The organism is Tateyamaria pelophila (genome assembly GCF_019966495.1).
Taxonomy (GTDB): domain Bacteria; phylum Pseudomonadota; class Alphaproteobacteria; order Rhodobacterales; family Rhodobacteraceae; genus Tateyamaria; species Tateyamaria pelophila.
Map to the genome: position 1 here is coordinate 1 of NZ_JAIMIA010000002.1, position 57,105 is coordinate 57,105.

At 58.9% G+C, this 57,105-nt stretch carries 54 protein-coding genes; 36 read left to right on the plus strand and 18 right to left on the minus strand.

The genetic code is table 11. The features are described 5' to 3' along the window. On the plus strand, positions 1–255 hold a 255-nt coding region (locus LC354_RS00965), incomplete at its 5' end, for a transposase (protein WP_223420952.1). A 773-nt stretch (positions 256–1,028) separates the two neighbouring features. Beyond that, positions 1,029–1,355: a DUF1622 domain-containing protein gene (locus LC354_RS00970; protein ID WP_223420954.1), complete on the plus strand. Its 327-nt coding sequence runs from the start codon at positions 1,029–1,031 to the stop codon at positions 1,353–1,355. Between the two features lie 93 nt (positions 1,356–1,448). Here the strand turns inward: LC354_RS00970 and LC354_RS00975 are convergent, their stop codons facing one another. Together LC354_RS00975 and LC354_RS00980 are read right to left on the minus strand one after the other, a co-directional pair. Continuing rightward, a complete protein-coding gene (locus LC354_RS00975) occupies positions 1,449–2,357 on the minus strand; it encodes a lipase family protein (RefSeq protein WP_223420956.1) in 909 nt (302 codons plus the stop codon). A 252-nt stretch (positions 2,358–2,609) separates the two neighbouring features. Beyond that, complete coding sequence (locus LC354_RS00980; protein WP_223420957.1) at positions 2,610–3,482, minus strand: MurR/RpiR family transcriptional regulator; 873 nt, start codon at positions 3,480–3,482, stop codon at positions 2,610–2,612. A 117-nt stretch (positions 3,483–3,599) separates the two neighbouring features. On the opposite strand from LC354_RS00980, the gene LC354_RS00985 reads away from it, so the two are divergent. From LC354_RS00985 to LC354_RS01020, 8 genes are all read left to right on the plus strand, one after another. Beyond that, positions 3,600–4,379 carry an N-formylglutamate amidohydrolase gene (locus LC354_RS00985; protein WP_223420960.1) on the plus strand — a complete coding sequence of 260 codons (780 nt, stop codon included), beginning with the start codon at positions 3,600–3,602 and terminating at the stop codon, positions 4,377–4,379. Further along, positions 4,367–4,936, plus strand: a complete 570-nt coding sequence (locus tag LC354_RS00990) for a TRAP transporter small permease subunit (protein WP_223420961.1) — start codon at positions 4,367–4,369, stop codon at positions 4,934–4,936. The genes LC354_RS00985 and LC354_RS00990 overlap by 13 nt, the downstream gene beginning before the upstream one ends. After that, positions 4,936–6,261: a TRAP transporter large permease gene (locus tag LC354_RS00995; protein WP_223420962.1), complete on the plus strand. Its 1,326-nt coding sequence runs from the start codon at positions 4,936–4,938 to the stop codon at positions 6,259–6,261. Before LC354_RS00990 ends, LC354_RS00995 begins: the two co-directional genes overlap by 1 nt. Beyond that, positions 6,251–6,871 carry a GNAT family N-acetyltransferase gene (locus LC354_RS01000; RefSeq protein ID WP_223420964.1) on the plus strand — a complete coding sequence of 207 codons (621 nt, stop codon included), beginning with the start codon at positions 6,251–6,253 and terminating at the stop codon, positions 6,869–6,871. Before LC354_RS00995 ends, LC354_RS01000 begins: the two co-directional genes overlap by 11 nt. Before the next feature lie 51 nt (positions 6,872–6,922). Continuing rightward, positions 6,923–7,954 (plus strand): TRAP transporter substrate-binding protein, encoded by a 1,032-nt coding sequence (locus LC354_RS01005; RefSeq protein WP_223420966.1) that lies wholly within the window; start codon positions 6,923–6,925, stop codon positions 7,952–7,954. Between the two features lie 66 nt (positions 7,955–8,020). Continuing rightward, a complete protein-coding gene (locus LC354_RS01010) occupies positions 8,021–9,385 on the plus strand; it encodes a glutamine synthetase family protein (RefSeq protein ID WP_223420968.1) in 1,365 nt (454 codons plus the stop codon). A 5-nt stretch (positions 9,386–9,390) separates the two neighbouring features. Continuing rightward, on the plus strand, positions 9,391–10,764 hold the full coding sequence (locus tag LC354_RS01015) for an aldehyde dehydrogenase family protein (RefSeq protein ID WP_223420969.1): 1,374 nt from the start codon (positions 9,391–9,393) through the stop codon (positions 10,762–10,764). Between the two features lie 4 nt (positions 10,765–10,768). Beyond that, the gene (locus LC354_RS01020) at positions 10,769–11,914 is read left to right on the plus strand and encodes an iron-containing alcohol dehydrogenase (RefSeq protein WP_223420971.1); all 1,146 of its coding nucleotides are present in this window, start codon (positions 10,769–10,771) and stop codon (positions 11,912–11,914) included. Between the two features lie 14 nt (positions 11,915–11,928). Here the strand turns inward: LC354_RS01020 and LC354_RS01025 are convergent, their stop codons facing one another. Further along, positions 11,929–12,480, minus strand: coding sequence for a 2OG-Fe(II) oxygenase (locus LC354_RS01025; RefSeq protein WP_223421077.1), 552 nt, complete (start codon positions 12,478–12,480; stop codon positions 11,929–11,931). 291 nt (positions 12,481–12,771) lie between these two features. Here LC354_RS01025 and LC354_RS27630 point away from each other — a divergent pair, with 291 nt between their 5' ends. The 3 genes from LC354_RS27630 to LC354_RS01035 all read left to right on the plus strand — a co-directional run bounded on the left by LC354_RS27630 (position 12,772) and on the right by LC354_RS01035 (position 14,556). Continuing rightward, complete coding sequence (locus LC354_RS27630) at positions 12,772–12,906, plus strand: hypothetical protein (protein WP_263289263.1); 135 nt, start codon at positions 12,772–12,774, stop codon at positions 12,904–12,906. Positions 12,907–13,135: 229 nt separating this feature from the next. Beyond that, positions 13,136–13,855: a vWA domain-containing protein gene (locus LC354_RS01030; RefSeq protein WP_223420973.1), complete on the plus strand. Its 720-nt coding sequence runs from the start codon at positions 13,136–13,138 to the stop codon at positions 13,853–13,855. Further along, the gene (locus tag LC354_RS01035) at positions 13,855–14,556 is read left to right on the plus strand and encodes a J domain-containing protein (protein ID WP_223420974.1); all 702 of its coding nucleotides are present in this window, start codon (positions 13,855–13,857) and stop codon (positions 14,554–14,556) included. The genes LC354_RS01030 and LC354_RS01035 overlap by 1 nt, the downstream gene beginning before the upstream one ends. Positions 14,557–14,676: 120 nt before the next feature. Here LC354_RS01035 and paaK read toward each other — a convergent pair whose 3' ends face one another. Continuing rightward, positions 14,677–15,978, minus strand: a complete 1,302-nt coding sequence (paaK, locus tag LC354_RS01040; RefSeq protein WP_223420975.1) for a phenylacetate--CoA ligase PaaK — start codon at positions 15,976–15,978, stop codon at positions 14,677–14,679. After that, positions 15,975–16,409 (minus strand): hydroxyphenylacetyl-CoA thioesterase PaaI, encoded by a 435-nt coding sequence (paaI, locus tag LC354_RS01045; RefSeq protein WP_223420976.1) that lies wholly within the window; start codon positions 16,407–16,409, stop codon positions 15,975–15,977. Before paaI ends, paaK begins: the two co-directional genes overlap by 4 nt. 111 nt (positions 16,410–16,520) lie before the next feature. On the opposite strand from paaI, the gene LC354_RS01050 reads away from it, so the two are divergent. The 3 genes from LC354_RS01050 to LC354_RS01060 all read left to right on the plus strand — a co-directional run bounded on the left by LC354_RS01050 (position 16,521) and on the right by LC354_RS01060 (position 20,142). Further along, entirely contained in the window at positions 16,521–16,868 is a 348-nt protein-coding gene (locus tag LC354_RS01050; RefSeq protein WP_223420977.1) for a DUF2794 domain-containing protein, read from the plus strand. 626 nt (positions 16,869–17,494) lie between these two features. Then, entirely contained in the window at positions 17,495–17,959 is a 465-nt protein-coding gene (locus LC354_RS01055; RefSeq protein ID WP_223420978.1) for a (2Fe-2S)-binding protein, read from the plus strand. 2 nt (positions 17,960–17,961) lie between these two features. Then, entirely contained in the window at positions 17,962–20,142 is a 2,181-nt protein-coding gene (locus tag LC354_RS01060; protein ID WP_223420979.1) for a xanthine dehydrogenase family protein molybdopterin-binding subunit, read from the plus strand. A gap of 211 nt (positions 20,143–20,353) precedes the next feature. Here LC354_RS01060 and LC354_RS01065 read toward each other — a convergent pair whose 3' ends face one another. Next, positions 20,354–20,596: a thioredoxin family protein gene (locus tag LC354_RS01065; RefSeq protein WP_223420980.1), complete on the minus strand. Its 243-nt coding sequence runs from the start codon at positions 20,594–20,596 to the stop codon at positions 20,354–20,356. A 14-nt stretch (positions 20,597–20,610) separates the two neighbouring features. Next, positions 20,611–21,621, minus strand: a complete 1,011-nt coding sequence (locus tag LC354_RS01070) for a permease (RefSeq protein WP_223420981.1) — start codon at positions 21,619–21,621, stop codon at positions 20,611–20,613. A gap of 662 nt (positions 21,622–22,283) precedes the next feature. On the opposite strand from LC354_RS01070, the gene dld reads away from it, so the two are divergent. The 10 genes from dld (at position 22,284) to LC354_RS01125 (ending at position 36,206) form a co-directional block, all read left to right on the plus strand. Further along, positions 22,284–23,966, plus strand: coding sequence for a D-lactate dehydrogenase (gene dld / locus LC354_RS01080; RefSeq protein ID WP_223420982.1), 1,683 nt, complete (start codon positions 22,284–22,286; stop codon positions 23,964–23,966). Between the two features lie 26 nt (positions 23,967–23,992). Continuing rightward, complete coding sequence (locus tag LC354_RS01085; RefSeq protein ID WP_223420983.1) at positions 23,993–25,168, plus strand: acetyl-CoA C-acetyltransferase; 1,176 nt, start codon at positions 23,993–23,995, stop codon at positions 25,166–25,168. 67 nt (positions 25,169–25,235) lie between these two features. After that, positions 25,236–25,958, plus strand: coding sequence for an acetoacetyl-CoA reductase (gene phbB, locus LC354_RS01090; RefSeq protein ID WP_223420984.1), 723 nt, complete (start codon positions 25,236–25,238; stop codon positions 25,956–25,958). Between the two features lie 9 nt (positions 25,959–25,967). Then, the gene (aceE, locus tag LC354_RS01095; RefSeq protein WP_223420985.1) at positions 25,968–28,625 is read left to right on the plus strand and encodes a pyruvate dehydrogenase (acetyl-transferring), homodimeric type; all 2,658 of its coding nucleotides are present in this window, start codon (positions 25,968–25,970) and stop codon (positions 28,623–28,625) included. Between the two features lie 25 nt (positions 28,626–28,650). Next, positions 28,651–29,928 carry a dihydrolipoyllysine-residue acetyltransferase gene (aceF, locus tag LC354_RS01100; protein WP_223420986.1) on the plus strand — a complete coding sequence of 426 codons (1,278 nt, stop codon included), beginning with the start codon at positions 28,651–28,653 and terminating at the stop codon, positions 29,926–29,928. Between the two features lie 12 nt (positions 29,929–29,940). Then, positions 29,941–31,680, plus strand: coding sequence for a dihydrolipoyl dehydrogenase (lpdA, locus tag LC354_RS01105; protein WP_223420987.1), 1,740 nt, complete (start codon positions 29,941–29,943; stop codon positions 31,678–31,680). 137 nt (positions 31,681–31,817) lie between these two features. Further along, positions 31,818–32,588 carry a (Fe-S)-binding protein gene (locus LC354_RS01110; RefSeq protein ID WP_223420988.1) on the plus strand — a complete coding sequence of 257 codons (771 nt, stop codon included), beginning with the start codon at positions 31,818–31,820 and terminating at the stop codon, positions 32,586–32,588. Continuing rightward, positions 32,585–34,009, plus strand: coding sequence for a lactate utilization protein B (locus LC354_RS01115; protein ID WP_223420989.1), 1,425 nt, complete (start codon positions 32,585–32,587; stop codon positions 34,007–34,009). The genes LC354_RS01110 and LC354_RS01115 overlap by 4 nt, the downstream gene beginning before the upstream one ends. Further along, positions 34,006–34,656, plus strand: coding sequence for a LutC/YkgG family protein (locus LC354_RS01120; protein WP_223420990.1), 651 nt, complete (start codon positions 34,006–34,008; stop codon positions 34,654–34,656). The genes LC354_RS01115 and LC354_RS01120 overlap by 4 nt, the downstream gene beginning before the upstream one ends. 137 nt (positions 34,657–34,793) lie before the next feature. Continuing rightward, the gene (locus LC354_RS01125; protein WP_223420991.1) at positions 34,794–36,206 is read left to right on the plus strand and encodes a mechanosensitive ion channel family protein; all 1,413 of its coding nucleotides are present in this window, start codon (positions 34,794–34,796) and stop codon (positions 36,204–36,206) included. An 89-nt stretch (positions 36,207–36,295) separates the two neighbouring features. On the opposite strand, the gene LC354_RS01130 is transcribed toward LC354_RS01125, so the two are convergent. The 7 genes from LC354_RS01130 to leuC all read right to left on the minus strand — a co-directional run bounded on the left by LC354_RS01130 (position 36,296) and on the right by leuC (position 43,252). Next, a complete protein-coding gene (locus LC354_RS01130; protein ID WP_223420992.1) occupies positions 36,296–37,270 on the minus strand; it encodes a DMT family transporter in 975 nt (324 codons plus the stop codon). A 19-nt stretch (positions 37,271–37,289) separates the two neighbouring features. Further along, positions 37,290–38,396 carry a 3-isopropylmalate dehydrogenase gene (gene leuB, locus LC354_RS01135; RefSeq protein ID WP_223420993.1) on the minus strand — a complete coding sequence of 369 codons (1,107 nt, stop codon included), beginning with the start codon at positions 38,394–38,396 and terminating at the stop codon, positions 37,290–37,292. Positions 38,397–38,450: 54 nt separating this feature from the next. Then, a complete protein-coding gene (locus tag LC354_RS01140; protein ID WP_399202750.1) occupies positions 38,451–39,467 on the minus strand; it encodes an endonuclease/exonuclease/phosphatase family protein in 1,017 nt (338 codons plus the stop codon). Further along, the gene (locus LC354_RS01145) at positions 39,464–40,300 is read right to left on the minus strand and encodes a hypothetical protein (RefSeq protein ID WP_223420994.1); all 837 of its coding nucleotides are present in this window, start codon (positions 40,298–40,300) and stop codon (positions 39,464–39,466) included. The genes LC354_RS01140 and LC354_RS01145 overlap by 4 nt, the downstream gene beginning before the upstream one ends. Positions 40,301–40,602: 302 nt before the next feature. Beyond that, positions 40,603–41,208, minus strand: a complete 606-nt coding sequence (gene leuD, locus LC354_RS01150; protein ID WP_223420995.1) for a 3-isopropylmalate dehydratase small subunit — start codon at positions 41,206–41,208, stop codon at positions 40,603–40,605. Between the two features lie 61 nt (positions 41,209–41,269). Next, positions 41,270–41,809, minus strand: a complete 540-nt coding sequence (locus tag LC354_RS01155; protein ID WP_223420996.1) for an HdeD family acid-resistance protein — start codon at positions 41,807–41,809, stop codon at positions 41,270–41,272. 36 nt (positions 41,810–41,845) lie between these two features. Continuing rightward, positions 41,846–43,252, minus strand: coding sequence for a 3-isopropylmalate dehydratase large subunit (leuC, locus tag LC354_RS01160; RefSeq protein ID WP_223420997.1), 1,407 nt, complete (start codon positions 43,250–43,252; stop codon positions 41,846–41,848). Between the two features lie 206 nt (positions 43,253–43,458). Here leuC and LC354_RS01165 point away from each other — a divergent pair, with 206 nt between their 5' ends. The 3 genes from LC354_RS01165 to rlmH all read left to right on the plus strand — a co-directional run bounded on the left by LC354_RS01165 (position 43,459) and on the right by rlmH (position 45,880). Continuing rightward, positions 43,459–44,826 carry a mechanosensitive ion channel family protein gene (locus LC354_RS01165; protein WP_399202718.1) on the plus strand — a complete coding sequence of 456 codons (1,368 nt, stop codon included), beginning with the start codon at positions 43,459–43,461 and terminating at the stop codon, positions 44,824–44,826. A 213-nt stretch (positions 44,827–45,039) separates the two neighbouring features. Next, the gene (rsfS, locus tag LC354_RS01170; protein ID WP_317849261.1) at positions 45,040–45,399 is read left to right on the plus strand and encodes a ribosome silencing factor; all 360 of its coding nucleotides are present in this window, start codon (positions 45,040–45,042) and stop codon (positions 45,397–45,399) included. Positions 45,400–45,409: 10 nt separating this feature from the next. Further along, positions 45,410–45,880 (plus strand): 23S rRNA (pseudouridine(1915)-N(3))-methyltransferase RlmH, encoded by a 471-nt coding sequence (gene rlmH, locus LC354_RS01175; RefSeq protein ID WP_223420999.1) that lies wholly within the window; start codon positions 45,410–45,412, stop codon positions 45,878–45,880. Between the two features lie 110 nt (positions 45,881–45,990). On the opposite strand, the gene LC354_RS01180 is transcribed toward rlmH, so the two are convergent. Together LC354_RS01180 and LC354_RS01185 are read right to left on the minus strand one after the other, a co-directional pair. Beyond that, complete coding sequence (locus tag LC354_RS01180) at positions 45,991–46,347, minus strand: hypothetical protein (RefSeq protein ID WP_223421000.1); 357 nt, start codon at positions 46,345–46,347, stop codon at positions 45,991–45,993. 36 nt (positions 46,348–46,383) lie between these two features. Then, the gene (locus LC354_RS01185; RefSeq protein WP_223421001.1) at positions 46,384–47,082 is read right to left on the minus strand and encodes a DUF599 domain-containing protein; all 699 of its coding nucleotides are present in this window, start codon (positions 47,080–47,082) and stop codon (positions 46,384–46,386) included. 82 nt (positions 47,083–47,164) lie between these two features. On the opposite strand from LC354_RS01185, the gene LC354_RS01190 reads away from it, so the two are divergent. The 7 genes from LC354_RS01190 to LC354_RS01220 all read left to right on the plus strand — a co-directional run bounded on the left by LC354_RS01190 (position 47,165) and on the right by LC354_RS01220 (position 54,127). Then, positions 47,165–48,613: an FAD-linked oxidase C-terminal domain-containing protein gene (locus tag LC354_RS01190; RefSeq protein WP_223421002.1), complete on the plus strand. Its 1,449-nt coding sequence runs from the start codon at positions 47,165–47,167 to the stop codon at positions 48,611–48,613. A gap of 64 nt (positions 48,614–48,677) precedes the next feature. Then, the gene (locus tag LC354_RS01195) at positions 48,678–49,817 is read left to right on the plus strand and encodes an FAD-binding protein (protein WP_223421080.1); all 1,140 of its coding nucleotides are present in this window, start codon (positions 48,678–48,680) and stop codon (positions 49,815–49,817) included. Further along, positions 49,814–50,164 (plus strand): hypothetical protein, encoded by a 351-nt coding sequence (locus LC354_RS01200; protein ID WP_223421003.1) that lies wholly within the window; start codon positions 49,814–49,816, stop codon positions 50,162–50,164. The genes LC354_RS01195 and LC354_RS01200 overlap by 4 nt, the downstream gene beginning before the upstream one ends. Positions 50,165–50,174: 10 nt before the next feature. After that, positions 50,175–51,488 (plus strand): glycolate oxidase subunit GlcF, encoded by a 1,314-nt coding sequence (glcF, locus tag LC354_RS01205; RefSeq protein WP_223421004.1) that lies wholly within the window; start codon positions 50,175–50,177, stop codon positions 51,486–51,488. Between the two features lie 82 nt (positions 51,489–51,570). Next, on the plus strand, positions 51,571–52,368 hold the full coding sequence (locus LC354_RS01210; RefSeq protein WP_223421005.1) for a trypsin-like serine peptidase: 798 nt from the start codon (positions 51,571–51,573) through the stop codon (positions 52,366–52,368). Positions 52,369–52,505: 137 nt separating this feature from the next. Continuing rightward, positions 52,506–52,970 (plus strand): Hsp20 family protein, encoded by a 465-nt coding sequence (locus tag LC354_RS01215; RefSeq protein ID WP_223421006.1) that lies wholly within the window; start codon positions 52,506–52,508, stop codon positions 52,968–52,970. Between the two features lie 119 nt (positions 52,971–53,089). Further along, a complete protein-coding gene (locus LC354_RS01220; RefSeq protein WP_223421007.1) occupies positions 53,090–54,127 on the plus strand; it encodes an endonuclease/exonuclease/phosphatase family protein in 1,038 nt (345 codons plus the stop codon). A gap of 255 nt (positions 54,128–54,382) precedes the next feature. On the opposite strand, the gene LC354_RS01225 is transcribed toward LC354_RS01220, so the two are convergent. Both LC354_RS01225 and LC354_RS01230 read right to left on the minus strand, forming a co-directional pair. Next, a complete protein-coding gene (locus tag LC354_RS01225) occupies positions 54,383–55,351 on the minus strand; it encodes a threonine dehydratase (RefSeq protein ID WP_223421008.1) in 969 nt (322 codons plus the stop codon). Positions 55,352–55,576: 225 nt separating this feature from the next. Then, positions 55,577–57,046 carry an NAD-dependent succinate-semialdehyde dehydrogenase gene (locus tag LC354_RS01230; protein ID WP_223421009.1) on the minus strand — a complete coding sequence of 490 codons (1,470 nt, stop codon included), beginning with the start codon at positions 57,044–57,046 and terminating at the stop codon, positions 55,577–55,579. Positions 57,047–57,105: the final 59 nt, after the last annotated feature.

A 57,105-nucleotide genomic window follows, 5' to 3' on the forward strand; every position in this document is an offset into this window, starting at 1 on the left:
AATGAGGTGCGGTTGCAACTGCACGCGCTGGCCTACAACCTAGCCACCTTCCTGCGCTGCATCGAGCTACCCGAGGAAATGGCCGGCTGGTCGCTGACCAGCCTGCAACTCAAGCTGATCAAAATCGGGGCACGCATGGTGCGTCACGCCCGCGCCATCACCTTCCATCTGGCTGAGGTCGCCGTCACAGGCCCAATGGTGCGCGCCATCCTTGCCACCATCCACCGACTGCGAGCGCCACCACTATGCGCGTGACAGCGTTCCCAACTCAAACTCAACGAACGCGGCAGGACATCTCTGTCCATCGGCTGAAAATCGTCGCCTCCGGGCCAGCACAGCATCGCTTCGAAGCATAAGGCACCCGCCTTCAGGCGTTTCCGCAACTCCGGAGACCCTCAGAGGTAAAAGATACTTGATCCGCAGGCCTGATCAGGCGATCTTCGCGTCAGATGGCAGGCCACTTGGGGAATGTCGGTTTAATCATGGGCGAAGAGGATAGGTCGGTTGTGTCTTTGGCTTCAATTCAGCAAAAACCAATACCAATCTAGCCAAATCACTAAAGGTTCCGAGCGGAAATGGTTGCAAAGCGCCGTTCCAGTGTCAATGCTCTTGCCTTGTTATCCAAGAGATAACGGGCGGTCTGATCTCGCGCCTGTGCCATGAGGTGATGACGTTTGTTCAAGCGCCTTTCCGTTCAAGGCGCGCTGGATGAGGTGCAATGTCGCGCCGTTTGCATCGACAGTTTTGCCTTCCATGTCCACGTTCAGGAAATGCGCGTATTCTTGCGTGGGCGCACAAGCTTGTGTGGCCGCCAGATTGGCGAGTTTTCTGCGGGGTGAAGATTTGCATCGAGGTTTCGGGTAAGCTAGCGTTCACGTCACCGCTCCCGGCATTTTTGACCTTTGCGATGGAGTTTTGGGAAGCATAGAGATCAAACGGGGGCTGTTCGGAATGCGCATTCCTGAACACCTGCGTCACAGAGAGCAGAGGGCGACAGACCAATGACAGAGGTTTTCGAAATTGCGGTGTTGGCGATCGAAACCTGCGCCGTTGCCTTGCTTGTGATTGGCCTGCTGGTCGCGACGTTCAAATGTATTCAAGTGTATTTTGCGTCGGGGCCTGAGGAGGCATATCGCACCTATCGTCAAAATCTCGGCCGATGTTTGATATTGGGGCTTGAGATTCTGATTGCGGCGGACATCGTCCAGACGGTGACCGTTGAAATGACGGTTGATTCCGTGTTGTTGCTTGGCCTGCTCGTCATTGTGAGAACATTCCTGAGTTTCACGCTCGAGCTCGAGTTGACGGGCCGGTGGCCATGGCAAGGCGAGGGTGACGGCAAAACTGCCAAATGACGTCATCTGTCGTTGAGGCCTGCTTTGCAGGAGTGCCGCCTTCTTTGTGATCACACGATGGAGTGGTCTTCGGGACAGTCACGGAAGTTCCAATTAAATGCCGTCAAAGAGATAAGGCACCTGCGTCGCACCATTCTCGATCTTGTTTTCGATGTTGGCGAGGTAATTTTCCATGTAATGCTCTTTTATCGAAAAATCTGAAAATTCACGCCAGAAGTCCGCAATCGACACACGATCGGCGTCATGGGCATCAAGATAAATGTAGTCGGCGCCGGGACGCAGGATCACCTCTGCGGCGACATGACGGTACTTTGGAATATAGCCGGGCGGTGGCAGCATTGGTACGACATCACGATCATCTATGACCCGCGTCGTGACTTCGAACAGTTCGGGGGACATTTCCGAATTGGTCACCTTGGGCTGACCAAAATTCACGATCCTTTTCACTGTATATCCTTCGGCGTCGGCATAGCCGCCCAGGATCAAGGCAATGGCCGCCCCTAGTGAATGACCGGTTATTCTGATATCGTAGTCACTGATCAAATACGGTTTCATATCGCTCCAGACCGCAATCGAATCCTTCTGAAAGCCACCGTGAAGTTGCAATCCGAGGATGGCGTCATTGACCAGCTTGATCTCGATATCTTCCCAGATATTCGGTTTTTCGGCCGTCCCGCGGACCGAGACGGTCTGTGTTCTTGTGCCATGATCCGTTTCTATGAAATAGCGCACGTCCACGGAGGGGATCGTCCGGACACGCGTCGCCAGGGGATAGTCCTGTTTGATCTGTGCCTCTGTGTCATAGGCTGATTTGGACCGGACGCCGTAGTACCGAAGTTCCTCGAAGTTCACCTTGTGTGGGACGACAACCGACAACGCCTGCCGCGTGCTTTGCGACAAACCACCGGCACAACCGGCCAGCGCCATCAGCGACGCCAGGAGCAAAGCTTTGAGCAAGTGAACTGGAGAGGCAAACCTTGTGGCAGCGCCGACGTCAGACATGGATATTACCTTCAATTTGATGTTCGAAGCCGATGCAAAACCAACGACCCTGTCCCAGCCTGCCAGAAAGGGAAACGCAAGTGATCATTCCTTTCTTGCGGCGAAGGAAAAGGGTCAAAATAACACTGCCTTTGGTCCGCCGAAATATCAAGCAGATGCTGCGTTGCCGGTCGTGATATCCGGGGGGCGCCGGCCCTGTCGGCGTCCGGTTTCCCTCGGGCGCTGGCATCCGGCCTTGCGCCCATGCGTTGTCTAAGTGAACTTCCGAAACAGTTTCGTCTGGTCGAACATGTCCTCCAGTGCTTCCATGCGATCCTTTGTATCGCCCCAAGTCAGGTTTTGAGCGGCCGAAATCATCGCCTCGACCAACAAAAGAGGGGTTGCGGCGGAATCCCAGGCAGAGGGGGCGACGATGCGGCTGCTCAGGCTGATTTCAGCGAGTTGATGTACGGGAGAACGCCACTGGTCGGTAAACAGGATTAACCTGGCTCCTTTGGCATGGGCCATTTCGGCCAGTTTCAACGTGTTGTTTTCATATCGGCGCATGTCGAAAATAACAAAGACATCACCCTCTTTGACATCCAGAAGATAATGCGGCCACGCGTTCGAGGTGGACTGAATATGCGTGATCTTTGGACGGATGACCTGCATGTGCAGGAACAGGTATTCCGCCAGCGTGTGGGTCACGCGCCCCCCGACGATATAGAGATGGTGTGTGGTGTCGGCACTCATGGCGCAGGCGGTGTCGAAATCCTTTGGGTCAATCTGGGCCAGCGTATGCCGGATGTTATCGATCACCGCGTCGGTGAATTTGTTCAGGATATGCTCTGAAGGGGCACCGTCAGCCCAGGTGTTGTGCTTGGCGATCGGGTCCTTGGCCTTGGCCTTCAGTTCCTCGCGCAATTCTGTCTGAAATTCGGGATAGCCGCTGAACCCCAGTTTCTGGACCATACGGGCGACGGTCGGCACCGACACTTCGGCGTCCTTGGCCAAAGCGCTGAGCGGCCCGAGCCCGGAAGCCGGATAGTTTTCCAAAATCGAATGCGCCAACTGACGCTCCGCCCGGGTCAGGTCGTCCAGCTTGTTTTGGATGCGATCGGAGATCGTCAAATTGACGTCGGTCATGGCGCGCGCCTCACTTTTGATGGAAAAAATAACAGCCCGACAATAAGTGTTGTGATATTTCACAAATATGTTGACAGAAATCGGTTTTGGCAAGACGTTTGCGTGAACGGAGGCCGAATGCCGCAAAGCCAGACCACAGAAATGAAGAACTATGTTCTGTCAGTGAATGCTGAGGGCGCATCATCCGTTGTGCTGGTATGCGAACATGCGTCAAATCATATTCCGGCGGAACTAGAAGACCTGGGTTTGTCCGAGGACGCCCGTGCAAGTCATGCGGCATGGGATCCGGGCGCAATGGCCGTTGCGACCCGAATGGCCCGAATTCTGGATGCGCCCCTGATTGCCAACGGCGTTTCGCGCCTCGTGTATGATTGCAATCGTCCCCCAACGGCGTCGGACGCAATGTTGGCCCGCAGTGAGGTCATCGACATACCGGGCAACCAGAGCCTCACGCAGGCCGACCGTGATGTACGGACCGAGGCCTATTACCGCCCCTTTGAAGCAGCCCTCCGATCCGTGGTGCAAAGGGCCGCAGATGCGGTTCTTGTGACGGTCCACAGCTTTACGCCAGTCTATCATGGCGTTTATCGACCGGTTGAAATCGGGATCCTGCACGACAGTGATACCCGTTTGGCCGATACAATGTTGCAAAGCGCAACCTCGCACACCAATGCCAACGTGCAGCGCAATGCGCCTTACGGACCACAAGACGGGGTAACCCACACGTTAAAGGAACATGGCCTCAAAGGCGGTCACCTTAACGTCATGCTCGAAATCCGCAGCGACCTGATCGAGACGCCAGCGCAGCAAGGCGCGATGGCCGCAATGATCGCGCATTGGATCGCGGACGCATGCGCGCATCTCAGCGTGCCCGGAGACGTGCAATGTCGGGCGTGATGCGGGCCTATATCGGGGTGGTCGATGCGGTGAATTACCGTGTCGGACGCATGATCATGTATTTCATCTTTGTGCTGATGGGGATCCTGTTGTGGTCGTCCATCAGCAAGACGTTTTTTCTGCCGACCCTCTGGACGTTGGAAATGGCGCAATTCGTGATGGTCGCCTACTATATCCTCGGCGGTCCGTACTCGATCCAGATGGGGTCGAACGTGCGCATGGATCTGCTGTATGGGGAATGGTCACTGCGCAAAAAGGCGTGGTTCGATCTGTTCACTGTCATGTTCCTGATCTTCTATCTTGGTGTCTTGCTCTACGGGGCTGTCAGTTCGACCGCCTATTCCCTTGGTTATTGGGGGGCAGAGCCGTTTTCCTTCCTCGGCGGCATCTTGATCGGCAGCGAAGAGGTTGGTCGGATGGAACGGTCCTCGACGGCGTGGCGCCCGTATATGTGGCCGGTGAAATCAATCATGGTCTTGGGCCTGTTCCTGATGCTTCTCCAATGCATCTCGGAACTCCTCAAGGATGTTCTGCGCCTGAAGGGTGAAGCGATCTGATGTCGTATGAATTGATCGCAACGCTCATGTTTTCGTCGATGATGCTGATGCTTTTGACGGGCCAGCGCGTGTTCGGGGCCATCGGGTTCATCGCCGTGGTCGCCGCCTTGCTGCTTTGGGGCGACCGCGGCGGCTTCGACATCGGCTTTTCGGCTGCGATGAAGCTGATGAAGTGGTATCCGCTGCTGACGCTGCCGATGTTCATTTTCATGGGCTACGTGCTGTCCGAAAGCAAAATTGCCGACGATCTGTACCGGATGTTCCATGTCTGGATGGGAGGCCTGCGCGGTGGTCTTGCGATCGGGACGATTGGCCTGATGGTGTTGATTTCTGCCATGAACGGGCTGAGCGTCGCGGGCATGGCCATCGGATCGACCATTGCGTTGCCCGAGCTTTTGAAGCGGGGGTACGACAAACGCATGGTCACGGGGGTCATTCAGGCGGGGTCGAGCCTTGGCATCCTTGTGCCGCCATCCGTCGTTCTGGTGCTTTACGCGATGATCGCGCGACAACCGGTGGGGCAGTTGTGGTTGGCAGGTGTCATTCCGGGGCTGATGATGGCGTCGCTGTTCATCATCTACATCATCGTGCGCTGCCGGGTGAATCCGGTTCTGGGGCCTGTGCTTGACGAAGCCGAGCGCAATATCCCACGGGCGGAAAAACTGCGTCTGCTGCGTGCCGGATTGCTGCCCGTTGCCATTTTCGCAACCATGATGGTGCCATTCGTGAATGGTTGGACGTCGCTGGTTGAAAGCTCGGCCATCGGGGCGCTGGCCGCTTTTGCGGCGGCTGTTCTCAAGGGCCGCATGACCAAAGAGGTATTCGAAAACTCTGTCAGAAACACCCTTGGAATCACCTGCATGTTCATGTGGATCATCCTTGCGGCCCTCGCATTTGGGGCAGTTTTTGACGGGCTCGGGGCAGTAAAAGCGATCGAGAGCGTTTTTACCGAGCGGTTGAACCTCAACCCCTGGACGATCCTGATCCTGATGCAGCTGAGCTTTATCCTGATGGGGACGTTTCTGGACGACACGGCGATGCTGGTCATCGTGGCGCCGCTTTATGTGCCGCTGGTAGGCGAGTTGGGTTTCGATCTGATCTGGTACGGGATCCTTTATACGATCACGACTCAGATCGCTTACATGACGCCGCCCTTTGGCTACAATCTGTTCCTGATGCGGGCGATGGCCCCGCCCGAGATTTCACTGCGCGATATCTATTCCTCCATCACGCCGTTCGTGTTGATCATGGTGGGCGCCCTCGCGCTGGTGATGGTGTTTCCGGGGATCGCGCTGTGGCTGCCGGAGTTCGTGTATGGAAAGTAAGCGCGCATTCAGCATCCTCTGCCCCATTCCTGAACCCAACCGTCAGGAGGCGGCTGGCCTGTTCTGGCAGGCATTTTCTGACAAGCTGGACAAGCTCATGGGTCCCAAGGCCAAAGCCGTGGAATTCTTTGCGCATGTTCTGGACCCCTCCCATGGCATTGCCGCCGTCGATCCGGCCGGGAAACTGCTTGGCATGGCGGGTTTCAAAACCGCAAACGGCGCGTTGATCGGCGGAGAGCTGTCGGACATGTGCCGCACCTACGGATCGTTTGGCGGATTGTGGCGCGGTGTGCTTTTGTCCGTGCTGGAACGGGATTTGGACCGCGACACATTGCTGATGGACGGGATCGTCGTCACCGAGCAGGCGCGAGGTCATGGTGTTGGCACGGCTCTGCTGGATGCGGTTACGCAGCAGGCGTGCAAGCTTGGCAAATTATGGGTCCGGCTCGACGTGATCGACAGCAATCCCCGGGCTCGCAGCCTCTATGAGCGGCGCGGGTTCGTGCCGACGGGCGACATCAAACTTGGGCCATTTTCGCGCATCTTTGGCTTTCGCAAGGCAACGACGATGCGGTTCGACGTCAAGACCGCCGAATTGAGACCAGAGTAATTTCAAAGTGCGGACCCAACCGCGCTCACTACCCAACCAAGGAGAGAAGACATGACTTCAAGACGTAAATTTATTCAGGGGGCGGCCGTCGTTCCGGCGGCGGCGCTGGCGACGCCTGCATTGGCGCAAAACACGATCAAATGGCGCATGCAAACCTATGCCGGGCCCGCATTGGCCGCAGAAGTGATCGTTCCGGCGATCGAGATGTTCAACAAGATCGCAGGCGATCGCATGCAGATCGAACTGTTCTTCGCCGATCAGCTGGTTCCGACGGGCGAGCTGTTTCAGGCGATGCAGCGCGGTACGATTGACGCGGTGCAATCGGATGACGATTCAATGGCATCCCCCACCGAAGTCACCGTCTTTGGCGGATACTTCCCCTTTGGCTCGCGCTATTCGCTCGATGTGCCGGTCTTGTTCAACCAATACGGCCTGAACGAGATTTGGGACGAAGAATATTCCAAGGTGGGCGTCAAACACATCTCTGCCGGGGCATGGGATCCATGTCATTTCGCGACCAAAGACCCGATCCGCAGCCTGGCCGACCTTGAAGGCAAGCGCATCTTTACTTTCCCGACAGCGGGCCGCTTCATGTCGCAGTTTGGGGTGGTTCCAGTGAATCTGCCTTGGGAAGACATCGAAGTTGCCGTGCAAACGGGCGAGTTGGACGGGATTGCGTGGTCAGGCATCACCGAGGACTACACCGTCGGCTGGGCGGATGTGACAAACTATTTCCTGACCAACAACATTTCCGGCGCATGGGCGGGGTCCTTCTTTGCCAATATGGAACGCTGGAACGAGTTGCCAGACGACCTGCAAACCCTGTTCCGCGTCTGTTGTGACCAGTCGCATTATTATCGTCAGTGGTGGTATTGGGGCGGCGAAGCCAACCTGCGCGTCAATGGTACCAAACTGGAGTTGACGACCATTCCGGATGAGGAATGGGCAACAGTAGAGGCCGCAGCACAAATGTTCTGGGAAGAGATCGCGGCAGAATCCGATGTGAAACGCCGGGTTGTCGATATCTTCAAGCAGTACAACGCCGATATGGTCAAAGCAGGCCGTCCGTACCGCTACGGTTAAGGCCAGACATCCTTTTGGGGGCAGCTATCGGTTGCCCCCAATCTCTTGACAGAAAGATGAACAGACATGCCCGGATTAATGAGCTTTGAAGACCTGAAGGCCAGCGTTGCGGACGGATCGATTGACACCGTTCTGGCCTGCTTTGTGGATATGCAGGGTCGCTTGATGGGCAAGCGCTTTCATGGTGCGAATTTTGTGGAAACCTCGTTCGAGGAAACCCATTGCTGCAATTACCTGCTGGCCACTGATCTGGAGATGGCCACGCCCGATGGCTATGCCTCGACCAGTTGGCGAACGGGATATGGTGATTATGTAATGAAGCCTGATCTGGCCACGGTTCGGCCCGTCCCGTGGCTGGACGGCACCGCGATGGTGCTCTGCGATATCCTCGATCACCACGATCACAAGCCCATCCCCCATTCTCCCCGCGCGATCCTGAAGAAACAAATCGCCCACCTTGAAGCCTTGGGGTTCGAGGCGAAAATGGCGACGGAGCTTGAGTTCTTTTTGTTCGAACAGAGCTTTGATGACATCCGCAAGGATGGCTTTCGCACTCTGGAACCAATCAGCGGCTACAACGAAGACTACCACATCTTGCAGACTACCAAGGAAGAAGGCGTCATGCGCCCGATCCGCAACCACCTCTTTGCCGCAGGCCTGCCGATCGAAAACTCAAAGGGCGAGGCCGAGGCGGGTCAGGAAGAGTTGAACATTCGTTATGCCGGGGCATTGGATTGCGCCGATCATCATTCGATTGCCAAGCATGCGATCAAGGAAATCGCATGGCAAAACGGCCGCGCGGCCACTTTCCTGCCCAAGTGGCACAAGGATCGCGTTGGTTCATCCAGCCATGTCCACCAGTCGTTGTGGAAAGACGGTGAGGCTGTATTTTATGACCCATCCGCCAAGTACGGGATGTCGGCGGTGATGCGCCACTACATGGCTGGTCTGATCAATTACGCGCCCGATTATACCTATTTTCTGGCCCCTTACATCAACAGCTACAAACGCTTTGCGAAGGGGACATTCGCGCCCACCAAAACCGTCTGGTCGGTCGACAATCGGACGGCTGGTTTTCGGTTGTGCGGCGAGAACACCAAGGGCGTGCGCGTGGAATGCCGGATTGGCGGGTCTGACCTGAACCCGTACCTTGCACAAGCTGCGATGCTGGCGGCAGGGATCAAGGGCATCGAGGACAAGATGGAATTGCCGCCCGCCACGACAGGCGACGTGTACGAAGACGCGAAAGCACAGGATATCCCGCAAACCCTGCGCGCGGCGACGGAAACCCTGCGCGGGTCAGCGTTTCTGCGCGAAGCGCTGGGCGATGATGTCGTCGATCACTACACCCGTGCCGCGGAATGGGAGCAGGAAGAATTTGACCGCGTCGTTACCGATTGGGAAATCGCGCGCGGCTTTGAAAGGGCTTAACGACCATGACGATCACCTGTATTTCGCCCATCGACGGGTCGGTCTATGCCACGCGCGAAACACTCTCGCACAGAGACGCGGACGCCGCTGTCGCGCGCGCCAAGGTAGCCCAAACCGCTTGGGCCGCGCGTTCCTTGGCCGAGCGGATCGCACTGGTGCAAGCCGGTGTTGCCGCCGTAGGCGCGATGAATGATGACATCGTGCCGGAGATCGCGTGGCAAATGGGCCGCCCCATCCGGTACGGCGGGGAATTCGGCGGTTTCAAAGAACGCGCAACCTATATGGCCGAGATCGCAGAGGCCGCTTTGGCCCCGATCATCGTCGAGGACAGTGACCAATTTCGCCGCGTGATCAAGCGGGTGCCGCACGGGCTGGTCCTGGTCGTGGCCCCTTGGAACTATCCTTACATGACGGCAATCAATACGGTCGCGCCTGCGCTGATTGCAGGCAACGCGGTGATTCTGAAACATGCCTCGCAAACGCCTCTGGTGGGCGAACGGATGGCACAGGCGTTCCATGCGGCGGGCATCCCCGAAGACGTGTTTCAGAACGTGTTTCTGGATCACGAAACCACATCCTCCTTGATCGCGGATCGCGCGTTCGGGTTCGTGAACTTCACGGGCTCGGTCGGCGGTGGCAAGGCGATGGAGGCGGCTGCCAGTGGTACGTTTACCGGCATCGGTCTCGAGCTTGGCGGGAAAGACCCCGGCTATGTCATGGAGGACGCGAACCTTGAGGCTGCCGTCGATACGCTGATTGACGGGGCGATGTTCAACTCCGGGCAGTGCTGCTGCGGGATCGAACGGATTTACGTGAATGAGAACCTGTTCGATGCTTTCGTCGACAAGGCCGTGGCGATCGTGAACGGTTACAAGCTGGGCAATCCTCTGGACCCCGAAACAACCCTTGGCCCGATGGCACACGTACGTTTTGCCGACGCCGTCCGCGCGCAAACTGCTGATGCGGTCTCGGCAGGAGCCAAGGCACATATCGATCCGGCCAGTTTTCCCGAGGATGGCGGCGCATACCTGATGCCGCAAATCCTGACAAACGTGACCCACGACATGCGTGTGATGCGCGAAGAAAGCTTTGGCCCTGTCGTTGGGATCATGTCCGTGAAGAACGATGCCGAAGCTATCGATCTGATGAATGACAGCGACTTTGGCCTGACCGCCTCGCTTTGGACCCAAGACGCGGCCCGCGCCGAAGCCATCGCCGATCAGATCGAAACGGGCACTGTGTTCATGAACCGGGCCGATTATCTTGATCCGGGGCTGTGCTGGACGGGCTGCAAGGACACCGGTCGCGGGGGCGGCCTGTCCGTGATCGGTTATCACAACCTGACCCGCCCCAAATCATATCACCTCAAGAAAGCCTGAATCCATGAGCATCACTGCCAATTGGTCCTATCCCACAGCCATACGTTTCGGCGCTGGCCGCATTGCCGAGATTGCGGAGGCCTGCGCCGTTGCCGGTATCAAAAAACCGCTGTTGATCACCGATCGCGGTCTGGCCGACATGGCGATCACGACGAAAACCCTCGATCTGTTGGAAGCGGCAGGGTTGGGCCGTGCGATCTTTGCCGATGTTGACCCGAACCCGAACGAGAAAAACGCCGAAGCCGGGGTGAAAGCCTTTCAGGAGGGTGGCCATGACGGCGTGGTCGCGTTTGGCGGCGGCTCCGGCCTCGATCTGGGCAAGCTGGTGGCGTTCCTGGCCGGACAAACCCGCCCGCTTTGGGATTTCGAGGATATCGGTGACTGGTGGACCCGCGCCGACGCAGACGCCATCGCGCCGATTGTAGCGGTGCCAACAACCGCCGGAACAGGGTCTGAGGTCGGCCGCGCGTCGGTCATCACCAATTCGGTGACCGAAGAAAAGAAGATCATTTTCCACCCAAAATTCCTGCCGACGGTTGTGATTTGCGATCCGGAATTGACCGTCGGCATGCCCCGCTTCATCACCGCAGGAACCGGGCTTGATGCGTTCGCCCATTGTGTCGAGGCATTCTGTTCTCCGCATTATCACCCGATGTCCCAAGGGATCGCGCTTGAGGGCATGCGCTTGGTCAAGGACTACTTGCCCCGCGCCTATGCAGATGGCACCGATATCGAAGCGCGCGCGCAGATGATGTCGGCGGCCGCGATGGGGGCCACTGCCTTTCAGAAGGGCCTCGGGGCGATCCATGCGCTGTCCCATCCCATCGGTGCGATGTATCACACGCATCACGGGACGACCAACGCCGTGTGCATGCCTGCCGTGCTGCAATTCAACAAACCGGCGATTACTGAGGTGATCGGCAAGGCCGCGAATTACCTGGATATTTCTGGCGGGTTTGACGGGTTTTGCGCCTATGTCGACGCATTGAACGCATCCCTCGGTATCCCCAGGACACTGACGGAATTGGGTGTGAAAGATCCTGACATTGACCGGATCGTCGTGGGTGCCTTGTCCGATCCGAGCACGGGCGGCAATCCGATCGAGATGACCAGGGAGAATACGACCAAACTCTTGCTCGAGTGTATTTGACGGTCTTACCGACCTTACCGAAAAGCCGGGCCATGTGCCCAGACTGTCATGGAATGTCGTGTGCCACGTTTGACCGTCGTCACACGGTGCAATGTGAAGCTGGGAAAAATACTGACACACCCCTGCGCCCGGTTAACGGCCAACACCTGAGCGCTGGGCATGACTTCCAGGTCGCCACCATCATAGGAGCCAGGTTCGCTGAGTTGTAAGACCAGCGTGAGCTTGCGTTTCCGGGCAACCGGACCGTCGCCGATATCCGAATGCCAGGCGAAGTGGCCCCCGTCAGTGTCCTTGTAACTGGCGATCTGCGGGCTTTCTGCAAACTCGCGCAGATCGAAATCAAACTGCTTGACGTTGGATGTGCGGACAAGGTCGATCAGTCGCTCCATTACCCATCCCATGCCGTCGACGTTGTCCATCCACACCAATTCGGCGTTGCGCAGATTGTGGTCTTGGCGCTGGCCGACAAGCAGTGCTTCCTCAGCCGGAGACCTGGAGATGGCTTGGATAATGCGTTCGCATTCTCCGGCGCTAAACGCATCAGGCATGGAATGGACTGACAGCATCGTGTTTACCTTTTGAAATCGAAACGTGATGTCCGCCCCGATGCGGCGGCCCAATTTTGCATATTCCTGTCAACCATTGGTCATTTGCCAACTCTGATCGCAGGAACCGGAACATGGTCAATCTGACCTTGTACGACATTGTTGTGGTGTGGAATGCGGAACGAACAGTACCGCTTACATCTTACGCGTCTTCGTCAAGCCGGGCAAATGATTGATCTAACGACAGGCGGAACAATGCGATGAAAACTTCCATTGGCCTTACATCGCATGACAAACTGAGTGATACTAGGAATGATCCGGTTTCGGCTCGAGGATATTGCTGCGCTCTACGATGTGTTCAACGACGCCGCTGTCAATCTCACGCTGGCATCTTCCAAGGGCGCGCCATGGTTCCTTGGAAAATACGGCTGCCGCCCCGTCATCTGATCTTCGCTCGGCCAGCAAGGAGAGCTCATAATCTCATCCGGTTTGATGAGCGTGAGCCATTCAGCACTGACCGCCTGCCGCAAATCAAGTGGTTCAAAGCCGAAAGCCAAAATGGATTGCCCGTCAGGCCAGTTGCGCTACCATAGTCATAGCCGACAGCAATTGGTTCTACATTGGAACTGAATTTGACCGCCACGCAAGTCACGTGCGACGACAGCAGAATATGGCCATGAAAAAGACAAAAATTTCAACACAGGTCGAAAAGAACCTCACAGCCCGCTCGCAATCAAGCGGGTCCGAGATCAGTGCTTTTCTGCAACAGGCCAAACAGCTTGCGCCGGCGCAAGATGCAGCGCGGGGGCGGATGATATTCGCCCTTGATGCAACCATGAGCCGCCAAGCGACGTGGGACATCGCCTGCTCCCTGCAAGGTGAAATGTTCTCCGCCGCTGCGTCGGTTGGCAATTTGTCGGTGCAGCTCGTCTACTTTCGTGGTCACAAGGAATCCAGGGCTTCTCGCTGGGTCAACAACGCCGAAAGTCTGCGCGTTTTGATGGAAAAAATCGATTGCCGAGGCGGTCTGACGCAAATCGCAAAAGTGCTTTCGCATGCAAAGAAGGAAGCCGAGAAACAACCCTTGGCGGCGTTGGTCTACGTCGGCGATTGCGTGGAGGAAAACATTGATGAATTGTGCGGGATCGCTGGTGAACTGGGCCTGCGCGGGGTCAAGGCATTTGTGTTTCACGATGGACGGGACGCCCATGCCGAAACGGCATTTCGCGAGATTGCGAGGCTGACCGGGGGCGTCTATTTGCCCTTCGACAGAAACTCGGCAGAGGACTTGAAGGCATTGCTCGCGGCAGTGGCAACATATGCGGCGGGCGGGCGCAAAGCACTGGAAGTGAAAGGTGACGCCACATCGAAACGGCTTCTTGCTGATTTGCGCTGATGCAACCGATACTGACCTTTGTCGCAGGTGCTGTTGGTTTTGGGGTTTCCTTTTGGATTGTTCGGAGCGCGCTGCGCTATTTTTTCCCGTCACTGTCTCAGAATTCGTTTGGCGTAGCTTTGATCACGGTCGGCCTCTGGTTGCTCGTCGTTCGTCTGGTCGTATTTGCAATTCCGCTCTTCATGCTTGGATTTGCTCTTCTGTCGCCAAGGAACGCCAGAACGGCGGCGAAATCGCCGAAGCAAACCTCCCAAGTGCGTTCCGCGCATCTGGAAATGTCCCTCGACCACGAAACGGGGGTCATTGACGGGCGCATATTGACCGGGAACCTCCAAGGTCAGATCCTGTCAGACCTGGAGCGACAAGATCTCCTCAGGTTTTACATCGAAATTCAAGCGGACGCTGATACCGTGAAGCTTTTGGAGACGTTCCTCGACAGCGCCCATCCAGACTGGCGCGATCATATGGAGGAGCGCACGACGCGCGACGAGGCCGCATCGCCACTTTCGGAAAAACTGAGCCGGGACGAGGCGTTCAGGTTGTTGGGACTTGAGGAAGGATCGAGCGCAGAAGAAATCCGGGAGGCTTATCACAGGCTCATCAAGCGGGTTCATCCCGACCGCGGCGGCTCAGCTGCATTGACGGCCCAGATCACCGAAGCAAGAAACAAGCTGCTGGGCGACCGGCGATCACCGGATTGAGGGGGTGATCTCTGGGGTTCATATCAATGTCTGCAGCCGGTTTCCATCTTTGAAAACAGTGTGTTGAGCGCAGGCCGCCAAGATGAACCAATTCTTGCCTGCTGCAAAACGTCCGTGCTCTTATCGCCGATCCACAATGCGCACGGCCTTGCCTTCGGACCGGGCAACGCCACCGACAGGGGCCACATCGACTGCAACGGAGATCCCGACGCTTTGCTTGATCCGCGCGGCCAGATCACGGCCGGAGCCCGCGCGGGCTTGTTCCCCGATATCCGGCGCGGCCGCTTCGCAGAGCACGCGCATCTGGTCCATCCGGTCGGGCCGGCTCAATTCGATCTGGAAATGTGGGGCGAGGCCGGGAGTGGCCATCAGGCATTCTTCGATCTGGGTGGGGAAGACGTTGACGCCGCGCAGGATAATCATATCGTCGCTGCGCCCTGTGACTTTCTCCATGCGGCGCATGGAGCGGGCCGTGCCGGGCAACAGGCGGGTCAGATCCCGTGTGCGATAGCGGATGATGGGAAACGCTTCTTTGGTGAGCGAGGTAAAGACAAGCTCGCCCAACGCGCCGTCCTCGACCGGAACGCCGGTGTCTGGATCGATGATTTCAGGGAAAAAGTGATCTTCCCAGATATGCAGGCCGTCCTTGCTTTCCACGCATTCCATCGACACGCCGGGGCCCATCACCTCGCTCAGGCCATAGACGTCGACCGCGTGCATATCGAAGGCATCCTCGATTTCGAGGCGCATTGCATTTGTCCACGGCTCTGCGCCAAAGATACCGACCTCAAGGCTGCTTTCACGCGGATCAAGGCCCTGGGCGTGAAACTCATCCAGAATGGACAGGGCGTAAGACGGGGTGACTGTGATGCCCTTGGGTTTGAAATCCTGGATCAGGCGCACCTGGCGGGGTGTCATGCCTCCCGAAACGGGCACGGTCGTCAATCCCAGCGCGTCCGCACCGACATGAACGCCCAGACCCCCGGTAAAAAGGCCGTACCCATAGGCATTGTGCAGCAAGTCGCCCCGCTGCAAACCTGCGGCGCGCAGGGAGCGGCCCATGACGATGCCCCAGTTGTGCAGGTCGTTTGCCGTATAGCCGACAACGGTAGGTTGCCCGGTTGTTCCCGATGACGCGTGAATGCGGGCGACTTGATCGCGGGGCACGGCGAACATGCCGAACGGGTAATTGTCCCGGAGATCCTGTTTGACGGTAAAGGGAAACCGGGCGAGATCCGACAGTGATGTCAGATCGTCCGGATGCACGCCTGCGGCGTCGAAACTGGCGGTGTAGTGCGGTACGTTTTCATAGGCATGGGCCAGTGACCATTTCAGGCGCTCGATCTGCAAAGCTTCGATTTCATCCCGGCTTGCGATCTCGATGGCATCGAGTGAGCTTCTGGGGGGCGTCAGATCTTTCATTCTGGGTCCTCATCGAAATGCTGGCCTTTGACACTGCGGGTCAGGCCGCGCAGAAGTGCGATCTTGTGCCCGTCCTTGCCGGTTATCGTGACATCATACGTGCCGGACCGGCCTGTGCGCACAATTTCGCATGCCGTGGCCGTCAGCATTTCTTGCGCCTTTGCGGGTGCCACATAGGTGATCTGCACTTGTTGGGCGACCATCAGCACGTTGTAGCTATTGGATGCAAACGCCAATGCGCTGTCGGCCAGCGTAAAGATCATGCCGCCGTGGCACATTCCCAGCCCGTTCAGCATTTCATCGCGCACTGGCATGGACAGGGTCGCGCTGCCGGGCGCGATGGCGTCGAGACTCATACCGAGCTTTTGGCTGGCGGCATCATTTGCCCACATCAATGCGGCACATTTTTCGGCACGGGTTTGGGGGGTCATCTTGCTCTCATTTGGTTTTTTGTTCGGCGATGCTGCACTTATTGGGGACCCCGTTCAAGCATCGACTTGTTGCCTCTTGAATTGTCAGCCCACCCGCGCAAGTCTGTCGACATGACGTTACACACGCCTCCGCCGTCGAATATCCGAGAGATGCCCAATCCGCAGGTTGCGTTTCACAGGGCTGAATTGTCAGTGATTCTGTCGCTTTATGGCCGGATGGTCGCTGCCGGAGAGTGGCGCGATTACGGGATTTCATGCCTGCGCGATGTTGCGGTGTTTTCGGTATTCCGGCGCACGGCTGAAAATCCGTTGTACCGGATCGAAAAGCGTCCCAAATTGCGGGGTCGGCAAGGGATGTATGCCGTGATCGGCGTTGATGGACAGATCTTGCGACGTGGCCATGATTTGAAAACGGTATTGCGCGTGCTGGAGCGCAAGCTGATCCGCGCCGTGCAGTGATCTGTGCAAAGGTCCGCTGACGCTGATGCTATTTGTGCCGCGTATGCGCGCAGCAGGAGAGGCTGTCTGCCCCTCAAGCTCTCCAAGGACATTTTCGAACTACGTTGAAATTTGGTTTTTGAAACCCAGACTGGGCTAACCACGGTTCGCGTGTACGAACCAAGAACTCGGCGCTTTTGCCAATCAGACGTTAGACAGAAATGTTCGATCTCCCTTGGTTGCAGGCCAAAGCCATGTACAGAGCACTGAATTTCTGACGCGGGAAGACGGCGCTGCATGAACTGGAAGTGTCACCCAAGGGCGGGTTTTTGCGGGCTCAAGTATGAAAGGCACCAAGCACGGCTAAGGCTATGAAGAACAGACTTGCCGATGCCTTGGCGGAGCTCAGTCAAAGCGGCCGGTGTCAGCAAAGCAGCAGCGCATTAAATCGGGCCAAAGTTTTTTGGGGCTCCATCCTCGATCCACGAGCATTTTGCCTTGTCGGTCTTGGAGCGCTTTTGGACTTTTTGGCAGCACCGGTTCTTTGCGATCCGCCCCCATCGGCAGGAAAATCGACTGATGAGGATGACGTGCGTCCATCGGCACCTATCTTCTCGATAAAGAATGGTCATCAGGGAGACGCAGACATGGCAATTACGTTGAAAGTCAACGGCAAGACTCAGGAGGTCGATGCAGAGCCAGGAACACCACTCTTGTGGGTCATCCGCGACGAATTGAAAATGACCGGCACAAAGTTCGGTTGTGGTGTCGCATCCTGCGGAGCGTGTACCGTGCATTTGAATGGCGAACCGGTACGCTCGTGCCAAACATTCATCGACGACATGGAAGGTGCAGAAATCACAACCATTGAAGCCATGAGCGATGACAAGGTCGGTGCGGCTCTGCAGCAGGCCTGGGTCGAGCTAGACGTGGTGCAATGTGGCTACTGCCAGTCCGGTCAAATCATGTCGGCTGTGGGCCTTTTGCGTCAGAATGCGAACCCCTCGGTCTCTGAGATTGACGACTACATGTGGGGCAACGCGTGCCGCTGCGCCACCTATCAACGCATTCGCGCTGGCATCCAGCGCGCCGCAAAAATCCTGGAGGCTTGATCATGACCGTGAACACATCCCGCCGTGGGTTCCTTCAGGGTGCCGCCGCCGCCGGTGCCATGCTTGTTGTGGGCATTCGCCCAGACGGAGCGCTTGCAGCGTCCGCCAACCCGTCCATGTTGACCCCGTTTGTGCAGATCGGCACCGATGGGTCGGTGACTGCCATCATCAAGCATTTCGAGATGGGACAGGGGCCGGCCACGGGCCTTTCGACCCTCATTGCCGAGGAAATGGGCCTGTCCATGGACCAGATTGGCTATGACTTCGCACCGTCGAACCCGCAGGTCTATAACAACACGCTCTTTGGTCCGATGCAGGGCACGGGCGGCTCGACAGCCATGGCCAACTCGTATCTCCAATACCGTCAGGCGGGGGCTGCCGCCCGCGAGATGCTGCTGCACGCCGCGGCTCAGGCATGGGGCGTCGAAGCCAGCACCCTGTCGCTTCAAGACGGCATGATTTTCGGTTCGGGCAAGTCCGCCCCGCTGGGTGAATTCGTTGAAGCCGCTGCCGTTCTTGACGCGCCAGCCGAACCGCGGCTCAAGGACCCGTCCGAGTTCCGCTTGATCGGCAATCCGGACGTGCGCCGCCTCGACAGCGCGGCCAAGGGAAACGGCACCGCCATGTTCGCGATGGACATCCAGCGCCCCAACCAGATGATCGCGATGATCGCGCGGCCAGAGCAGCAGCGCGCCACCGCCGTCAGCGTAGATGCCAGCGGGGCCGAGGCGATCAAGGGGTTCATCAGCGCCGATATCCTGCCCAACAAGGCGGGCGTTGCGGTCTTTGCCGAGAATACATGGGCCGCGATGCAGGCGCGCGACGCGATTTCGGTTGAGTGGGACACACGAAATGCAGAGACGCGCAGTTCCGATCAGATCGAAGCCGAAATCCGCGCGGCACTTGAGGCAGACCCGACTTACAACGTCAACGAGGCCGACGTGGTCGCCGTTCAGACTGCCATCGACGGGGCCGAAACGGTGGTCGAGGAAACGTTCTACTTTCCCCTCCTTGCCCACGCCCCGATGGAACCGCTGAACTGCACTATCGAAGAGACCGAAGATGGCGGTATCCTGATGCATGACGGTTGCCAGATCCCGACCTTGCCGCATGGCGCCATAGCCGAGATCTTTGACCTCCCCTTCGACAAGGTGCAGATCAAGACGGTACTCGCTGGTGGATCCTTCGGCCGTCGTGCCACGCCGCAGGCGGACTATCAGGTCGAGGCGGCTCTGGCGTTTTCGCTCACCGACCGCTCGCGCCCCGTACATCTAGTCTGGTCTCGAGAGGATGACCTGCGTTCTGGCTATTACCGCCCGGCCTTTGGGCACAAGGTGCGCGTCGGTCTGGACGGGTCCGGTAATATCGTTGGCTGGGAACATCGTATCGCGGGCCAGTCCATCATGAAGGGCACCCCGTTCGAGGCCTTCGCAGTCAAAAACGGCATCGACCACTCCTCGGTTGAGGGCACGGTGGACAGTCCCTACCAGATCCCGATGGCGGCATTCGGCCTCACGGATACCGAAAAAGCGACCAGCACGCTTTGGTGGCGCGCGGTGGGACACACCCACACCGCCTATGTCATGGAGGTCATGATGGACATGGCCGCCAAGGCCGCCGGTATCGACCCGGTCGACTTCCGTCTCGCTTATCTAAGCGGCGACGGCCTCGAGCAGCAGCGCAAGGCCGGTGTGCTGAAACTGGTCGCGGAAAAAGCGAACTGGGGCAACGCCCCCGCGGGCCGGTCCCAGGGCATCGCCGTGCACAAGTCCTTCAATTCCTACGTGGCAGAAGTCGTCGAAATCTCCGGCACCGCGGCGGATGGCATCAAGATCGAAAAGGTCACGTGCGCCGTAGATTGCGGCGTCGCAGTCAACCCTGATGTGATCAAAGCGCAGATGGAGGGCGGGATCGGCTACGGTATCGGCCACAACATGCGGGACAAGATCACGCTGACGGAAGGCGTCGTGGACCAATTCAACTTCCCCGACTACGAGCCGCTGCGGATCACAGATATCGGAGAGATCGAAGTGCACATCGTTCGGTCAGCAGAACCGCCAACCGGCGTGGGCGAACCCGGCACCCCACCGGCCGCCCCGGCCTTGGCCAACGCGATTGCAGCCGCCAGCAACCTGCGCATCGCTGCACTGCCGATGGATGACAACGGCGTATCGTTCGTTTGACACCAAAACCTCCGGCGCTCAGTCGGGGGTTTTCCATTGTCTTGCCTGCACGCGCGCGTGTCTCTGCCTTTCGGATTCGGGGGTCCCCTGTTGGCGATGTCGTGTTTACCCGCCTTGATGCAGACAGAGGGGGCAAATTGGCAAGCTACATCCAATGGAGTTGCGAGCAGGGGCCCCTTTGAGACGACTTCTGTTGTCGCCCGACTTGGGCTTATGACTCGGCCTGAGCCATCAACGGTGCAATCTCCTGCACGCTCAAAACCCGGCCAGCGGAAACGACTTTGTCATTGAGAACAAGGCCGGGCGTGGACATGACCCCATAGCCTGCGATTGTGACGATGTCGGTGACTTTTTCGATCTCAAAGTCGATCCCGGCGGTTTGCGCGGCGGCTTTCGCATTATCTGCCAGGGCCACACATTTCTTGCAGCCCGTCCCCAAAATTTTGATCTGCATATTCTGTCTCCGTTTCAAATGAGTAGATGACTGACACTGTTGAAAACGTAACCGATCACGACAATTCCAACAGTTACAATTCCAGCGAAAATGACCAGCAAAGGCAGTTTGACCACGCGTTTGAGCATGATCATGGACGGAAGCGACAGTGCTGTCACGGACATCATAAATGCAAGAGCGGTTCCTATTCCGACGCCTTTCAGGACAAGCGCTTCGGCGATGGGGAGTGTCCCAAAGATATCCGCATACATCGGAATGCCCGCCAGGGTCGCTACAAAGACCGACCACCATCTGTCCTGTCCCAGAGTGGCGGCAATGAAACTTTCGGGAATCCAGTTGTGGATCGCGGCGCCAATACCCACGCCGATCAAGACATACAGCCAGACACGATGCACGATGTCCCAAACCTGATCACGCGCATATGTCAGACGTTCTCCTCGGCTGATCTGACCATCGTTGTCCTGGTTGCTAACCGGGCTTTGGAACACGAATGTTTCAACTTGGTTCTCCAGCTTCAAGTACCCGATCAAAGTCCCGCCAAGAACCGCGAGTACCAACCCAACGGCAACGTAACTCAGCGCGATTGTCCAATTGAAGATACTGGCGAGCAGAATCACCGACGCAAGATCGACGAGCGGTGATGAAATGAGAAAGGAAAACGTCACCGCAAGCGGTAGCCCCGCACTCGTGAACCCGATGAACAAAGGGATGGAGGAACACGAGCAGAAAGGCGTGAGTGTCCCCAGAAGAGCGGCCATTGTGTTCGCACCCAAACCCTGCCGCTGCCCAAGGATACGCCGCGTCCGCTCAGGCGGAAAGTAGCTTTGCACATAGGAAATAGAGAAGATCAGCACGGACAGCAGGATGAATATCTTGATAACATCATAAATGAAGAAATGGACGCTGCCAGCGACCCGGCTTGTCATGTCCAGTCCCAGACCATCTGCCAAAACCCATGTGACAAGGTCCGACAACCACTGCATGCGCAACAGTTGGTCATTTAGCCAGGTAAGCAATTCGTTCACTGGATTGGCTTTCTTTTCGGATCACGAGAGGTGGTCCCAGCTATTCGACCAGTTTGCAGCCTGATTGAGGTGGATCGGGATTTCATGTCAGGCTGCTAATCGTATTTTTTCTGTTTCTCTGGCATAGGCCTCAGTATGGGTCAAGATTTCGTGGGTCGAGTGCGGGTATTCGCCGCTGTAGAAGGTCAACGATTTTATAATGCCTGTCCGCGCTGCTGAACCTCTTTCAAACGCATGCAGACAGGGGAATACAGCCCTGCATTCATAGCCAAAAGTGGCGTGACACGCCCATCGAATATGACAACCGCCGCTACAAACGAAGCAACCGCCCGCCGGTGACATTGCTGCGCACTGCACTGCCGGGCAACGATCAGATCATGTTCGGATGCCGGAATGATTGGCGTCAGGTGGCAGCTCGGTATGACCGATGCCAAAAGGTTTTCTTCTCCGCCAGAGCGTCCGCCGCAACCTTCTTGTTCTGGCTATAAACTAAGGGGTCCGGAGCCTGGCGGACAAGACGAGCGATAATGGTTCCGGCATTTGGTGTTCCAAATTCGCGATCGAGCGACACACTGGGCGGCGCTGTCTTTCTTTGGCGGGCCTTGCCCACTTGGTTGCCATCTGTCGCATACTAAGCTTTTGTCTGAAAAAGGAGGAAGACCATGAATGATCAGGACCTTCTCGAAGCCCTTCGTGAGGTTGTTGGCTCGCGGCATCTGTTTGTTGGCGACAAAAAGACCGAACGGTTCCGCAAGGGGTTCCGGTCGGGGCAGGGGGATGCGCTGTGCGTGGTGCAGCCCGGCTCTTTGGTCGAACAGTGGCGGATACTCAAGGCGTGCGTGGCGGCAGACAAGATTGTCATCATGCAGGCGGCCAATACCGGCCTGACCGAAGGCAGCACGCCAAACGGGTCCTATGATCGTGGTGTCGTGTTGATCAACACCCGGCGCATCGATGCGCTGCACCTGCTGGAAGGTGGTACGCAAGTGCTGGCCCTGCCGGGGTCCACATTGTTTGCCCTTGAAAAGCTTCTGGATCCGCTGGGGCGTCAGCCACATTCCGTGATCGGATCGTCCTGTATCGGGGCGTCGATCGTGGGCGGTGTGTGCAACAACTCGGGCGGCGCGCTTATCGAACGGGGGCCATCCTATACCGAACTTTCGCTCTTTGCGCAGATCGGCGCGGATGGGCAGCTGCGTCTGGTCAATCATCTCGGCCTTGCCCTGGGAGACGACCCCGAAGAAATTCTGGCCCGCGTGCAGTCGGGGGAGATTACAAACGCCGATCTGGAGCCGACGAACAAGCGCGCTTCCGACACCGATTATGCGCGCATCGTCCGTGAAGTCGATGCAGACACACCCGCCCGTTTCAATGCCGACAAGCGGTGCCTGCACGAAAGTGCTGGATGCGCGGGCAAGCTTGCGGTATTTGCCGTGCGCCTCGACACGTATCCCAAGAATGAGACCGAGCAGGTCTTTTATATCGGCACCAACGATCCTGCCGACCTGACCGCGTTGCGCCGTCATATGCTGGCGGAGTTTGAAACCCTGCCGGTCAGTGCGGAATACATGCACCGCGAGGTGTTCGACATTTCGGCCAAATACGGCAAAGATACCATGGTGATGATCGACAAGTTGGGAACCGACAAACTGCCGATGTTCTTTGCCATGAAAGGCGCCGTTGACGCGCGCCTGAACAAGATCCCGCTGTTGCGCGGATTTACCGATAAGTTCATGCAGGCGCTCAGCGCGATCTGGCCCAAGATCCTGCCCGCGCGTATGACCGAATATCGCGCGCAGTTCGAGCATCATCTGATCTTGAAAACACGTGATGGCGGGATCGCGGAAACACGAACCTACCTCGATCAGGTTTTCGCGACCAAAGAGGCCGATTATTTCGCCTGTACCCCGCGCGAGGGCAAAATCGCCGGCCTGCACCGCTTTGCTGCTGCCGGTGCCGCGATCCGCTACCAAAACGTCCACGCGGACGAGGTCGAGGATATTCTGGCGCTCGACATTGCCCTCAAACGTAACGAACGCGACTGGCTCGAAGAGCTGCCGCCCGAGATCAACGACGATCTGGTGCACCGGCTCTACTATGGGCACTTCATGTGCCACGTGCTGCATCAGGATTACGTCGTCCGCAAAGGTGTGGACGTCAAAGCGCTCAAGGCGAAGATGCTGGCCCTGCTTGAAGAACGCGGTGCGGAATACCCCGCCGAACATAATGTCGGCCACCTTTACAAGGCCAAGCCAGACCTCGCCAATTTCTACAAATCCGTCGATCCAACCAATTCCATGAATCCGGGCATCGGAAAGATGTCCAAGAAGAAGAACTACGCCTGAAGGACAGGCAAGAAAGGGACCAAGATATGACAAACGTCGTTATCGCATCCGCCGCACGCACTGCTGTTGGCTCGTTCGGGGGCGCATTCGCCAACACGCCCGCGCATGATCTGGGTTCCGCCGTTCTGGAAGCCGTCGTGGAGCGGGCCGGGATCGACAAGGCCGATGTATCCGAAACGATCCTTGGGCAAGTTCTGACAGCAGCCCAAGGGCAAAATCCGGCGCGGCAGGCGCATATCAATGCTGGCCTGCCTTTGGAGGCTGCCGCTTGGTCGCTCAATCAGGTTTGTGGGTCCGGTCTGCGGGCTGTCGCCCTTGGTGCGCAGCATATTCAGTTGGGCGATGCAGAGATCGTTGTGGCCGGAGGTCAGGAAAACATGACGCTCAGCCCCCATGCCGCCGCCCTGCGTGCGGGTCATAAAATGGGCGATATGAAATATATCGACACCATGATCAAGGATGGCCTTTGGGACGCCTTCAACGGTTATCACATGGGACAGACCGCTGAAAACGTTGCGGAAAAGTGGCAAATCAGCCGCGACATGCAGGACGAATTCGCGGTGGCTTCGCAGAACAAGGCGGAGGCCGCGCAGAAAGCAGGCAAGTTCGCGGACGAAATCACCGCCTTCACGGTCAAGACCCGCAAGGGCGACATCATCGTCGATCAGGACGAATACATCCGCCACGGCGCCAATCTCGAAGCGATGGCCAGAATGCGCCCGGCCTTTGCCAAGGACGGCTCGGTGACGGCGGCCAATGCGTCCGGCTTGAATGATGGCGCCGCCGCAACCCTGTTGATGTCTGCTGAGAATGCGGAGAGACGCGGGATCACGCCGCTGGCGCGGATCGCATCCTATGCAACGGCGGGCCTCGATCCATCGATCATGGGCGTCGGCCCGATCTATGCAAGTCGCAAAGCGCTGGACAAAGCGGGGTGGTCCGTCAACGATCTGGATCTGGTCGAGGCGAATGAGGCCTTTGCCGCGCAGGCCTGCGCCGTGAACAAGGATATGGGATGGGACCCCGCAATTGTGAACGTGAACGGTGGTGCGATCGCCATCGGTCACCCGATCGGGGCCTCAGGGTGCCGCGTTCTGAACACGTTGCTGTTTGAAATGCAGCGCAGAGATGCCAAGAAAGGACTCGCGACCTTGTGTATCGGTGGCGGCATGGGTGTCGCTTTGTGTGTCGAGCGTCCCTGATCCGGATAAAGACCAACGTATTCCGGGCATTTAGACCCGAACAAATGACTTACGAAGGAAGACTGAAATGGCAAGAGTTGCACTCGTCACAGGTGGTAGTCGCGGTATCGGTGAAGCGATCTCAAAGAGGCTCATAGCGGATGGATATATCGTGGCCTCGACCTATGCGGGCAATGATGAGGCTGCTGCAAAGTTCACCGACGAAACTGGCATCAAGACCTACAAGTGGAACGTTGCCGACTACGAAGCGTCCAAGGCGGGGATCGCGCAAGTCGAAGCGGACCTCGGCCCAATCGACATCGTTGTCGCAAACGCCGGCATCACCCGCGACGCGCCGTTCCACAAAATGACGCCCGAGCAATGGCACCAGGTGATCGACACAAACCTGACCGGTGTGTTCAACACCGTCCACCCGATCTGGCCCGGCATGCGCGAACGCAAATTTGGCCGTGTCATCGTGATTTCGTCGATCAACGGCCAAAAGGGTCAGTTCGCGCAGGTAAACTATGCCGCAACCAAGGCAGGCGATCTGGGCATCATCAAATCGCTGGCCCAGGAAGGCGCGCGTGCGGGCATCACCGCCAACGCCATCTGCCCCGGGTACATCGGCACCGACATGGTGATGGCTGTTCCTGAGAAAGTACGCGAGAGCATCATCGCGCAGATCCCGGCAGGGCGTTTGGGCGAACCAGAGGAAATCGCACGCTGCGTTGTTTTCCTCGCCTCTGACGACTCCGGTTTTATCAACGGGTCAACCATCTCTGCCAATGGCGCTCAATTCTTTGTTTAAGGACAGATCATGACTTCACAGAATAACGATATTGATCCGATTGAGTCGCAGGAGTGGCAAGAAGCCATTCAGGACGTCATCGAAAAGGATGGGGCGAACCGGGCGCATTACCTGCTCGACAAAGCTGTCCAACAGGCGCGTGCCGCAGGCGCGACGCTGCCCTTTTCCGCCACGACGCCTTATCAGAATACCATTCCTGCCGATGATGAGCTGGAAATCCCCGGCGACATCGAGATGGAATGGCGCATCCGGACCATCAACCGCTGGAATGCGATGGCGACAGTTGTCCGGCGCAACAAGGAAAGCAGCGAGTATGGTGGGCACATCGCCTCTTTCGCGTCCTCGGCGGTCATGTATGACATTGGCCTCAACCATTTCTGGCGCTCCAAATCCGCGATTCACGGCGGCGATCTGGTGTTCTTTCAGGGCCACGTGATCCCGGGCATCTATGCACGCTCCTTCATGGAGGGGCGGATCAGCAAGGAACAGCTTGAAAACTTCCGCTCCGAGGTTGCGGGCGGCGGTTTGTCCTCCTATCCGCACCCCTGGCTGATGCCCGATTACTGGCAGTTCCCGACGGTTTCCATGGGCCTCGGCCCGCTGATGGCGATCTATCAGGCGCGGTTCATGAAATACATGCACAACCGGGGCCATATCGACATGGGCGACCGCAAGGTCTGGGCTTTCCTTGGTGACGGAGAAATGGACGAACCTGAAAGCCGGGGCGCCATTGATCTGGCGGCGCGCGAGGGTCTCGACAACCTCATTTTCGTCGTGAACTGCAACCTGCAGCGTCTGGACGGCCCCGTGCGTGGCAACGGCAAGATCGTGCAAGAGCTTGAGGGTGACTTCCGCGGTGCCGGTTGGAACGTGATCAAACTTCTTTGGGGCAAAGGCTGGGATGACCTGCTTGAGAATGACCACACCGGTCGCCTCAAGCAGTTGATGGATGAAACGGTCGACGGGGACTATCAGACGTTCAAATCCAAGAACGGCGCGTATATACGCGAGCATTTCTTTGGCAAATACCCGGAAACGGCTGCACTGGTTGCGGACTGGACTGATGACCAGATCTGGGCCCTGCGTCGCGGCGGTCACGACCCCAAGAAGGTGTACACCGCCTTCAAAACGGCCAGCGACACCAAAGGTCAGCCCACCTGCCTTCTGGTCAAAACCGTCAAGGGCTATGGCATGGGCACGGCCGGCGAAGGGATGAACACGACCCACTCCGCCAAGAAAATGGCCGACGATCAACTGCGCGCCTTCCGCGACCGGTTCAACATCCCGGTGTCCGACGAGGACCTGCCCAAAGCGCCGTTCGTCGAGCTGAACAATGCGCAAAAATCCTATCTGATGGATCGGCGCACGGCTTTAGGTGGCGAGTTCCCCAAACGCAACTGGCGTGATGCGCCCAAGCTGGAAATCCCGCCGCTGTCCAAGTTCGAGGCACAGCTGAAAGGCACAGGCGACCGTGAAATTTCGACCACGATGGCCTATGTGCGGATCCTTACCACGCTCTTGCGCGACAAGCAGATCGGCAAATTCGTGGTGCCGATTGTGCCGGACGAAAGCCGGACCTTCGGGATGGAAGGGCTGTTCCGGTCTGCGGGCATCTACAACCCGCTGGGGCAGAACTATACGCCCGAAGATGCGGACCAGATGATGTTCTACAAGGAAACCACCGACGGGCAGGTCTTGCAGGAGGGCATCAACGAGGCCGGTGCCATGGCGGACTGGATTGCGGCGGCGACGTCCTATTCCAACCACGGCGTGCCGATGATCCCCTTCTACATCTATTATTCGATGTTCGGGCACCAACGCGTCGGCGATCTGGCCTGGGCCGCTGGCGACAGCCGGGCGCGCGGGTTCCTTTTGGGCGCAACCGCCGGCCGGACCACGCTGAACGGCGAGGGCTTGCAGCACGAGGATGGCCACAGCCATATCCTTGCGGGCACCATCCCCAACTGCGTGACCTACGATCCGACGTTCAGCTATGAACTGGCCGTCATCATGCATAACGGGCTGGAACGGATGTTCGTCAATCAGGAAGACATCACCTTCTACCTGACCCTGATGAATGAAAACTACCAGCACCCCGACATGCCGATGGGTGCCGAAGAGGGCATCATCAAAGGCCTCTACCGGATGGTCGAGACCAAGAAGCCCGGCAAGAAGCACGTCAATCTGATGGGCTCTGGCACGATCTTGGTGCAGGCGATCAAGGCCGCTGAAATGCTCAAGGAAGACTTTGGCGTCACCGCCGATATCTGGTCCGCCACCAGCTTTAACGAGCTGGCGCGCGACGGGCAGGATGCGGCACGGCACAACCGCCTGAACCCGTTTGAGGACAAGCAGGTGCCTTACGTGACAAAAACGCTGAGCCGCGCCAAAGGTCCGATCATCGCTGCAACGGATTACATGAAGAACTACGCGGAACAAATCCGCGCCTTTGTGCCGAACAGCTACACGGTTCTGGGCACAGATGGTTTTGGTCGTTCGGACAGCCGTGTGAACCTGCGCCGCTTCTTCGAGGTGGATGCAAATCACATCGCGGCGGCCGCCATGAGCGCGCTTTTCGAGGCCGGTGCCGTCACCAAGACCGACATGAAATCCGCCCTTACCAAATATGACATTGACGGCGACAAGCCGAACCCACGGCTTGTGTAATACAGTCGGGACAGGAGAATAAATTATGACAATCGAAGTCACAGTTCCAGACATCGGCGATTTTGACAACGTGCCCGTCGTGGGCATTCTGGTCAGCGTCGGCGATACCGTCGGGGTCGAAGACGCGCTGGTCGAGCTTGAGAGCGACAAGGCGACCATGGAAGTGCCCAGCCCGTCTGCGGGTGTGGTCAAGGAGATTTTGGTCTCCGAGGGCGACAACGTATCAAAGGGGTCTGCCATTCTGATCCTTGAGGAACGCGGGGCAGGGGACTCACCTGAGGCCGCCCCCGCCGCTGCTGACGCGCCCGCCGCTTCGGAAGCGCCGCCAGCGGCCGCTCCGGCTGCTGCGCCAGCGCCAGCACCGGCCACGGCAACGGTGACAGATGCAGGCTTTGGCAAGGCGCATGCTTCGCCCTCAATCCGCGCCTTTGCCCGCACCCTTGATATCGACATCAGCAAGGTGAACGGGACGGGCCGCAAGGGTCGTATCCTGCGCGAGGACGTCACCAAGTTCCTCAAAGCCTCCACTGCACCCGTCGCATCTGGTGGTGGTGCCTCTGGCGGGATGGGCATTCCGCCGATCCCGGTTGTGGATTTCTCGAAATTCGGCCCCGTCGAAGATGTCGAGATGCCGCGCATCAAGAAACTCAGCGGTCCTGCCTTGCACCGCAGCTGGCTGAATATTCCGCACGTGACCCATAACGAAGAGGCCGACATCACCGACCTCGACAAGTACCGCAAGGAACTGGACACGCAGGCCAAAACCGAAGGATATCGCGTCACGCTGCTCAGCTTCGTGATCAAGGCATCGGTCTCGGCGCTCAAGCAGCATTGGGAGGTCAATTCCTCGGTGCATCCGGACGGTGACAAGCTGATCAAGAAGGACTTCTACAATATCGGTTTCGCGGCAGACACGCCCAACGGTCTGATGGTCCCTGTGATCAAGGATGCCGACCGCAAAGGCATCGTCGAGATTTCCAAAGAGCTGGGAGACTTGTCGGCCAAAGCCCGCGACGGTGCCTTGAAAGGCCCCGACATGCAGGGCGCGACCTTTACGATTTCGTCGCTTGGCGGGATTGGCGGGACGTCGTTTACGCCTATCGTGAACGCACCGGAGGTTGCGATCCTTGGTCTGACCCGCTCGAAAATGGCACCGGTCTGGGATGGCGAGGCCTTCCAGCCCCGCAACATGCAGCCCCTGTCGCTCAGCTATGACCACCGTGCCATCGACGGTGCCTTGGCCGCGCGGTTCTGCGCCACGCTCAAATTTCTGCTCGGCGATGTGCGCCGACTGATGCTGTAAGGGGGCGCTGAAATGGACATCAAAGTTCCTGATATTGGCGACTTCGACGAGGTTCCCGTGGTCGGCATTCTGGTCAGCGTCGGCGACACCGTCGCCGTCGAAGACCCGCTGATAGAGCTGGAAAGCGACAAGGCCACAATGGAAGTGCCATCCCCGGCGGCGGGTGTGGTGAAAGAGATCAAGGTTTCCGAGGGCGACAAGGTTTCCGAGGGTACCGTGATCGTCGTGCTGGAAGGGGCGGACGCCTCCGACGCGCCCGCCAAAGCTGATCCGGCACCCGCAGCCGCGCCTGCCCCCGTCGCCACAGCGGCAACGGGAACGGCAACTGGCCCCGGCGATATCCATGCCGAGGTGGTTGTTCTGGGCTCGGGTCCCGGTGGGTACACGGCGGCCTTCCGCGCGGCGGATCTAGGCAAAAACGTTGTCCTGATCGAGCGCCATTCGACGCTGGGCGGTGTTTGCCTGAACGTGGGCTGTATCCCGTCCAAGGCGCTCCTGCACGTAGCCAAGGTGCTGACCGAAGCGGAAGAAATGTCCGCTCACGGTGTGACCTTCGCCAAGCCCAAGATCGATCTGGATGCGTTGCGCGACTGGAAAAACAGTGTTGTGGGGCAGTTGACCGGGGGCCTGACGGGCCTTGCCAAAGGGCGCAAGGTGACCACCGTGCGCGGCACTGGCCGCTTTACCGGCCCAAACATGATCGAAGTGACGAGCGACGAGGGCACCAAGACGGTCAGCTTTGACCAGTGCATCATCGCCGCAGGCTCTGAGCCGGTTGAGTTGCCCTTCATCCCCCATGACGACCCGCGCATTCTCGACAGCACGGGGGCGCTGGAACTGGCGGATATCCCCAAGCGCATGTTGATCCTGGGCGGCGGTATCATCGGTCTGGAAATGGCCTGTGTTTATGACGCGCTGGGCTCCAAGATCACGGTTGTCGAGTTCATGGATCAGTTGATGCCGGGGGCGGACAAGGACATGGTCAAGCCGCTGCACACCCGCATCGCCAAGCGCTATGAAAAGATCATGCTCAAGACCAAGGTGACGGCGATGGAGGCCCTCAAGAAGGGGCTGAAAGTCACCTTTGAGGATGACAAGGGCGAGGTCACGACCGACACCTTTGACAAGGTTCTGGTGTCGGTTGGGCGGCGGCCAAACGGTAAGCTGATCAATGCCGAGGCCGCGGGTGTGGCCGTGGACGAGCGTGGCTTTATCGCGGTGGACAACCAGCAGCGCACCGGCGTGCCGCATATTTTCGCCATCGGTGACGTGGTGGGCCAGCCCATGCTGGCGCACAAGGCCGTGCACGAGGGCAAGGTGGCCGCCGAAGTGGCCGCCGGTGAAAAGCGGGCCTTTGACGCGACGGTGATCCCTTCCGTGGCCTATACTGACCCAGAGGTCGCGTGGGTGGGCATGACCGAGACGGAGGCCAAGGCCAAGGGCCTCAAAGTCGGCAAGGGTGTGTTCCCTTGGGCGGCCTCGGGCCGGGCGCTGTCAAATGCGCGTTCCGAAGGCATGACCAAGGTGCTGTTCGATCCCGCCGACGACCGGCTCGTGGGCGCAGCCATCGTCGGCACCAATGCGGGCGATCTGATTGCAGAAGTTGCTCTGGCTATCGAGATGGGCTGTGACGCAACTGATCTGGGGCACACGATCCACCCGCACCCGACCCTGTCGGAAACGGTAAACTTTGCCGCCGAAATGTTCGAGGGTACGATCACCGATCTGATGCCGCCCAAGAAACGGCACTGAAACCTACCAGGGTCGGCGCGCGCTGCGTGCCGATCCTGACCATCTGATGACACATAAGGCGATTCCATGCGCGACCGAACTACCCTCAGCCAACGTCTCCCGGAAACGGCCGCTGGAAAGCCCAAAAAGGTGAACGCATGACCCAATCGGAAAAACCCCGCGTTGCCCTGTTCGTGACATGCCTCGTGAATGCGATGCGCCCGAATATCGGTTTCGCGACGCTCAAGTTGCTGGAAGACGCGGGCTGCGATGTCGACGTGCCGGAGGCGCAGACATGCTGTGGCCAACCCGCTTTCAACAGCGGCGATGACGCGACGACGCGGGCCATTGCCAAGCAATTGATCAAGACGTTCGGGGACTACGACTACGTCGTTGTGCCGTCGGGGTCCTGCGCGAGCATGATCCGCACGCATTATCGCGACGTGTTTAAGGATGAGCCTCACTGGATCGAACAGCAATCCGCGCTGTCCGCCAAGACATGGGAGGTGCTGAGCTTTCTCTCTGACGTCATGAAATACCAGCCCTCCGATGTGCATTATGACGGGCTCGCGACATATCACGACAGCTGTTCCGGCCTGCGCGATTTGGGGGTGCATGATCAGCCGCGCGCGCTGTTGAACGGAGTTGGCGGTTTGAAAATGACCCCACTGCAGGACAACGACGCCTGTTGCGGGTTCGGCGGCACGTTCTGCGTCAAATATCCCGATATCTCGAACGCGATTGTCACGGACAAAACCGCCAGGATCGCGGCGACGGGGGCCGATACCTTGCTGGCAGGAGACTTGGGGTGCCTGATGAATATGGCGGGCAAGCTGTCGCGCGAGGGGCGCGAGATCAAGGCGTATCATACCGTTGAGGTGCTGGCGGGCATGGCCAAGGGCGGCGGCATCGGTGGGGCTGGTGAATGATACAAACCTCTGATCGATTTCGGGACCATGTGGCGCGGGCGCTCACGGATGACAATCTGAAGGTTGCGCTGACGCGGACGACCGGCTTGCTGCAAACCCGGCGCAAACAGGTGATCGACGAATATGCCGAATACGGCGAGGCCCGCAAACGCGCGCAGGCCATCAAGGAACACACGCTGAACCATCTCGATCACTACCTTGAAATGTTCGAGGCCAACGCCACGGCCAACGGCGCGGTCGTGCACTGGGCCCAGACACCGCAAGAAGCGCGCCGCATCGTGTCCGAGATTTGCGTCGCGGCCGGAGCCAAGACCGCCACGCGGGTCAAATCCATGCTGGGCGAAGAGATCGGGATCGCCGAAGCCCTGTCCGATGCGGGGGTCGAACGGATCGAAACGGATCTGGCAGAACACATCATCCAACTGGCCGATGACCCGCCCAGTCACATCGTCATGCCCGCCATGCACAAGACCCACGAACAGGTGGCGGACCTGTTCGATGACAAACACGGGGTCGCTCCGGACAGCCATGACATTCCCGATCTGGTCGGCTCTGCCCGCCGCGAGTTGCGCCAGAAATTCCTGAACGCGGATGTGGGGATTTCGGGGGCCAACTTTCTGATCGCGGAGACCGGAGCCACCGTTACTGTCACCAATGAGGGCAATTCGGAACTGACATGCACACCGCCCAAAGTGCACATCGTGACGGTTGGTATTGAAAAGCTCGTGCCCGGAATGGACCACGCCAGCGTCTTTCTGCGCCTGTTGTCGCGGGCTGCCATAGGGGCGGAAATCACGCAATACACCACCTTCTATAATGGTCCCAAACGTCAGGGAGACGCGGACGGGCCCGAAGCCTATCACATCGTGCTGGTCGACAATCACCGCACCGAAATGCTGGGCAGCGATCTGGAGCCGATGCTGCGCTGTATTCGGTGCGGGGCCTGCATGAACCATTGCCCGGTCTATGCGGCGGTGGGCGGGCATGCTTATGGCGCGGTTTACCCCGGCCCGATGGGATCGGTGCTGACGCCCGCCTTGTCCTCGCTTGAGGCGGCCAAGGATCTGCCCAACGCCTGTACGCTCAATGGCCGCTGCAAAGAGGTCTGCCCGGTCAACATCCCGTTGCCCGACATGTTGCGCAATCTGCGCGCGCGGCAATGGGACGCCAATTTGCCAACGCGGGTGAGCAAAGCTGCCCTGGGCGCGTGGAGCTTTCTGGCCAAGCGGCCGAGGCTCTACCATCTGGTCACAGGGCTGGGTGTGCACGGAATCAGGCTATGGGCCTTTGGACGGTCGCGGATCAAACGGATGCCTTTTGCGGGAGGCTGGGTGAAACACCGTGATCTGCCGCGCCCGGAAAAAGGCAGCTTCATGCAGCAATACAATGCATCCCTGCATGCCACGAGGAACCGCAAGTGAGTGATCGCGCATCCATATTGGGCGCGATACGCTCCGCCAAAAGAACTGCGCACGCGTCCGAGGATATCGCGCGTGAGGCCGCCGCCCTTGTCGCAGAACCGCAAGCCATTCAGCCGAATTTCGAGGGCGCGACGCTATTGGATCGCTTCGTGGCCAAGGCCACGTCGGAGCGGGTAACAGCCACGGTTGATCAGGTCGCCACGATGGGGGAGGTGCCCGCAGCGGTCTCGGGCTACCTGCAGCGTGTCGAACAGGAGAGCAGCATTTGCGTTCAAGGCGGCGCGCCGCTGGAGGAGTTGGACTGGACCAGCTTTGACCTTACGGCCCGTCTCGAAGAAGACGGGCGCTGTGCGGTGACCTATGCGGAATACGGGATCGCCGAGACCGGGTCGGTGGTGTTCAAATCCGGTGCCCACGGTCCCATCCTGATGAATTTCCTGCCCCTGTATCATATTGTTGTTCTGCGCGCGGCAAACCTGATCGGGTACAGCGAAGATCTGTGGCCCTTGCTTGGCGGTGCGAACGTGCCCCAATCGCGATTGCTGACACTGGTGACCGGGACAAGCGGTACGGCGGATATCGAGGCCAGAAACGTCCGTGGCGCGCATGGGCCAAAACATATGCACATCGTGATTGTCGCGGACTGAAACGGTCACACTCTGTATTTTGCGCATGCCGGTTTCGGTCTCGAAGCCCGCCACATGTGTGTTTCGGGCAAGCCGCGCGGCTTGCCTCGGGGGGCCAATACACTACTGTCGCCTTTGAGATTTCCGAAAGGCTGAACATGTTCCGACGCTTACTCTGGGTGCTGTCCCTGACAATCAGCAGTTTGCTGGTCTTGCACATTTCATCACTGAATGCGCAAACCACGAACGGCGGGGACGCGGCCGAAACCCAGTCCGAAGACCCGACCCCAACGCTGAACGCCTCCGGCGAATTGGACCTCGAGGCCCTGGCGGCCGAGTTCAACCTGCCCTCCCATATCCTCAACCCGCGGGTCGACAGCGAGCGGCTGGAATTGCTGCTTCTGCCCTTGACCGAGAAACAGCTCTCGGCCGCTGCGGAGGCGTGGCAACGGATCGTTCAGGAGCAAACCCAGGATGTGGTCAATGCGACATTGCGGGTCGGGGAAATGAGCGGGGAGACTGCGGACCTCTTTCGGGAGCGTGTTGCGGAGCTGGCCGAGGAACGGCGGCACTTTTTCGAAAACTTCGTCATCGTTCTGAACGACTGGCAGAAAAAAGGCGGCGATGCGGATGAAATCGCGAAATATCGCGCCTACCGCAGTTCCATCATCATCGACGAGATCCGCAAGGCGGACGCCGAAACCTTGCGCCAGCGCGGCATCAAATGGCTGATGGCCCCCGATGGCGGGATCAAGATCGCTATCGATGTGGCGGTGATCATCGGATCACTGTTGGGGTTGGTCTTTGTCGCCAGAATAGTGCGTGCCGTAACGCGGCGCTGGATGGGCCATATCACGGGCATGTCGTCGCTGTTGGCCGCCTTTCTGGGCGGGGTCCTGTACTGGATAACGCTGGTCTTCGGGCTGATGTTCGTGATGTCCGTTCTTGGGTTCGACGTGACGCCGCTCTTTGCCCTTGTCGGCGGGGCCAGCTTTATTCTGGCTTTTGCGATGCAGGAAACCATCGCCAACTTCTTCAGCGGCCTGATGATCATGATCAACAAGCCCTTCGATCAGGGGGATTACATCGATCTGGAAGGGGTGGCCGCGGGCACCGTCAAACAGACCAACCTGATCTCGACGACGATCGCAACCATCGACAACAAGATCACGTCAATTCCCAACAACCGGGTCTGGAACAGCGTGATAACCAACGTCACGGCAAGCGCCACGCGCCGTGTCGATATGGTCTTTGGGATCAGCTATTCCGACAGTATCGGGCAGGCCATCAAAGCGCTCGAAGAGTTGGTCGCAGAGCATCCCCTGGCCCTGAAAGATCCCGAACCGGTCATCTGTGTCGGGGAGTTGGGCGACTCGTCCGTCAATCTGTTGTGTCGGCCATGGTCAAGGACAGCAGATTACTGGACGCTTTATTGGGACATGCAGCACTTGGTGAAGGAACGCTTTGACGCCGAAGGCATCTCGATCCCGTTCCCGCAACGCACCGTACGTCTGGAGCGCGAGGAGGGCGGCGAGAACGCTCCCCGGTCCGCGCAGGAATCGGAGGCTTAAGTCTAGTCCGTTCCTGCGGGCCGCGAGCGATTGCGTCCGACACTGCAGATCCCGACACGGTCCCGCAGCGCTTTGGTATCGGCTGTTTTCTAATCTGCCTCCGGGGCGATCTTGTCACGGGCCCGGCCACTGGTCATCAGCCCACTGACACGGAAGGTCGATGGGGTCCCGATCCGTGTCCGGGTGCGCAGAACCGGGGTGTTCTCGGAGGTGCCCGCACGGCTTTCGCGGAACACGATGAAAAGACCCGACCCGATGATGATACTCGCCCCGATTGCCGTACCCAGATCAACGGATTCATCGAAAAAGACCAAGCCATAGACCGATGCCCAGATGATCTGCGAATACTGCATTGGCGCGACGATAGCAGCCTCGCCCGTCTGATAAGCGGCAATGATGAACCGGCCTGCCGTCCAAGCCATGACCGAGATGACGGCCAGCATTCCAAGATGTTCGATCGGCATGGGTTTATAAACAAAGGCCAAAGCCGCTCCCATCACGATGAAATTCCCGAGCATGGGATAGAGCAACAAAACGACGGTGCGTTCTTCGGCACCGATCTTGCGCACCACGATCGAGGCAAAGGCTCCGGTCACAGCCGCAAGAATGGCCGTGGCATGCCCCAGTTCCAGATCCGTCGTGCCGGGGCGCAGAACGACCATGACCCCGCTGAGCCCGATAATGACGGCAAGCCAGCGCGGCAGCCGCACTTTTTCACCCAGAATAGGGATCGACAGCACGGTGATCAGCAGCGGTGTCGCAAAGATGATGGCATAGGCTTGCGTAAGGGGCAGTGCGGAAAAGGCATAGAACGCGGAAACGCCGGTGATCACGGCACCGATCGTGCGCACCGCCATCCACCATGGATGCACCGGCAGCAAGGTCCCGGGCTTGGCGTCGCGCATCAGCATGACCGTGGCAAGCGGAAAGCTGAGCAGCACGCTGAAGAACACGATCTGAATCGGGGAATAGATCGCGCCAAGCGTCTTGACGAAGACGTCATGGGTAGCGAACAGCCCGAAGGCAATCAGGGCCAGCAGTGCGCCTTTGACGTTCGGTGACATGGCTGGCCCTTTCCGGCGTTCAGAGACTTGCGTCTAGCGCGTGCAGGATCGCATCGCCCATTTCAGTGGTCGACATCGGCGTACCGCCTTCGGGGCCCATTAGATCGGCCGTGCGTGCACCGCCAGCGAGAACGCTCTCAATCGCGGCTTCGAGGCGGGCGGCTTCGTCGCCCTGATCAAAAGAATAGCGCAACGCCATGGCAAAGCTCAGAATACAGGCAATCGGGTTGGCCTTGCCCTGACCGGTGATGTCGGGGGCCGATCCGTGCACCGGTTCGTACATCGCGCGGGCGCGGCCATTGGCCATCGGCGCCCCCAGCGAGGCAGACGGCAACATGCCAAGGCTGCCGGTCAGCATCGCCGCACAATCGGACAGGATGTCGCCAAACAGGTTGTCGGTGACGATCACGTCGAACTGTTTGGGCGCACGCACCAGCTGCATCGCGCCGTTGTCGGCGTACATGTGGCTGAGTTCCACATCCGGGTAATCCTCGTCATGCACCTTCTGAACGACTTCACGCCACAGGATGCCCGATTCCATCACGTTGGCCTTTTCCATCGAACAGACCTTGTTGTTGCGGCGGCGGGCCAGTTCAAAGGCGGAACGCGCAACACGCTCAATCTCGGATTCGGTATAGCGTTGGGTATTGATGCCGACCCGCTCGTTGCCTTCTTCGAAAATGCCGCGCGGCTCGCCGAAATAGACGCCTGAGGTCAGTTCGCGCACGATCATGATGTCGAGGCCCGCCACCAGGTCTTTCTTCAGCGACGAGAAATCCGCCAGCGCGTCAAAGCACTGCGCCGGGCGCAGGTTGGAAAACAGGTCCATTTCCTTGCGCAACCGCAGCAGGCCGCGCTCGGGTTTGACCGAGAAATCCAGATCGTCGTATTTTGGTCCGCCAACGGCCCCCAGCAGAACTGCGTCAACCTCAAGCGCCTTGGCCATCGTGTCGTCGTGCAGCGGTGTGCCGTGTTTGTCATAGGCGGCACCGCCGACCAGATCGGTGCTCACGTCAAAGGGCATATCGCGCTTGGCGCCGAACCAGTCGATGACGCGGGTGACCTGATCCATGACCTCGGGGCCGATGCCATCACCTGGCAGGATCAAAAGCGACGGGTTGGGCATGACGAAACTCCTTTGAATGCTTGACGCTTCGCCTATCTGCCGATGGCGGCAGGGTCAATATCCGAGGTCGACCCAAACCAGCCGATGCCGACTGGCCTTAGCCGCGGTGTCGGCCATCGGGTCGTCTGGGGCGGGCCAGATGACACCAGCATCCCGCACCTGCCAGTGCGTCGAGGGCAGCACATAATCGACCCTCAGCGTGCCGGGGCCGGGGTCGGGCCAGTCCACGGTGTCGGTGCCCTTTGTGCCCTCGGGAGCCACGTCTTGCAGTCGGGGATCGGCCAGCAGGCTGGTGATCGCCGATTTGATCCCGTCACCATCCACCGGATCAAGATTCGCATCCCCCGCAATCACGAACCGGCCCGCAGGCGCGCTGCCCACTTCTCCGTCCAGAACCTGTTGCCAGAGCCGGATCTCATCATGGTTGCGCCGCCCGTTGCGGTCTTCTGGACCGTCAAAGACAGGGGGGCTGGCGTGAAATGTCATCAGATCGAATGGCCCGTCCGGCAAGGCGATAGGCACGATCCAATGGCCGGTCGTGGACAGACGCTGGATCGCCTGTGCCGCAGTGCTGGGAAAGGGGCCATCGGCCGTCACGGGCAACAAAGGGTCTGGGATCTCTGTCCACAAGAGCGTTGAGAGGTCCTGAACCTCATCCACCAAAATAGGGTGCCGCGACAGGATCGCCATGCCGCCCTGACCCGAAAACCGCCCGTAGCTTTGGGCATCCCTCGGGCCGCCAAGCAGCCCGTCGCCGTCCATGTCAAGCGCGGTCGGCAAGCCCGTGTTCGGGCGCAGCGCGAAATGGTGGGGATAGCCCGCCGCCTGCGCCAGCCGCGTCAGGGCTTCGCCGGTCAGGTCATAATCGATGCTCTGCAATGCCAGAACGTCGGCATTGGCGGCCGCGATCACGGCCAATACGGCGTCGATCTGATCGTCGCCACCGCGCGCCAGATCGCGCAGAAACAACCCTGGGCCGTCCCTTTGCAATTCGGTGTTGTAGGTGGCGATGCGCAGGGTTTCCGCCGGGGCCGCAAAGGCCCAGCCGAACAGCAGAACAAGGGCGGTCAGACCAGTTGCAAGGCGCTGTCCGTATCGGCGCAGGCCCGCTTGCGTTGATCGCGGATCATCTCGGCGATCCGATGCATCGCGATGCCGCGCATGATCATACTTGCAGGAAGAAAGGCCCATGCGGTCATCGTCCAGATCAGGGTTTGGGGGCTGTCCAGTATGATCGGGTTTAGCAGGGTTGTCGCTATCTTGACCACTCCCGGGATGATGAAAGGCAGCAAAATACCGAGGGCGATGTTCACCCGGGCATCCCGCCGCAGCCGCGCCAGCACGTCGCCGCCAACAGTCGGGTCAAACAAGGGCAGATTGATCCACATGTTGAACTGACCACCGCGGCCCGGCCATCCCATGACCCGCACCAGATAGAGAAAGGCGGCCATGACTGTCAGCGATGTGAGATAGGCAATGCCTGCTGCCGTGCGCACATATTGCACCAGATGCTGATCAGAGGTGTCCGGCAGCATCACGACCACCACGCGCACGGGCGAAAATGGAAAGTCGATGCTGTTGCCCACAATCGTACCGATCGATGTCAGCGCGCGCGTCAGTTCCGTCGGGTGGGTCTGGCCCTTGTAGACGAGGCTCAGAAACAAGAGCGTGGCCAGAAGAGCGATATAGCGCAGGCGATTGATCGGCGCTGCATCGCGGAATTCCACGATGCTCGGGCTGGCGGAGTTATATTCCAACGTTGTCAGGAAAGCGGCGGTCAGCCCGATCAGGACGGTCGCCTGAGAGGCTTCAATCGTCACACCCGGCAATATCAATGCCGGGGTGGCAATCATCAATGCCACCAGAAGGCCACGCGCTGCGGCACCTGATAATCTCGCTATCACGTTCTCGATCCCTTCAAACTGGCCAGACGCGATACAGTGCCGCGAACTTGTTCCAACTTGATCCTGCCCGGTCAGACAGGTGCCTCATTCTTGCCGTATTTCTGCCTTGATTGGCCGGGCGGCTCAAGCGTCTTGGGTCATAAGGCGCTGTTTTCGGGCTATTTTGAGGGAGGGTGTGGTGCCTTTGTGCATCAAGTTTGGTGCGGCATCAAAGGGAGGCCCAATATGTAGTGGTCGGGCCTGACCAAGGGCATAGGTACATGCGCGGCCGCCCCGGGAGGCGACCGCGCGGGTCACTCAGTTCAAACCCAGGGGCGGGCTTGCGCGGCTTGCGCCTCGAAAGTGTTGATGCTGTCCGCCTTCGCCATGGTCAGGCCGATATCGTCGAGCCCTTCCATCAGACAGTGTTTCTTGAAGCTGTCCACCTCAAAACTGAACACTTCGCCGTCGGAGGTGGTCACGGTTTGTGCCTCAAGATCGATGGACATGCGGGCGTTGGCACCCTTTTCGGCATCCTTCATCAACACATCGACGACATCCTTGGGCAGTGCAATCGGCAGGATCCCGTTCTTGAAGCAGTTGTTGTAGAAGATGTCGGCAAAGCTGGGCGCGATCACGCAGCGCACGCCAAAATCCTTGATCGCCCACGGCGCGTGTTCGCGCGACGATCCGCAGCCGAAATTCTCGCCTGCCACGATGATTTCGGCGGAGCGATAGGCGTCTTGGTTCAGGACGAAATCAGCGATTTCGTTGCCCTGACGATCAAAGCGCATTTCATCAAAGAGGTTCGCGCCGAGGCCCGTCCTTTTGATCGTTTTCAGAAACTGTTTTGGAATGATCATATCGGTGTCGATATTCACAAGCGGCATCGGCGCCGCAATTCCGGTCAGTGTGGTGAACTTGTCCATGTCACTCTCCGTTTGGGCGGGATGACCCCGGCCCGGAAAAATCCTTTGAATGATCGCGGGCTCAGCCGAGCCGGTCCTTGATCATGTCTTTGCCAGCGCGCAAAAACAGCGCCAGAATGATCAGGCCCATCCCGTTGAACAGCAATTCGATGCCCAGCAGCAGGCCCAGAAGCTTTGGCGCCACAACATAGAAATTTGCCGTGATGTATCCGGCCAACAGCACCGAAAACGCGCCCGAGATGAGCATCGGCCAGAAAAACGGTGTTTCGCGCATCTGGAAAGACGAAATCAGACGCGCAATACCGCTTGCCGCAAACAGGATCGTCACCAGGGCCGCCAATGATACCACGCCTTCGAGCGGCCGGAACATCAGCGAGTAGCCCAGCAGGATCATCAGGATGCCAAGACCGATCCCCAGCAGTTTTCCGAATGGGCCCGTCTGGCCAAAACCGGCAAAGATCTGGAACCCGCCGGAAACGGCGAACAATATCCCTGCCAGCGTCGTCACCGCGATCGACGCCTCGACCGGGTTGGCCAGAACGAACAGACCGAAGGCAATGGAGAGAACCCCGCCGATCAGCCATTTCATCCAAATTTTCATGTCACAATTCCTTATAAATAGCCGCGTTGGCTGTCTTTACATCATGTCCCGCACATCGGTGAGCTTGCCGGTGATCGCTGCCGCAGCGGCCATTCCGGGGGAGACAAGATGCGTGCGCCCCTTGTAGCCCTGACGGCCCTCGAAATTCCGGTTGGACGTCGAGGCACAGCGTTCGCCTTCGGCCAGTTGGTCCGGGTTCATCGCAAGGCACATGGAACAGCCCGCCAGGCGCCATTCAAACCCGGCGTCCTTGAAGATGTCGGCCAGACCCTCTTCCTCGGCCTGTGCGCGCACGAGGCCGGATCCGGGAACGATCATGGCACGCAGACCCTCCTTGATCTTTTTGCCTTTGAGGATCGCCGCGGCGGCGCGCAGGTCTTCGATGCGGCCGTTGGTGCAAGAACCTATAAAGACCGTGTCGATTTCGATGTCGGTCAAAGGGGTGCCGGGCGTCAGGCCCATGTAATCCAGCGAGCGTTGCGCCGCGCCGACCTTGCCACCTTGAAAATCACTTGCAGACGGCACGACGGCGGTGATCGGCAACACGTCTTCGGGGGAGGTTCCCCAGGTCACGACGGGTGCGATATCTTCGCCTGCAATGGTGATGACCGCGTCCCAATGGGCATCGTCATCGGAATAGAGCGTTTTCCACCACGCCACGGCAGCTTCCCACTGTGCACCCTTTGGGGCATGCGGGCGGCCCATGCAATATTCATAGGTTTTCTCGTCGGGCGCGATCAGACCTGCGCGCGCGCCGCCTTCGATGGCCATGTTGCAGACGGTCATGCGTCCTTCCATGGACAAATCACGGATCGCTTCGCCGCAATACTCAATGACATAGCCGGTGCCGCCGGCCGTGCCGGTCTTGCCAATCACTGACAGCGTGATGTCCTTGGCGGTCACACCGGGGGCCAGTTTGCCGGTGATCTCGACCTTCATGTTCTTGGATTTCTTCTGGATCAGCGTTTGCGTCGCCAGAACGTGCTCGACCTCGGATGTTCCAATCCCGTGGGCCAGCGCGCCGAATGCGCCGTGCGTCGCGGTGTGGCTGTCGCCGCACACGACCGTCATGCCGGGCAGGGTCCAACCCTGCTCGGGGCCGACGATGTGCACGATCCCCTGACGGACGTCGGACACGGGGTAGTAGTGAATGCCGAAATCCTTGGCGTTCTTGTCGAGGGCTGCGACCTGAATGGCGCTGTCCTCAGTCATGTTCTTGGGATCGTTGCGGCCGGGTGTTGTCGGCACGTTGTGATCAGGAACGGCAATGGTCTTGTCCGGGGCGCGGACCTTGCGATTTGTCATGCGCAGCCCTTCGAAGGCCTGGGGACTTGTCACTTCATGCACGAGGTGACGGTCGATATAAAGCAGGCATGTCCCATCTTCGGCCTCGTGGGCGACGTGGGCATCCCAGATTTTGTCATACAGTGTCTTGGGGGACATTGGTCCTCTCCCTTTGTGTGAATTCGATAACCGTCTGGACGGGGGCGCCTTGGCTTATAGTCGGGCCAGCACGGAATGCGTCGCGCCGTAGAAGCGTTCGCGCAGTCGCGCGCGATCATCCATATCAAAGAGGCGTCTCATAGGGATGTGCAATAGCGCGCGGCGGGCATTGCTGCAAGCGGCGGTTGCTTGTCGGGGTCGGGGGGATGTGCCAATCTTACAAGATGGAGACAATTGATCAGGATTTGGCGCAGGTCCTTATGTCGGCAGACGAGATATGGACCATCGTCTTTCAGTTTTTCGAAAATATCGCCGCGCCGGGGTGGCGGCAGAATCAGGTGATCATCCTGATAGTGCTGGCGCTTATGGCGTGGTTTCTGAGCGGCCCGGTGGTGACCTATATCGAGCGCCGCGTGCGCGCCCGCGAAGGGTGGTCGAAATGGCAATTGCGCGCGATCGTACAGATCAAGCGGCGCATGGGCCTGATCCTGTTCGTCGCCTTCTCGGGATCGGTTTATCTGGTGATGCGTGAGGTCACCTGGCCGTCACGCTCCTATCTGATCGGGCTGGTGTCGCAGATCGCGCTGGTCTGGCTGCTGATCGCCTATCTGGGGCGGTTGGTCCGGAACCGCTTCCTGCGCCGCAGCGTGGTATGGGCGATGTGGATTTACGCCACGCTGTATCTGGTGGGTCTGCATGACGAAGTGGCCGAGGGCCTGGACGGGTTGGCGTTCGAGTTGGGTACGTTCCGGCTGTCACTGCTGACTCTGATTCTGGCGGCGGTAATGGTGGGCGCGCTGGTCACGGGCGCGCGGATTGTGTCTGGGGCGATGGCGGCCAGTATCCGGCGCAACGAAGATATCAGCCCCTCCATGCAGGTTCTGGCGGTCAAGGCCGTGCAGATCGTGCTTTATGGGTGCGCCTTCTTCATTGGCGTGCGGTTGGTTGGGCTTGATCTGACGGGGTTGGCCGTCTTGTCCGGCGCGATCGGCGTGGGATTGGGGTTTGGTCTGCAAAAGGTGGTGTCGAACCTCGTGTCCGGCGTCATCATCCTGCTCGACAAGTCAATCAAGCCGGGGGATGTGATTTCACTGGGTGAAACCTTCGGCTGGATCGAGACGCTGGGTGCCCGCTATGCTTCTGTGGTGACGCGGGACGGCAAGGAATACCTGATCCCCAACGAAGACCTGATTACCGGACAGGTGGTCAACTGGTCCCATTCCAACGAATTCGTGCGTTTGGATATCTATTTCGGCACGTCGTATGGGTGCGATCCTCATATGGTGCGCAAGCTGTCGATCGAGGCTGCCAAGGGGGTCGAGCGGGTTCTGACAAGTCGACCGCCCGTTTGCCACATTGTCGGCTTTGGCGACAGTTCCGTCGACTACATCCTGCGATTCTGGATCACGGACCCGACCGGCGGGCTGACCAATATCCGCGGCAACGTTTATCTGGCGCTTTGGGATACGTTCAAGGCCAATGACATTTCGATCCCGTTCCCGCAGCGGGAAGTGCGCGTGCTGGGCGAGGGTGTCCACCAAGTTTTGCCGGAAGACACCGAGGAATCCCGCTGAGAAGTTTCGGAGCTTGCACGGGGAATTATGCAAATATGCAGCACTTTGCCGCCGCGTTCTGGGCCGAAGGGGACAGGCTTCATTGAAATGTCACGAAAGGGTTGCTATTCTCAACTTATCCCAGCGCCGGGGATCTGGCGGCGCGGTTCATAGGAGGACAATGTCCTGTCAATCTCTGCTCAAGCGGTTCAACCCGCTGTTGGAGCCTCGGCCCTGATGGCCGTCGCCGCAACCCAGGCCACGAGCGAAACGCTGCTGGCCGCCGTACTCTCCTCACTTAACGATGATAAAGCCGAAGACATCGTGCAGATCGACCTGCGCGGCAAAACGGCCATCGGCGATTACATGGTGATCTGTTCGGGGCGCTCATCCCGGCAAGTGGCAGCCATTTCCGAGAAACTGGTCGAGCGGTTGAAGGCACAGTTCGGTCGGACGGCCCGTATCGAAGGCAAGAACACTGGCGATTGGGTGCTGATCGATACCGGCGACGTGATCGTGCATGTCTTCCGCCCGGAAGTGCGCGACTTCTATCAGTTGGAGAAAATGTGGCAGCCGACGGCGGCCAGTAACTGATTCTCGACCGATGCGGTTTCATCTGTGCGCTGTCGGGCGTTTGCGTGGCGGCGCCGAAGCCGATCTGATATCTGATTATGTAACGCGTTTCAACCGGACGGGCCGGGCCTTGGGCCTTGGGCCGCTTTCTGTCGTGGAAGTCGAGGACCGCAAAGGCGGCGGTATGGCGGCGGAAGCAATCTTGTTACGCCGCGCCCTGCCCAAGGGGGCCGTGATCTGTTGCCTGGATGAGCGTGGCACTGTGGAGCCGTCACCGGCCTTTGCGCAGCGTCTGGCTGCCTGGCGGGATTCCGGTCGGTCGGATGTGGCATTTGTCGTCGGCGGGGCAGATGGCATCGATCCGACGTTGCGGGAAGAGTCGGACCATCTGTTGTCCTTCGGCGCAATGGTTTGGCCTCATATGCTTGTGCGGGTGATGCTGAGTGAACAGCTTTACCGTGCGGCCTCGATCCTCGCGGGTGGGCCATACCACCGGCTGTGATCCAAAGGCCGCTGCGCGACGCGATGTTTCGGGGGCTCCGCCCCGGTCCTTCGGACCTCCCCGGAGTTTTTTTCTGCAAGATGAAGAGATCCCGGACCTGCCCGCGCCTCTTATGGGAGTTTGACGATCGTGGTTCCCTTGTTCCAGCCATTTGGCAGATCGCGGGCCTGAACCTGAACTTGGGTGGTACCCGCCGGGATCACGACGCCGTCGAGGCTGCGCGTGAAGGGTTGTTCGTTTTCGTGCGGATGGTAGAGCACCCGCATGCCCAGTTCTGTGCCATCCATATCAAGGATACGCCAACCGTCCGCGTAATGATCCCATCCGGTGTCGTCGTGTCGGATGGTCACTGTGAACTTGTACGTTTCGGATCCTGTCTGCGTCACCGCGACATACTCGACAAGGGGTTCGCTCGCGAAGACCGGTGATGCCGTTGCAAGGAAGAGGAGGGAGATAAGCTTTTTCATTTCGTCCTTATAGGGCCCCTTTCGGGCCTTGTCCGTTCACGTGTCTGTGCTTAGCAAAATAGTTCGGGAACGTGACGCAAATTCACGCCGCCAGATGACGGCAAGGGTGAAGACTGTCGCCAGCATCAACGCAATGGGACCGGCCAGCCATGCCACAACCGTCAGCGCAAAATAGACCGAGCGCAGTCCGCGATTGAATGACCGGGCCGCCGTCACGTTGATTTCGCCCGCCTGGTTTGCCCGGGGAATGCAGGTGGGGTTGCTGGCATCATTTGGGACAGCTGCCATCAGGACTGCAGCGTAGCCGAACAATCGATTGGCCCAGGCAAATTTGAGGAACGCGTTGGTGAGGAAAAGTATCAGAACGACCAGCTTCGCCTCCCAGACAAAGGTGGGATTGTCCATCAGGATCAGGTCGTTTGCCACGCCGGTCAATCGTTCGGCATTCCCGATGACCGCCAATGTGCCGCCCAGTGCAATCAGGGATGTGGATGCGAAAAAGGCGGTGCCCTGCCGCAGGCTCGACAGGATCTGTGCATCGAAGATCCGGGGATTGCGTGTGATCATCTCCAGCATCCATTCGCGCCGGAACCCGGCCATGATCTGCGATGTGGAGGGGCTTTTGGCGTTTGAATGTTCGATGCGCCAGCCGATCAGCAGCCATCCGGCAATCAGCAGTGCGAGTGCCGCAAAATCAAGCGGCGCAAAGAGTGAAATGCGGTCGATCCATGTCATGCCTGCTCTTACACCGGAGAATTCATGATTGCATCCCGCTTAAATTGGTCATATTATTTTACCAATCCTGAGGAGGCCATCCATGCACATGCCTGTACCCGATTCCGCGATTATTGCGCGCAAGGCGCGTCTGGTCGAACGTTTGCACAAGGTCCTGCCTCAGGATGCCGTCATAGATGACCTGGTGGAGACGCGCGCCTATGAGTGTGACGCGCTGACGGCCTACCGCTGTCCGCCCATGGTTGCAGTCTTGCCCTCTACCACGCAGGAGGTGTCGGATGTTTTGCGACTGTGCCATGAGGAAGGCGTACCTGTCGTGCCCCGTGGGTCGGGCACATCGCTGGCCGGAGGCGCTTTGCCGACGGCGGATTGCGTCATACTGGGTGTGGCGCGGATGAACGAGGTGCTGGAGACGGATTATGACAACCGTTTCGTACGGGTGCAGACTGGGCGGACCAACCTGAGCGTGACCGGTGCTGTCGAATCGGATGGGTTTTTCTATGCGCCGGACCCGTCCAGCCAGTTGGCCTGTGCCATTGCGGGTAATATCGCGATGAATTCAGGCGGGGCCCATTGTCTGAAATATGGCGTGACGACCAACAACCTGATGGGCGTCACACTGGTGCAGATGGACGGCACGGTGGTCGAGATTGGCGGGGCGCATCTGGACAGTGGCGGCCTCGATCTTTTGGGCGTCATCTGTGGCTCGGAGGGGCAATTGGGGGTCGTCACAGAGGCGACATTGCGGATTCTGCACAAGCCCGAAGGCGCGCGCCCGGTCCTGATGGGGTTCGACAGCGCCGAGATTGCGGGCGCGTGCGTGGCCGATATCATCAAGGCGGGCGTTCTGCCCGTGGCCATCGAGTTCATGGACCGGATGCTGATTGAGGTTTGCGAAGACTTTGCCAAGGCCGATTATCCGCTCTGCGAGGCGTTATTGATCGTGGAGGTCGAAGGGTCGGCGCCTGAGATCGACGCGCAACTTGCGCTGATCATGGACATCGCGCGCCGCCATGATCCGGTGGCCCTGCGCGAAAGCGCTTCGGCGGAGGAAAGCGCGCGCATATGGGCGGGCCGCAAGGCCGCGTTCTCGGCCATCGGGCGCGTCAGCGATTACATGTGTCTGGACGGGACGATCCCCGTCTCGGAGCTGCCCTACGTGTTGCGTCGCATTGGCGAGATGTCCAAGCAATACGGTCTGGCCGTGGGCAATGTGTTCCATGCGGGCGACGGCAATATGCATCCGTTGATTTGCTATGATGCGAACAAGCCTGGCGATCTTGAAATTTGCGAAGCGTTTGGCGCGGAAGTGCTGAAGCTCTGTGTCGATGTGGGTGGATGTCTGACGGGCGAGCATGGCGTGGGTATCGAAAAGCGCGATTTGATGGGCTATCAATATGCACCCGCCGATCTTGAGGCGCAGATGGCGGTCAAGGATGTGTTTGACGACAAGTGGTTGCTGAACCCGGCCAAGGTGTTTCCGCTGGACAGTTCCGAGCCGCGCCGTGCAACACAGATGGCTGCGGAATAGCGTTTTCTGTCCGATGCGGGGGCCAGCCCCCGCCCCCCGGGTTATTTAAGGCCGAAAGAAAATGATGAAGTTGACGACAGAAGCTGAGGTTGCGGAATGTGTTGCGGATGCGCGGGGGCCTTTGGCTCTGCGCGGGGGCGGTACGCGCGCTGTCGGTCGTCCTGTTGTCGGCGATGTGCTGGATGTGTCAGGGCTTTCGGGCGTGACGCTTTATGAGCCCGGCGCGCTGACCATTGTGGTTCAGGCGGGTACGCCTGTCTCGGAGATCGAGAGGACATTGGCAGGCGAAAACCAGCGATTGGCCTTTGAACCCTATGACCTGTGCGGCCTGCTTGGCACCTCCGGCGCGTCGACTATTGGCGGGGTGATTGCCACCAACGCCAGCGGGCCACGTCGCATTCAGGCTGGTGCCGCCCGTGATTTCGCTCTGGGGGTGCGCTTTGTCGATGGAGCAGGGACGGTGATCAAGAATGGCGGCCGGGTGATGAAAAACGTCACTGGCTATGATCTGGTCAAGCTGATGGCCGGGTCCTGGGGCACGCTGGGGGTGCTGACCGAGGTGAGCCTCAAGGTGCTGCCGGGGGTTGAGGATGTGACCACTCTGGTGATCCCCGATGTCTCAGCGCCGGAGGCTGTGGCGGCGATGTCGCGCGCTTTGTCCTCGTCCTATGAGGTGAGCGGTGCGGCGTGGATCGAGGGGGCCGTTTGGTTGCGCCTCGAAGGGTTTGCTGCCTCTGTGGCTTATCGTGCTGGTGCGCTGCAAAAGATCCTCGCGCCCTTTGGCGAGAGCGCGCTGATGCCGGACGCTGATTGGACAAGGGTGCGGGATGCGCAGCCTTTGCATGGGGCCGAGGCCGTATGGCGCGTTTCGGTCAAGCCCAGCAATGGTCCGCTTGTTCTGGGGGCCCTGCCCGAAGGCTGCGACAGCCTGATGGACTGGGGCGGCGGGCTGATCTGGATCGGGCAATCGGGCGGGAACCCTGCTGCAACCCATGCGGCCCTGCAGGCTCATGTGGCGACGCTGGGCGGCGGTCATGCGACCCTGATGAAAGGCCCTGAAGCCTTGCGCGCCGCGGGTCCGGTTTTTCAACCCGAAGCGGCGGGCGTTGCGGCCCTCAGCGCCGCCTTGCGCACCCGTTTCGATCCGCGCAGTATTCTAAATCCGGGCCTGATGGCGGCGGAACCCGTACGGGCCGCCGGATGATCCTTGCATATGTTCTTGTGGCACTGGTCTCAGTGGCTTTGTTCGCCGGACTGGTCCTGATTGAGGACCGCCGCCGGGGCGGTCTGATCGGGCAGATTGGCACGGTTTTTGGCGCGGGCATGCTGTTGGTCGCCTCTACGTGTTCAAAAGACGGGCAAGCGACAGCGTGGCCCTTTTCCGCTCTGTTGGTGGGCGGGGTTGGCGTGTTGTCTGCCGCGACCGGCGGCATGGGCTATCACCTTTTCCTTGGGCGGTTCACATCCTTGCAGGCAGCCCGGGGTGCATTCTTTTGCGTATCGCTTGGGCTGGCGGCGGTTCTTGGTGCCGCACTGCGTTTTTTGATCTGAAGGACACGTCATGCAAACAACTTTTACACCCGAGCAACTGACCGATCCGCAGATCCAGCGTTCCAACGACATTTTGCGAAACTGTGTGCATTGCGGGTTCTGCACGGCGACCTGCCCGACCTATCAGGTGCTTGGAGATGAACTCGATAGCCCCCGTGGCCGAATCTATCTGATCAAGGACATGCTGGAGAATGACCGTGTGCCTGACGAAAAGGTGGTCAAGCATATCGACCGCTGTCTGAGTTGTCTGGCCTGCATGACGACCTGCCCCTCGGGCGTGCATTACATGCATTTGGTGGATCACGCCCGCGAATACATTGAAGACAACTACAAACGCCCCCTGACCGACCGGATGCTGCGCTGGGTTCTGGCCCAGATCCTGCCTTACCCGATGCGCTTTCGGGTGGCGCTTCTGGGGGCCAAGATCGGACGACCCTTCGCATGGATGATGCCCGATGCGCGGTTGCGCGCGATGCTCGATATGGCGCCCAAACATATCCCGCCCGTCAGCCGCAATGACGACCCGCAAAGCTTTGCACCTATCGCGCCCAAAAAGATGCGCGTGGCGTTGATGACCGGATGTGCGCAAAAAGCGCTGAACACCGATATCAACGACGCCACGATCCGCCTGCTCACGCGGCTTGGGGCCGAGGTGGTTGTGGCCGAAGGGGCAGGGTGCTGCGGTGCGCTGACCCATCACATGGGCAAGGCGAAACAAAGCCAACAGACAGCGGCCAGGAACATCGCGGCATGGACCCGCGAAATGGACGGCGCAGGCCTTGATGCCATCGTCATCAACACCTCTGGCTGCGGCACGACAGTCAAGGATTACGGGCACATGTTCCGCAATGATCCGCTGGCAAAGGATGCCGCGCGGGTGGCAGGCATCGCCATGGATGTGAGCGAAGTCTTGATGAAACTCGACATGGACAAAGGTGCGCCGCAGGACATGACCATTGCCTATCACGCGGCCTGCTCGCTCCAGCATGGGCAACAGATCAAGACCTATCCCAAGGACCTGCTCAAACAGGCCGGGTTCACGGTGGTGGAGCCGCGCGACAGTCATCTCTGCTGTGGATCGGCGGGCACCTACAACCTGATGCAGCCCGAGATTTCCAAGCAATTGAAGGACCGCAAGGTCGAAACGTTGATGGCCAAGAATCCCGACATCATTGCCGCCGGGAACATCGGCTGCATGATGCAGATTGGCTCGGCAGCGGGGGTTCCAGTGGTTCATACGGTCGAATTGCTGGACTGGGCGACAGGCGGTCCGCGGCCACCAGCCCTTGATCGCGCCCATAGCGATGTGCCGATTTTGCGCTAAATTGGTTCCGGTGCCCCAATTCTGCCCGGATTGCCGGATATGGTGGACTTCGATGGCTGTTGGTATCGGAGTTTGGTAGTCTATGAAACACTGGATGGCCTTGTCGCTGTTGGCGATGTTCATGGCGACGGCTGGTCTTGCCCAGGATGCCGCTCTGAAACGCCTGAACAATGGTGTGGAAGCCGCCGCATGGGAGGCTGTGGGCCGCCTGAACATTGGTCGCGACGGGTTTTGCACCGGCGCGTTGATTGCCCCCGACATGGTTCTGACGGCGGCGCATTGTCTCTTTGACAAGAAAACAGGCGCGCGCATCGATCACGACAGCATCGAGTTTCTAGCCGGTTGGCGCAACGGGCGCGCCTCTGCCTATCGCTTTGTGCAACGCGCTGTGGTGCATCCCGAGTATGAATTCAGCACGGATGTCTCTGCAGGTGTGGTCGGCAATGATCTGGCCCTGCTCGAACTCAACCACCCCATCCGTGACGGCAAGATCGTGCCCTTCAACACCAGCGCCCGACTGCAACGTGGCGCGCGCGTGGGCGTGGTCAGCTACGGCAAGGGTCGCTCCGAAGCGCCCTCCTTGCAGGAAGTATGCACCGTGCTGGCCCAGCAGCAGGGGGTTCTGGTGACATCCTGTTCGGTTGATTTCGGCAGCTCCGGCGCGCCAATCTTCGCGTTCGAGAATGGCGAAGCGCGGATTGTCTCCGTAGTCTCGGCCAAGGCGGAGCTCGAGGGGCAAGCCGTTTCGCTGGGCACGCCTCTGGATGCGCCACTGAGCCGGTTGCGCGCAGAATGGACCGCAACGAAACATGATCTGAAAGTGCGGGTGCGTGTCGGCGAAAAGCGCCGCGATACCGGCGCAAAATTCGTAAAACCCTGAAAAAGGGTCTTGAACGCTCGAAATCCCCACCCCACATTAATCTCATCGGATGCCCGAACCGGGGTCCGACTATAGCAACCCTGGCGCTTGTCCATGATGGAAAGTGCTGAATTGATATCGCTCAAGTGAGGATAACTATGCGTACATATGACTTTGCACCGCTTCACCGCGCAACCGTTGGCTTTGACCAGATCGCAGACCTTATGAACCGGGTCACGGCGTCGGAATCTTCTACCAACACCTACCCCCCGTACAACATTGAAAAAACCGACGACGATGCGTACCGCATCTCGATTGCAGTGGCCGGTTTCTCTGCCGACGACCTTTCTGTCGATGTAAAGGAAAAATCTCTTGTCGTGTCTGCCAAGAAGGCCGAAGAAGAGGGCAAATCCTATTTGCATCGGGGCATCGCGACCCGCGCGTTCGAACGCCGTTTCCACTTGGCGGACCACGTTGTCGTGACAGGCGCGTCGCATGCTGATGGCATGCTGCACATTGATCTGGTCAAGGAAGTCCCGGAGGCGCTGAAGCCCCGTCGGATTGAAATCTCTGCGCAAAAAGCCATCGAAACTGATGTGGTTGACGCCAAAGCCGTCAACTAACTGGTCAGACGAGAGACACAGGCTCAAGCCCGGATTGCGTCAGGCAGTTCGGGCTTTTTCTTTTCCGATTCTCCTTTTCCCGCTACAATGGCGCTATTTTCAAGAATTGGATTATTCGGATGACACAGCATCACATTGCGTTCTGGAATGTCGAGAACCTGTTTGGGCCAGAAGACCACGCACCGCGCATTCCATGGGTGGCTGACGCCATGCGGCGAGATTTGCGCGGGTGGACTCAGGCTCTCTATGACACCAAGCAGGATCAGCTGGCAAAGGTCATCACCGCGTTGAACGGCGGGAAAGGGCCCGATATCCTCGGGCTTTGCGAGGTCGAGGATCGCTTCGTTCTGGATGATCTGGTTGCGCGTGTCGATGCCGGAACGGGGCGGCGCTACGGTGTGGTTCACGCGGATAACTTGCGCGACAAGCGTGGTATCGACACGGCTTTCATCTTTGACGCGGCGCGTTACTCCGTGGATACGGACCTGGTTTTCAGCCATTTTGTGATCCGCAGGACTGGAACGCGCGATATCCTCCAGGCAACATTTCAAACACCCGAAGGGCGTGCACTGGTATGTTTGGCCAACCACTGGCCTGCCCGTTCGGGCGGGGTGTTGGAAAGCGCAGGCTTTCGCGCGACGGCCGGGGAGACACTGGCCTATTGGCATGGCCGCATTCGCGAGGAAGCGCCGGATGGCAAGCGCGCATGCATCGTCGCCATGGGCGATCTGAACGACGATCCATGGGACGGGTCGGTGTGCTCGAACGCGAATGCCACGCGGGAACGCGGGGATGTGGAGCGCGCGCAGTCGCCAAAGTTTTACAACCTGAGTTGGGAATATCTGAAGTGGGCATCCAGTACACGGACTGGAACAGAGCGCGTTCTGGACGGCACCCTTTACTACAACAATGATGGAAATATTTTCGATCAGATCCTGATGTCGCGACCTTTGCTGGATGGTGGCGACGCAGCTTTCAAGATGATCTCTGGCACCGGCGGCCCCGAACCGATCGCTGACATGGTCAGCCACAGGATGGGCGAAGGTGCGATCCGCTTTGGGCTGCCAAAGGGAAATGCGGCAAGGAATGTAGATGCGACCGGGTACTCTGATCACTTCCCGGTATCCGTGATTTTGGAAGAAGGGCAAGGGCCTTGAATCGTGGATGGCGCTGGACAGGGGGCCAGCCCCCTCGGCGCCAAAGTGCCTCACCCCCGGAGTTTATCTGGCAAGATGAAGCGAGGGATCAGATCCGCCCTTCATCTTGCAGGCTAAACTCCCCCCGGAGGGCCGGGTTCAGCTTGTCTCGTGTTACGAGTTTGAAAGGGCGGCAATCATCCCTTGTTCATTAAGGGTGTGGTTCGGGTTCGGGCGGTTGCATCCATATCGCCCGATTGGGAGGATCTTAACAGATTAGGGGGTCGGCGTGTGTCCGCCAAGTACGGCTTGGAACCATCGCGTGTCGATGTTGCCCCCGCAAAGGATAATGCCGACTTTCTTGCCCTGCATCGCCACGCGTTCCTGCATCAGACCGGCAAGCGGTGCCGCACCTGCCCCTTCGGCCACGTTATGGGTCGTGGTGAAATAAAGCCGGATGGCGTCGGCAACCTCGCCATCACTGACGGTAATGATCCGTTCCGCACCTTTGGAATAAACATCGAAGGCGTCCTGAACGGGGATGCGCACGGCCATGCCGTCGGCAAATGTGTTGGCCGAATTTGTCTCGATCAACCGGCCGGCGTCCATCGACAGTTTCGCTGTTTGTGCGCGGTCCGAGACAACCCCGACGATCTTGGTTTTCAAACCCATGGCGTCGCGGGCCATAATCGTGCCGCAAATGCCCGAACCGCATCCGATGGGTACGTAGACAGTGTCGAGGTCGGGATGTGCGTCAAACAGTTCATACGCGTAGGTCGCCACGCCTCGGACCAGCTCCCGATGGTAGGGCGGGACCAAAAACAGCCCTTCCGCCTCCGCCACACGGATCGCTTCCATCCGGGCCGTGTCGAAATCCTCGCCATATTCCACAAGGTCAGCCCCGAAGGCGCGCATTGCCGCATTTTTTTCCACCGAATTGCCATGCGGCACATAGACTTTGGCCGTCAGACCGGCACCTGTGGCGGCCCAGGCCTGCCCCTGTCCGTGATTGCCACGTGTTGCCGTGCAGATGCCGGGGATGTCGGGATGCTTACGCCTGAGCCAATCGATGAAAGTCAGCGCACCGCGCACCTTGAACGCGCCTGTTGGCGTGTGGTTTTCGTGTTTCACAAATGTATGCGCGCCCGTTGCCGCATTCAGCAGTGGATAGCTGTATTGCGGCGTTGCGGGCATCCGCGCATGGACGAAGCGAGTTGCTGATTTGATCTCTTTCAGATTGAACATGGCGCAGTCTTTCTGTGCGGCCTAGCCAGTGTTAACCGTGATCGATGGAACGCTGTGTCCTATCGATCAGACAGGGCGGTCGGGCCTTTGCTGGTGTCAATCGGGGAACCGATGCACGGGCCTGACAAAGCTGTCAGTGATCCGTCCAAGGGTGATGCCGCAGTTGCGATACTCTGCGCCCCTGTTCAGGCGCAGGGCAGGTTCATTCATTGATGATAGAAGGTGTCAGACACTCATGCAGACATATTTCATCTCCAGATAATCCTCGATCCCGTGGTGCGATCCTTCGCGGCCCAGACCGGATTGCTTCACGCCTCCGAAGGGGGCCAATTCGGTTGAGATGATGCCGGTGTTCACGCCCACGATCCCGTATTCCAGCGCTTCGGAGACCTTGTAGACGCGGCTGAGATCGTTGGCGTAAAAGTACGCCGCCAGACCAAAGATCGTGTCGTTGGCCATGGCGATCACTTCATCCTCGTCTTCGAACTTGAACAGGGGGGCGAGGGGGCCAAAGGTTTCTTCCTGTGCGACTTTCATGTCCTGCGTCACACCGGTGAGGATGGTGGGCGGAACGAAATTGCCGTCCATGGGGTCACTGCTCAGCAAGACTTTTGCACCTTTCGATGTGGCGTCAGCGATGTGATCTGCGACCTTCTCGATGGCTTTGGCGTTGATCAGCGGGCCGAGATCGGTCTCTGCATCAAGACCGTCGCCTATTTTCATCGCGGCAACCCGCGCGTGCAACTTGGCGGCGAAAGCGTCATAGACCCCGGCCTGCACATAGATCCGGTTGGCGCATACGCAGGTTTGACCATTGTTGCGGAACTTGCACATGATCGCGCCTTCGACGGCGTCGTCCAGATTGGCATCATCAAAGACGATGAACGGCGCGTTGCCGCCCAACTCCATCGAGCATTTCATGACTTGCTCTGCGGCCTGAGCCAGCAGGATACGGCCAACGGCCGTCGAGCCGGTAAAGGTCAATTTCCGAACAGCGGGGTTTTCGCAGAATTCCTTGCCGGTACTGGACGAGTCAGAGGTCGTGATCACCTGGAATACGCCTGCCGGGATGCCCGCTCGTTCTGCCAGCACACCCATTGCAATGGCCGACAGCGGTGTCAATTCGGCGGGGCGCGCTACAAAGGCGCAACCGGCGGCGAGCGCAGGGGCGGCCTTGCGGGTGATCATCGCGTTGGGAAAGTTCCAGGGCGTGATGGATGCCGCGACACCGATCGGTTGCTTGAGCACCGTAATCCGTTTGTCGCGCTGATGGCCGGGAATTGTTTCACCGTAAATGCGCTTGGCCTCTTCGCCAAAGAATTCGACGAAGGACGCGCCATAAGCAACTTCGCCCTTGGCCTCGGCCAGCGGTTTGCCCTGTTCGGCGGTCAGGATGATTCCCAGATCATCCTGATTGGCCATCATCAGTTCATACCATTTGCGCATCACGCCTGCGCGTTCCTTGCCGGTCCATTTGGCCCAGTCCTTTTGCGCGGTTTCCGCGGCGGCGATGGCTTCGGCGACCTGAGCGCGGCTCAGATCGGCAACTTCGGCGATAACGTCCCCGCGCGCCGGGTTTATGACATCAAAGGTGCCGTGGTCGCCGTCGATCCACGCGCCATTCACATAGGCGCGGGTTTCCAGCAGGCTGGGGTCCTTCAACAGGGATTTGAGGTCTGTGGTCTGATCAAGCATCGGATTTCCTTTCGGGGCTGGCATATCTCAATCAAGCCCGGCTAGGATTGTCCAGTTCC

What these genes read in the sequence shown, in the direction of transcription:
- paaI (WP_223420976.1), bottom strand. Translation starts at nt 16,409, where the DNA reads ATGACCCCCCAAACCCGTGCCGAAAAATGTGCCGCATTGATGTGGGCA.
- LC354_RS01000 (WP_223420964.1), top strand. Translation starts at nt 6,251, where the DNA reads ATGGAAAGTAAGCGCGCATTCAGCATCCTCTGCCCCATTCCTGAACCC.
- LC354_RS01200 (WP_223421003.1), top strand. Translation starts at nt 49,814, where the DNA reads ATGATCCTTGCATATGTTCTTGTGGCACTGGTCTCAGTGGCTTTGTTC.
- LC354_RS01050 (WP_223420977.1), top strand. Translation starts at nt 16,521, where the DNA reads ATGACGTTACACACGCCTCCGCCGTCGAATATCCGAGAGATGCCCAAT.
- LC354_RS01025 (WP_223421077.1), bottom strand. Translation starts at nt 12,480, where the DNA reads ATGCTGTCAGTCCATTCCATGCCTGATGCGTTTAGCGCCGGAGAATGC.
- leuC (WP_223420997.1), bottom strand. Translation starts at nt 43,252, where the DNA reads ATGTCCCCCAAGACACTGTATGACAAAATCTGGGATGCCCACGTCGCC.
- LC354_RS01065 (WP_223420980.1), bottom strand. Translation starts at nt 20,596, where the DNA reads ATGCAGATCAAAATTTTGGGGACGGGCTGCAAGAAATGTGTGGCCCTG.
- LC354_RS01130 (WP_223420992.1), bottom strand. Translation starts at nt 37,270, where the DNA reads ATGTCACCGAACGTCAAAGGCGCACTGCTGGCCCTGATTGCCTTCGGG.
- LC354_RS00975 (WP_223420956.1), bottom strand. Translation starts at nt 2,357, where the DNA reads ATGTCTGACGTCGGCGCTGCCACAAGGTTTGCCTCTCCAGTTCACTTG.
- LC354_RS01115 (WP_223420989.1), top strand. Translation starts at nt 32,585, where the DNA reads ATGATACAAACCTCTGATCGATTTCGGGACCATGTGGCGCGGGCGCTC.
- LC354_RS00985 (WP_223420960.1), top strand. Translation starts at nt 3,600, where the DNA reads ATGCCGCAAAGCCAGACCACAGAAATGAAGAACTATGTTCTGTCAGTG.
- aceE (WP_223420985.1), top strand. Translation starts at nt 25,968, where the DNA reads ATGACTTCACAGAATAACGATATTGATCCGATTGAGTCGCAGGAGTGG.
- LC354_RS01180 (WP_223421000.1), bottom strand. Translation starts at nt 46,347, where the DNA reads ATGAAAAAGCTTATCTCCCTCCTCTTCCTTGCAACGGCATCACCGGTC.
- LC354_RS01010 (WP_223420968.1), top strand. Translation starts at nt 8,021, where the DNA reads ATGCCCGGATTAATGAGCTTTGAAGACCTGAAGGCCAGCGTTGCGGAC.
- phbB (WP_223420984.1), top strand. Translation starts at nt 25,236, where the DNA reads ATGGCAAGAGTTGCACTCGTCACAGGTGGTAGTCGCGGTATCGGTGAA.
- LC354_RS01165 (WP_399202718.1), top strand. Translation starts at nt 43,459, where the DNA reads ATGTGCCAATCTTACAAGATGGAGACAATTGATCAGGATTTGGCGCAG.
- LC354_RS01060 (WP_223420979.1), top strand. Translation starts at nt 17,962, where the DNA reads ATGACCGTGAACACATCCCGCCGTGGGTTCCTTCAGGGTGCCGCCGCC.
- LC354_RS01195 (WP_223421080.1), top strand. Translation starts at nt 48,678, where the DNA reads ATGAAGTTGACGACAGAAGCTGAGGTTGCGGAATGTGTTGCGGATGCG.
- LC354_RS01015 (WP_223420969.1), top strand. Translation starts at nt 9,391, where the DNA reads ATGACGATCACCTGTATTTCGCCCATCGACGGGTCGGTCTATGCCACG.
- LC354_RS01215 (WP_223421006.1), top strand. Translation starts at nt 52,506, where the DNA reads ATGCGTACATATGACTTTGCACCGCTTCACCGCGCAACCGTTGGCTTT.
- lpdA (WP_223420987.1), top strand. Translation starts at nt 29,941, where the DNA reads ATGGACATCAAAGTTCCTGATATTGGCGACTTCGACGAGGTTCCCGTG.
- LC354_RS01210 (WP_223421005.1), top strand. Translation starts at nt 51,571, where the DNA reads ATGAAACACTGGATGGCCTTGTCGCTGTTGGCGATGTTCATGGCGACG.
- LC354_RS27630 (WP_263289263.1), top strand. Translation starts at nt 12,772, where the DNA reads ATGATCCGGTTTCGGCTCGAGGATATTGCTGCGCTCTACGATGTGTTC.
- LC354_RS01125 (WP_223420991.1), top strand. Translation starts at nt 34,794, where the DNA reads ATGTTCCGACGCTTACTCTGGGTGCTGTCCCTGACAATCAGCAGTTTG.
- leuD (WP_223420995.1), bottom strand. Translation starts at nt 41,208, where the DNA reads ATGGACAAGTTCACCACACTGACCGGAATTGCGGCGCCGATGCCGCTT.
- LC354_RS00995 (WP_223420962.1), top strand. Translation starts at nt 4,936, where the DNA reads ATGTCGTATGAATTGATCGCAACGCTCATGTTTTCGTCGATGATGCTG.
- LC354_RS01155 (WP_223420996.1), bottom strand. Translation starts at nt 41,809, where the DNA reads ATGAAAATTTGGATGAAATGGCTGATCGGCGGGGTTCTCTCCATTGCC.
- dld (WP_223420982.1), top strand. Translation starts at nt 22,284, where the DNA reads ATGAATGATCAGGACCTTCTCGAAGCCCTTCGTGAGGTTGTTGGCTCG.
- LC354_RS01005 (WP_223420966.1), top strand. Translation starts at nt 6,923, where the DNA reads ATGACTTCAAGACGTAAATTTATTCAGGGGGCGGCCGTCGTTCCGGCG.
- leuB (WP_223420993.1), bottom strand. Translation starts at nt 38,396, where the DNA reads ATGCCCAACCCGTCGCTTTTGATCCTGCCAGGTGATGGCATCGGCCCC.
- LC354_RS01030 (WP_223420973.1), top strand. Translation starts at nt 13,136, where the DNA reads ATGAAAAAGACAAAAATTTCAACACAGGTCGAAAAGAACCTCACAGCC.
- LC354_RS00980 (WP_223420957.1), bottom strand. Translation starts at nt 3,482, where the DNA reads ATGACCGACGTCAATTTGACGATCTCCGATCGCATCCAAAACAAGCTG.
- rlmH (WP_223420999.1), top strand. Translation starts at nt 45,410, where the DNA reads ATGCGGTTTCATCTGTGCGCTGTCGGGCGTTTGCGTGGCGGCGCCGAA.
- LC354_RS01020 (WP_223420971.1), top strand. Translation starts at nt 10,769, where the DNA reads ATGAGCATCACTGCCAATTGGTCCTATCCCACAGCCATACGTTTCGGC.
- LC354_RS00990 (WP_223420961.1), top strand. Translation starts at nt 4,367, where the DNA reads ATGTCGGGCGTGATGCGGGCCTATATCGGGGTGGTCGATGCGGTGAAT.
- paaK (WP_223420975.1), bottom strand. Translation starts at nt 15,978, where the DNA reads ATGAAAGATCTGACGCCCCCCAGAAGCTCACTCGATGCCATCGAGATC.
- LC354_RS01190 (WP_223421002.1), top strand. Translation starts at nt 47,165, where the DNA reads ATGCACATGCCTGTACCCGATTCCGCGATTATTGCGCGCAAGGCGCGT.
- LC354_RS01110 (WP_223420988.1), top strand. Translation starts at nt 31,818, where the DNA reads ATGACCCAATCGGAAAAACCCCGCGTTGCCCTGTTCGTGACATGCCTC.
- LC354_RS01225 (WP_223421008.1), bottom strand. Translation starts at nt 55,351, where the DNA reads ATGTTCAATCTGAAAGAGATCAAATCAGCAACTCGCTTCGTCCATGCG.
- LC354_RS01220 (WP_223421007.1), top strand. Translation starts at nt 53,090, where the DNA reads ATGACACAGCATCACATTGCGTTCTGGAATGTCGAGAACCTGTTTGGG.
- LC354_RS01035 (WP_223420974.1), top strand. Translation starts at nt 13,855, where the DNA reads ATGCAACCGATACTGACCTTTGTCGCAGGTGCTGTTGGTTTTGGGGTT.
- glcF (WP_223421004.1), top strand. Translation starts at nt 50,175, where the DNA reads ATGCAAACAACTTTTACACCCGAGCAACTGACCGATCCGCAGATCCAG.
- LC354_RS01185 (WP_223421001.1), bottom strand. Translation starts at nt 47,082, where the DNA reads ATGACATGGATCGACCGCATTTCACTCTTTGCGCCGCTTGATTTTGCG.
- aceF (WP_223420986.1), top strand. Translation starts at nt 28,651, where the DNA reads ATGACAATCGAAGTCACAGTTCCAGACATCGGCGATTTTGACAACGTG.
- LC354_RS01085 (WP_223420983.1), top strand. Translation starts at nt 23,993, where the DNA reads ATGACAAACGTCGTTATCGCATCCGCCGCACGCACTGCTGTTGGCTCG.
- LC354_RS01230 (WP_223421009.1), bottom strand. Translation starts at nt 57,046, where the DNA reads ATGCTTGATCAGACCACAGACCTCAAATCCCTGTTGAAGGACCCCAGC.
- LC354_RS01055 (WP_223420978.1), top strand. Translation starts at nt 17,495, where the DNA reads ATGGCAATTACGTTGAAAGTCAACGGCAAGACTCAGGAGGTCGATGCA.